The organism is Arthrobacter sp. UYEF36 (assembly GCF_040547025.1).
Lineage (GTDB): Bacteria > Actinomycetota > Actinomycetes > Actinomycetales > Micrococcaceae > Arthrobacter.
Genome location: NZ_JBEPOX010000005.1, coordinates 169,810 through 226,149, shown reverse-complemented (window position 1 = coordinate 226,149; position 56,340 = coordinate 169,810). Strand labels below are relative to the sequence as shown.

Below are 56,340 nucleotides of genomic sequence, written 5' to 3'. Positions count from 1 at the left end.
CAGGCCTTGAGCCCGGCGTTGTCGTCGACAAGGTCCGCGGCCTGCCTGCAGGCCACGGCCTGAACGCAGCAACCGGCGAGTACGTCGACCTGCTGGCTGCCGGCATCAACGACCCGGTCAAGGTCACCCGCTCTGCCCTGCAGAACGCGGCTTCCATCGCCGGCCTGTTCCTCACCACCGAGGCTGTTGTGGCCGACAAGCCGGAGAAGAACTCCCCGGCCATGGGTGGCGGCGACGATATGGGCGGTATGGGAGGCATGGGCGGTTTCTAACCACCCGGCTTCCGGCGCTGACCAGTTCAGCGCTGAACGTCCAGTTCAACGACGGCGGTCCCTCCTTCGGGTGGGGCCGCCGTCGGCGTTGAAGGCCCGGCCGGTCTGGCAGGATAGTGCAGTGACGATTACAGCAGCGGCCGACGGTTCGGCTTTAGGAAATCCCGGCCCGGCCGGATGGGCCTGGTACGTGAACGACGACTGCTGGCGGGCGGGGGGATGGCCGCACGGCACCAACAACATGGGCGAGCTTATGGCCGTGTTGGATCTGTTCCGCTCGACCGCGCACCTGCCGGGCGAAGACCTGCACATCCTCTGCGACAGCCAGTACGTCATCAATTCCGTCACCAAATGGATGCCGGGCTGGAAACGCAAGGGCTGGCGCAAGTCCGACGGCAAGCCCGTTATGAACGTCGAACTGCTCAAGGAGATCGACCAGGCTCTGGTCGGCCGCAAGTACAAATTCGAATGGGTGCGCGGCCATGCCGGGCATGACCTCAACGAGGCGGCGGATGACCGTGCCAGGGCCGCGGCGACGGCCTACCAGCAGGGCGTCGCCGTACGCCAGGGTCCCGGCTTCGGCGCCGCCGCCGAGGCGCAAGTTCCCTCAGCACAGGCCGCTCCCGTAGCCCCCCAGGCCGCGCGGGCCGTGCAGGCTGCGCCGGCGCTGACCGGCCAGCGGCAGCTGTTCGGCGAACCGTCGCTCTTCGACGAACCCGACCTCTTCAGCGAGCTCGACGAGGACACCACCCCGGCCCCCGGCACCGACGCGAGCCCGGAAGCCATCGTGGAGGCGCTGGAGCGCGAACTCCTCCGGCCGGAAACACGCGCGGACCTCGGCCGAACCGGGGTGCTGCTGCACCCGGATTTCACCGAAATCGGCAGCTCGGGCCGGATCTGGACCCGGGACGCCATGATGATGACCCTCGAAGAGCACCCGGGAGGCCCCGCCGAGCTGGAGCTGCTGGGCGCGGACCGGCTGGGCGAGCAAACCGTCCTCCTGACCTATCGCAGCCACGCCCGGTCAGGGACCGCCCTGCGCAGCTCCCTGTGGGTCCACGACGGCGCTCAGTGGAGGCTCCGCTTCCACCAGGGCACCCCCGAAGCCTGAGCCCTTCTCCGGCGTCAGGGTGGCCGCTCAGCTGAAGCGCTGGGTATTGTGCAGTTCAGCCTGGGCGTAGCTCGCGGCCGCGGAGTTCAGCGCCAGGTTGATCGAGGCCAGCGATGCTTCGACTTTTCCCTGGGTCAGGGTCCATTCGGCCACGAGAGCCTGGAAGTTGGTGGCCGCCGAGCCGCGCCACGTGGCCTGCAACTCATCGAGGCCGCGTTTCATGGCCTGGACGTCAGCGCTGATCCGGTCGACCGTGGCTTTGACGTTTGCCGACTTGAGCTGGAGGAGTTCCGTGTCGACGGAGATGATGCTCATGGGATGCCCTCTCTGCAGTGCCTGACCGGAACCTCCGGACGCTTCGAGCCTAGACAGGCCGGAGGGATGCCGGGCCCGTGCGGTCCAGGTATGTGGAAAAACTGCAGGGATCGCGGCCAGGCTACTTCGCGGCGGCGTCGACGGAACCGTCACCGGGACCGTCGTTCGAACCGGAGTCCTCCGCGGCCTCGTCCAGGAATGGCAGGCTGACCACCAGGGTGGCTCCGCCGCCGTCGGTCTTCGCGACCCGGACCGTGCCGGCGTGCGAGCCGACGATGGCCGCGACGATCGCCAGTCCCAGCCCGCTGCCCCCGGTTTCCCGCGTGCGTGAGGTGTCCGCGCGGTAGAACCGCTCGAAGATCCGCGCGGCTTCCTCGTCCGGGACGCCGGGGCCGTGGTCGCGGACCTCGATGACGGACTGCCGGGTGCCGTCCCCGCCGGTCCGGACGCCGACGGCGAGTTCAATGGGTGTGCCCTCGGGCGTGTAACGCAGGGCGTTGCCCATGAGATTCCCCACCACCTGCCGCAGCTTGGCCTCGTCGCCCAGCACCGGCGCCGGCCCGGGGGGACCGCCGTCGAGCCCGGCCAGGGTGATGACGCGCCCGCGGTCGCTCGCCTGGGTGTCCACCACGGCGTCGTTGGCAACCAGCAGCAGATCGGCGGGCTTCTGTTGCAGCGGCCGCTGCTCATCGATCCTGGCCAGCAGCAGCAGGTCCTCCACCATGGTTCCCATCCGCTTGGCTTCGCTTTCGATCCGCCCCATCGCGGTCCCCACGTCCTCCGGGGTGGACAAGGCGCCGTGCCGGTAGAGCTCGGAGAAACCGCGGATCGTCACGAGCGGGGTGCGCAGTTCATGGGAGGCGTCCGCGGCGAAGCGGCGCATCCGCTCCTCGGATGCCATCCGGGCGGCAAAGGCCGTCTCGATATGGGCGAGCATGGCGTTGAGGGAGCTGCCCAGCCGGCCCACCTCGGTATTGGGGTTTTCGATCTCGACGCGGCGGGAGAGGTCGCCGGCCGCGATCGCTGCGGCAGTCTTTTCGACGCGGGCCAGCGGCCGGAAGGACCGGGAAATGCTCCAGGTGGCGATAAAGAAGGCCAGGACCAAAGTCAGCAGCCCGACACCGACGACCACCAGGACGGCGTGTTCCATCACGGAATCGACCGGCCACAGCGGGAGCCCGATGACCACCACGGAGCTGCGCTGGTTGCTGTCGACGACGTTGAGCGCGACCACCCGCCAGTTGCGTCCGTCCGTGCCGCGGACCTGGAACGGGGTCTGCTGGAGGTCCGTGACGTCGGCGGGGCTGATGCTGGCGATGTCCGGGTGGAGTTCCTTGCTGCCCCCGAACGGGAACGGGGGCTGTCCCGGCGTGAAGAGCATCAGCGAGTAGTCGGTGGGGATGCTCTGGTTCTGGTCCTGCAGCTGGCTGAAGGACTGCTGCTGGCGCACCGAGGCGACCGCGGCCCGGAGCTTGTCATCGACCTGCCCCTGCAGATAGCTGTGCAGCAGGGTCAGCGTGCCTGCGCCGGTGACGGTCAGGGCCACCAGCATCAGCGCGGTCATAATGGCGACAAGCTGAGACCGCAGCGACGCCGACTTCCAACGGTGCAGCAACAAGGTCAGCGCTTCTCGGCCGTCCGCAGGACGTAGCCGACGCCCCGTTTGGTCTGGATCAGGGCCGGGGCGTCCGGATCAATGTCCACCTTGCGGCGCAGGTAGGAGATGTAGGACTCCACGATCGAGGCGTCCCCGTTGAAGTCGTATTCCCACACGTGGTCCAGAATCTGGGCCTTGGACAGAACGCGGTTGGGGTTCAGCATGAGGTAGCGCAGGAGCTTGAATTCGGTGGGGGACAGCTCGATCACCGTGCCGCCGCGGCGGACCTCGTGGGCGTCGTCGTCGAGCTCCAGGTCATCAACGCGGATCACCGCATCGTCGTCCTGCAGCGGCTGTGTGCGGCGCAGCACGGCACGGATGCGTGCCACCACCTCGTCGAGGCTGAAAGGCTTGGTGACATAGTCGTCGCCGCCCACGGTCAGGCCCATGACCTTGTCCTCGGTGTCATCCTTGGCGGTCAGGAAGAGAACGGGGAAGTGCTTGCCCGCAGCGCGCAGCCGGCGGGTGACGGTGAAGCCGTCCATATCCGGCAGCATGACGTCCAGGACGGCCAGGTCGGGGGAATGCAGATCGGCCGCCGCCAGGGCTTCGCGCCCGTTGGAGGCCGAGACGACCTCAAAGCCGGCGAAGCGCAGGGACGTGGACAGCAGCTCGCGGATGTTCGGTTCATCATCGACGACGAGCAGCTTGGCTTCGGGACCGTTCTTTTTCATGGTTCCCATGATCCTCCCAGATTCTGGGAGTTTTCTGTACGGCAGATGTGTGTTCAGTGGGACCGGCCCGCCCACGGGACCGCCCGAACGCCGGGCGGTTCGCGCAAAGTGGTTCCTTCGAAGGCATTCCCCTGCGCCGACCTCGACATTAGAGTGGCCGTATCGATTCACTCCGCCGCGGCGGCATGAGCGCGGGTACCCAATGAAGAGGACACAAAGTGACAACTGAGACCAACGCAGTGGACAGTTCAGGCCCCGCTGACCGGAGCATCCGGGACTGGGCGGATCTTGCCGAAGAGATGTGGTCCTACCTGACCGGCAAAGGCGCCGCGATCAATTACAACTTCATCGATATGACCATCGAGGTTCCCCGCGACATCGGCCCGGACGCGCCGCGCGCCACCTGGAAGCTGAACGGGAGCCTCCGCGTGACCACCAGCGACAAGGACGCCGTGGGTTCCGACGAGAACAGGGCCTGACCATGGCCCCGCGGTTCCGGGCCGACGTCAACCTGGACTTTTCCCTCCAGGAGGCCTCCGGCGAGGAGACCCGCGGATCGGTGAAGGCGTCCGGGAGTGAAGTGGTTGTTGCGCTGGACCGCATCGACGCCCTGCAGTCCCAGCGGATGCCGTCCCTGGGGGACCTCAGGCCCCTGGCCAAGACGCTGTCGGACCAGGGGCTGACCGTCGTTGTGGACGGACCGGACGGGAGGATCATCAGCCTAGGCGCCGTCGAGGCTCCGGCCTCGCAGCGGGTGATTACCAAGTCTCCGCACATCAAGCTGGGAAAGCTGGGAGCGCTGGCGCCCATGCTGAAACGGGGCCGGCGTTCTCCGGCCCGGGGGATTTCCCTGCTGCCGCCCGGGACCCTGTTGCCTTTGCTGCCAACGGTGATGCGCAGGATTCCCCGGCGCATCACGACGACCCACTACACGCGGGGCGGCGGACGTCCGCGGTTGATTTTCGTTCAGGACTCGAAGTCCTGGAACGGACAGATCCCGCGAGAGTTCAGCCTCACTGCGGAACGGGTGAGCATCGGCAGTGATGAATCCGTCGACCTCCAGCTTCCGGGACTGGACGGAGTGCACGCGGAAATAGTCCATAACGACCGGGATGAATACGTTCTGGTCCGGCACGGCAAAGTCACCGGCAGCTTCGGTCCGGGGTCGACGTCGGTGCTGCGCACAGGCTCCCGCCTCCAGATGGGCCAGTGGTGCCTGGCGTTCTTCCGGGAAGAATTTGCCGACCACGGACGCCCCTTCGGCGGCCGCAGCGGCGGAGAATTCGCCTACCAGCGTCCGCAGCGCGACCCGCGTACCGGAGCGTTGGAACAGGACGGGTCGACGTACATCCGCTAGTCCGCGGCTCGGACTGCCCGGGAGGGGTGCGCCGGATCAGTCGGTGGGCGCGCTGGTGCCCACGTCCCGGGCATCCATGATCCGGTAGGCGTAGCCCTGCTCGGCCAGGAAGCGCTGGCGCTTGGCTGCGAAGTCCTGGTCCAGCGTGTCTCTGGCCACGAGGGAGTAGAAGCGGGCGGCGCGGCCGTCCTTCTTGGGACGCAGCAGCCGGCCAAGACGCTGGGCTTCTTCCTGCCGGGAGCCGAACGAACCGGACACCTGGATCGCGACCGAGGCTTCGGGCAGGTCGATGGAGAAATTGGCGACCTTGGACACCACGAGGGTCTGCTCCTCGCCGGCGCGGAAGGCATCAAAGAGCCTCTGGCGTTCCTTGACCGGGGTGTCTCCCTTGATCACGGGCGCGTTCAGGCGCTCGCCGATCTCGTCCAGCTGGTCGATGTACTGGCCGATCACCAGCAGCTGCTCGCCGGCGTGCTGGGCCACGAGCTGTTCCACCACCAGGGTCTTGGACTCGGATGTGGCGCACAGCCGGTACTTGTCCGCGTCCTCGGCCATCGCATAGGCCACGCGTTCGTCGCGGGGCAGGTCGATCCGGACCTCGACGCAGTCGGCCGGTGCGATGTAGCCCTGCGCCTCAATGTCCTTCCACGGCGCGTCGTAGCGCTTCGGGCCGATCAGGCTGAACACCTCGCCCTCGCGGCCGTCCTCGCGGACCAGCGTGGCGGTGAGGCCGAGCCGGCGGCGTGCCTGCAGGTCCGCTGTCATCCGGAAGATCGGGGCGGGCAGCAAGTGGACCTCGTCGTAGATGATGAGTCCCCAGTCGTTGCCGTCCACCAGCTCCAGGTGAGGGTATAGCCCGCCCCGTTTCGTTGTCAGGACCTGGTACGTGGCGATGGTCACCGGCCGGACTTCCTTGACGGAGCCGGAGTATTCGCCGATTTCCTCCTCGGTGAGGGACGTCCGCTTGAGCAGCTCGTCCTTCCACTGCCGGGCGGACACGGTGTTGGTGACCAGGATCAGCGTGGTGGTGGAGCTGGTGGCCATTGCGGCGGCACCCACCAGTGTTTTGCCGGCCCCGCAGGGGAGCACGACGACGCCGCTGCCGCCGGCCCAGAAGTTCTCCATCGCCAGCTGCTGGTAAGGACGAAGCTTCCAGCCGGACTCGTTGAGCAGGATGGGGTGCGGCGTGCCGTCAACGTAGCCGGCCAGGTCCTCGGCCGGCCAACCGATCTTGAGCAGCAGCTGCTTGAGCTGCCCGCGCTGGGAGGAGTGCACCACCACGGTCTCGCCGTCGATCCTCGGACCCAGCAGCGGGGCGATCTTCTTGGCGCGGCTGACTTCCTCCAGCACCGGATAATCCGAGGTGCGCATGACGAGGCCGTGCTGGGGGTCCTTTTCGAGCCGCAGCCGGCCGTACCGGGACATGGTCTCTTCCACATCGATCAGCAGGGAATGCGGCACCGGGAAGCGGGAATACTTCAGCAGCGTGTCCAGCACCTTCTCGGCGTCAAGGCCGGCAGCCCGCGCGTTCCAGAGGCCCAGTGGCGTGAGCCGGTAACTGTGGATGTGTTCGGGGGCGCGTTCGAGCTCGGCGAACGCGGCGATGGCGTGGCGTGCTTCGGTGGCGAGTTCGTGGTCCACCTCGAGCAGGATGGTCTTATCACTCTGGACGATCAGCGGTCCATCGTTCACTGGAGCAATTCCTCTGCGGCTTCGACGTCAATAATCCGGTGGATGGACAGTACGCGTTCGGTCTCCTTGTCCGGGTCGAAGACCCGGACCCGTCCGCCGTTCACAGCTACCGGAACAACCGTTTCCCGCACGGCATTCCCCATGCCGTCGACGACGTTCATCACCACGCGCTGTTTGAGCCGGATCGCCTTCTGCAGGGTTTCCAGCCCCAGCTGGGTCGCTTCTTCGCTGCCGGGGGCCGCGGCGTGGTGCCCTGAGCCGCCGCCGGCGGTCCGCTCGCTGCGCAGCACCGCCAGTTGGGCGTCGACGTCGGCTTCCGGAGGGGCGGTGCGCGGGGCGCTGTACACCGGCCGGACGCTGCCGGGCACCGCGGTGGTGCGGCGCAGCCGGAGGCCGCCGGCCTCGGACTCGTCTACCGCCGGGGTCAGCCCCAGGCCCCGGAGCAGCTGCGCTGTTTCCCGCGGCGCGGCGTGCGAGACCAGCACGGTGGGGGCGATCCGGACCAAGCCGAGGCCGGCGGCGCCCGGAGTGTTGAGCAGCTCCAGGAGTGCGGTTTCATCGTCGCTCTGGATGAAGCTCGCGGCGGACCCCACCCGCAGCCTGGCATGGCGGGCGGCGGTGTCTTCGATCAGGTACTTCAGCGGCTGCGGGATCGCCGTGGCCGAGTGCAGGCCCAGGAAGTCCAGCATGGCCTGGGCATCCTGGCCGGCGTCGAGCGCGCGCCGGACGGAGGAGACCGAGAAGCGGTAGATCGTGGCGGGCCCCTGGCCCTCGGCATCGGCCATAGTGAGGAGCTTCTCGGTCAGGTCCGGCGCGAGGTAGCCGGGCGCCACCGCCGTCAGGTCGGCCTGGAGCAGGACATGGTTCAGGGCGGCCGGCAGGTGTTCGCCCAGGATTCCCATCGCCTCGTCGGGTTGTTCGGCGGCGATGGCCGCCCCGATCTGGCTGAGCGCGCCGGAGCCGATGAGGCCGAGCAGTTCGGCTTCGGCCAGGACACCGCGGATCAGCGAGCTGAAACGCCGTGCCATCCGGGGCTGGGTCCAGTCGGCGCGTTCCAGCACCGCCGCCGCGTCCAGGACCGGGGCCTGACCATCCTGCGCCGCGGCCTCCCCGGTCAGTTCAGCCAGGATTTCCAGGATCCGTTTCCGGACCACCGGGGCGTCCGGGCGCTGCGCTTCGGCCGAGAGCGCGTTGATGGTGCCGCCGGCCGCGCCGCGGTGGGGTGCCGGGACCCCGGCCTGGCCGGTGACGGGCTGACCCACGAGGGACGGCGCCCGCTCGCTGGCGAGCCAGGCATTGACCAGCCAGAGCCACTGCTCCTGGCGCGGAAGCGTCAGCCACTCCAGCTGTTGCGGCTGGACCCAGGCGGAACTGTCCACGTCCAGGCGGATGAGGCCGGACAGGGCACACAACTCGGCCAGCACCCCGGCGTCGTGCATCTCGATCCGCAGCCCGTCCGCCAGGCGCTTGAGCTCCCGGACGCCCACGCCGCCGCTGCGCAGGGTGACGAGAGGCTGTTCACGGACGATGTACAGCAGTTCACCAACCAGCCGCAGGGTCTCGGCGATCGCGCCCAGGGCGGCATTGCGGCGCAGCGCGGCAGAGGTGGAACCCAGCCGAGGCGCCGGGGGAGTCAGCGCGAACTTCTCGATGACAAAGCCGCCGCGCAGCGAGACCCCGACGCTGTGCGGCAGTTCCACGTGGGCGGCGTCCAGCGGCACCAGCAGCCCGCGGGCCAGAAGCCAGTCCACCGGCCCGACGTCGGCGGCCTCGTGCAGCACGGTGGCGCGCCGTTGCGCCTGCGGAACGGCGCCCATGGCCCAGTTCCCGAAGCGCGCGAGCAACGCCGGGGTGCGTTCCGGGGCGGTGGCCAGGATCTGCCGCAGGGACTCCGGCGTGGCCGTCCAGTGCTGCAGCGACAGAGCGGCCTCCATCGGGGTGGCCGCGGGGGAGATGGCCGCGCCGCTGCGGTGCAGTTCCCCGACGAGCTGGACCACTCGCTGCGCGAAAGCCGGCTGGAGGCGCACCAGCTCGGTGTAGCTGCGCCCGAGCCCGGCCGGGTAGATCCCGATGACGTCCTTGAGGCTGCCCACCGGCAAGTAGTAACGCTGCTTTGGCCCCGCGGGCGGCGTGGCGCCGTGCGGGGGTTCCGCCCGGTGGACGAGGGCCAGTTCCTGGAGGGAATGCAGCATCTTTTCGATGGACGTCAGCGTCGCGCCATTGATCAGCTTCTTCAGCATCGGGGCGGAGGCGCTGTGCCCGGTGTCCGTGTTCGTGCACAGGTGCAGGGTTTCGAGGACCTGCATTTCCGGGCGGTTCAGCCGCTCCAGGGCGCGCTGGACGCTGACGCGGCCACTGGCGCGGGCAGCGAGGGCGGCGAAGTCCGGCACGCCTGGGGAGATGAGGTCCGGCCGCGCGGAGAACAAGGCACGCAGCGAGTCATCGCTGCGTTCCTGCAGTTCCTTGCTCAGCGCGCGGATAAGAGACATCAGTGCAAGGCTACCTTTCGTCCGGCTCTCGGGTCCGACGCCGGGCTGCGACGCCGTCGACCACGAGCAAGAGCATAAGCAGGAAAGCCACGGGAAGCCCGTACAGGGCGGTGGAGGTGATCCAGGCGGGCGAGACGGCATTGTTAAAGGCCATCGCCATCACGACGCCGACGGCCGTGAGCGACAGCACGGCGGCAGTAGCCGCGACGATCAACAGTGGCCGCCGGAAACGCAGTGGAGTCATGGAGCTAACGCTAACAGTCCGGCCTGTCCCGCGCCCCAAACGGCCAAAGTGGACCGGGCAGGATAACCTTGAAGGAACAGACCAACACGGTCCGGGCAGTCATACCCTGAACCCGCATATCAATGCGGATGCGGTGACCGCCGGCCGTGTCACCAGCAGAACGAAGAAGGTTGATTACGTGCCTACCGGCAAGGTCAAGTGGTATGACAAGGAAAAGGGCTTCGGATTCCTCGCGGGCGAGGACGGCCAGGAAGTCTTCCTGCCGAAATCCGCGCTGCCCGAGGGCGTAACCGAGCTCAAGGCCGGCACCCGGGTTGAATTCGGCGTGGCCGACGGCCGCAAGGGCGCCCAGGCCCTGGGCCTGCGCGTGCTGGACAAGACACCGTCCCTCGCCAAGGCCAAGCGGCCCAGCGCGAAGGACCTCGCGCCGCTGGTGCAGGACCTCGTCTCTGTGCTGGACAACCTGTCCGGAACCCTGTCCGCGGGCAAGTACCCGGAAGGCAACAAGGGCAAGGCGATCGCCGTCGCACTGCGTAAGGTTGCCGACGAGCTGGACGCGTAGGGCCCGGCGATGACTCCGGAAACTGACCAGACCGCAACCCCGGCCGGGGACAAAACTGCCGCCGGGGACAAGAAAGCCGGAACCAAAGAAGCCAGCAAGCCGCGCACCGGGGTTCCCGTCTGGCGCACCGGCAAGCCTGATGCCTTCCTGGCCGCCGCCGTCGACGTCGCCCGTGCGGCCATCGAGGGCATCGCCCCCGCCGAGCAGATCGGCCGCCACCTCGCGGCCAGGAGTGAAGGCGACCGCCTGGTTACGCACCTCTTCGAGTCAAAGCTGGCCGGCTACGGTGGCTGGCAGTGGTATGCCGTGCTCACCCGGAACTCCCGGTCCAAAGTTGTGACGGTCGACGAGCTGGGCCTGCTTCCCTCCGAAGACTCAATCCTGGCGCCCGAATGGATCCCGTGGGCCGAACGTGTCCGCCCCGGTGACGAACAGGGCGAGGAGGAACCCGCGGCCGCGGCAAGTCCGGCACCGCCGGAGGACACCGGCGAAGCCAGCGCCCCGCTGGACGCCCTCGGCGCCGCTGAGTCGGACGATGACTCGGACTCCGACGACGCGCCCGAAGACGACTCCGATGATGCGGACGGCAACGCGGACGGTGCCGGCGACGAGTACGACGCCGACGATGTTGACGACGACGACGCGGACGATGTTGACGACGACGACGACGACGATGACGCAGTTGACGACGACGACGATGACGCTGACGACTCAGTCGCGGCCGCCGGGGACACCCCGGACGACGAGCTGCCCGCAGCGCAGGCTGACTAACGGTTGGAACCATCCGGGATGCTGCACAGTGAGGGCTGGCGATGATGTCCACCTTCAAGTCCCTGCACATCCTGAACTACCGGATCTGGTTCATCGGGGCGATGATCTCCAACATCGGGACCTGGATGCAGCGCACAGCCCAGGACTGGCTGGTCTTTGACCACTTGACCGATCACGATGCCAGCGCCATGGGCATCACAATGGCCCTGCAGCTCGGACCCCAGCTCTTCCTCGCCCCCGTGGCCGGGCTGCTGGCCGACCGTTTCAACCGGAAACAGCTCCTGGTCCTGACCCAGTCCGCGATGGCGGTGCTGAGTGCAGGGCTAGGCATCCTGGTGGTTTCCGGGGCCGCGCAACTCTGGCATGTCTACGGTTTCGCGCTGCTGCTGGGTGTTGTCTCGGCCCTCGATGCCCCGGTGCGGCAGACCTTCGTCTCCGAACTGGTCCGCGACGATTACCTGCCCAACGCGGTGGCACTTAACAGCGCCTCCTTCAATGTGGCGCGGATGATTGGGCCCGCGGTGGCCGGCATCCTCACGGTCGCCGTCGGCCCCGGCTGGGTCTTCCTGATCAACACCCTGACCTTCGTGGCGCTGCTGCTGAGCCTGTGGAAAATTCCCACCGCCTCGCTGCGCCGGCTGCCCAGGGCCGCGGCCGGCAAGGGCAGGATCCGCGAGGGACTGCGCTATGTGCAGTTCCGGCCGGACATTGTGGTGGTACTGGTCGCCGTCTTTATCGTTGGGACCCTGGGACTGAACTTTGTGCTGTTCATCGCGGCCATGGTCGGCACGGAGTTCGGCCTTGATGCCGGCGCGTTCGGGCTGATGAATTCCATCATGGCCATCGGTTCCGTCGCCGGTGCCCTGCTGTCCGCAGGCCGCAAGAAGCCCAGGCTGCGGATCATATTCGGAGCGGCCGGAGCTTTCGGCGTCACCTCCGGCATCGCGGCGCTCGCCCCCAGCTACTTCTGGTTCGGAGTCGCGTTGGTCCCGGTGGGGCTCTTCGCCATCACCATGATGACGAGCGCCAACGGCTACGTGCAGACCACCACGGACCCAGTGATGCGCGGCCGGGTGATGGCGCTCTATATGGCGATCTTTATGGGCGGCACGCCCATCGGGGCCCCGTTCGTGGGGTGGGTCGCCAACGTCGCCGGTCCCCGCTGGTCCCTGAGCGTCGCGGCGGCCTCCGGCCTGATAGCGGCCCTGATCGGTCTGGTGTGGATTGTCCGGGCCAGGCAACTGCGGATCCGGTTCGACCGGCGCGCCCGCGGTCTGCGCCATTTCCGGGTGGTGTCCGCCGCCCCGGGGAGCGCAACCGGCCCCGACGCCGACGGCGCCGCCCGGGTTCAGGACCCTGACGACGCCGCCGAACGCTGAAGCGGAGGAACGCTGACGCTGGAGCGCCGCCGTTGCGTGGGCAGCTACTTCTTCAGTTCGCCCACGACGAAGTCGATGCACTCCAGCAGCGCGGACACATCGTCCGGTTCGATCGCCACGAAGGTCGCGATGCGGAGCTGGTTGCGGCCCAGCTTGCGGTACGGCTCGGTGTCCACGATGCCGTTGGCCCGGAGCACCTTCGCGATTGCCGCGGCGTCAATGGAGTCGTCGAAGTCGATCGTCGCGATGACGTTGGAGCGGTCCTCAGGCTTCGTCACGAACGGGGTGGCGTATTCCGAAGCCTCGGCCCAGCGGTAGATGCGGCCGGCTGAATCCGCGGTCCGTGCCGAGGCGAAGTCCAGTCCGCCGTTCGCGTTGAGCCACTGCACCTGGGCGTCGAGGGTGACCAAGGTGGCCAGGGCCGGCGTGTTGTATGTCTGGTTCAGCCGCGAGTTGTCAATCGCCGTCTGGAGGTCCAGGAAGTCCGGAATCCAGCGGCCGCCCGCCTTGATCCGCGCCGCGCGTTCCAGCGCGGCGGGGGAGAACAGCCCGAGCCACAGGCCGCCGTCGGACGCGAAGTTCTTCTGCGGGGCGAAATAGTAGACGTCCGCCTCAGCGACGTCGACATCCAGCCCGCCGGCAGCAGACGTGGCGTCAACCAGGACGAGCGATCCTGCATCGGCGCCGGCCACACGCTGGACCGGAGCGGCCACACCGGTGGACGTCTCATTCTGCGGCCAGGCGTAAACATCGACGCCGGCCTCGGCCTTGGCCGCCGGGCGGGTGCCCGGTTCGGACTTGATAATGCTGGAGTCAGCAAGGAACGGTGCCTTGTTGGTGGCGGAGGCGAACTTCGAGCCAAACTCGCCAAAGGACAGGTGCTGGGCCTTGTTTTCCACCAGGCCGAAGCTGGCAATATCCCAGAACGCCGTCGACCCGCCGACGCCCAGGATGACCTCATAGCCCTCAGGGGCCCGGAAGAACTGGCTGAGCCCGTTCCGGACCGACCCGACGAGGTTCTTGACCGGTGCCTGGCGGTGGGATGTTCCCAGCAGCTGCGACGCCGCGGCGAGGGCTTCCATCTGCTCCGGTCGGACCTTGGATGGTCCGGCGCCGAACCGGCCGTCCTTGGGCAGGAGATTTGCGGGAATCGTGATGCTGGTGTCGCTCACAGTGGCTCCAATTTTCGGCTGGTACAAAAGTGTGGCTCGGGAGATGGCCCGGCAGCGTGGCTGCAGCGTAGCCTTGCGTTTCATTCTGCCTGACTGCCCGGCGGGGGAGGCAAAAAAGCCCGTCATAGTCCGGTCACTGAGATTATCCGGAGTAATTCAAAATAGGCTAAGCTGGCCTGCGAACGTACGGCGGACCCCACCAGGGCGCCTGCAGCACGCGGTACGGTGGGAAACACGCAAGGACGGCGCTCGAGGAGCTGAGCTGAATGACGGATCTGATCGATACAACCGAGATGTATCTTCGGACCATTCTGGAACTTGAAGAAGAAAACATTGTCGCCCTCCGCGCCCGCATCGCCGAACGGCTGCGCCACTCCGGCCCCACCGTTTCCCAGACCATCGGCCGGATGGAACGCGACGGGCTGGTGGTTGTGTCCGGCGACCGCCACCTGGAGCTGACGGAAACCGGCCGGAAACGTGCCATCGAAGTCATGCGCAAGCACCGTCTGGCCGAGCGGCTGCTGGCTGACGTGATCGGACTTGATTGGGCTTACGTCCATGAGGAAGCCTGCCGCTGGGAACACGTCATGAGTGAGCGGGTGGAGCGGCGGATCTTCGAACTCCTCAACCATCCCACTGTTTCGCCCTACGGCAACCCGATTCCGGGCCTCGCGGAGCTGGGTGGCCTGCCTTCCCAGCCCTACGCCGACGGCGTTGTGAACCTGCTTGAGGCCATGGCCGGCTACGGGCCGGATTCCAGGGTCAGAATCAACCGGCTGGCCGAGCCCATCCAGGTGGAACCTGAACTGCTCGTCCAGCTTGATGAGGGCGGCATCCGGCCCGGCGCTTTGGTGGCGCTGGAACGGGTGGGGGAGTACATCTCCGTGCGCGTGCCGGACATCGAAGGGGCCCTGGAGCTCCCGCCCGAGGTGGCCGCCCACGTCTTTGTTACCGTCGGTTAACTACAGCTCACCGGCAACTGACTACAGCTCACCGGCAACTCGTGGGACCACCCATGAGTTGTGCACAGGTCGGTAACGGATTTATTACTGCACGGCTTAATCCCCTATAGTGGATCACTAGTACCGATACCAAAGCGTTATCTGATCCGAGCCGAGCTCTGCCAGCGGATCAGACGCAGAACCACCTTCTGGCAGGGGCGGGGGAACCACTTCCGGCTGTTCGACAGCCTTGGGGTGAAGTCCGTCAGCGGCAAGCACTCTCCAGCAGGGAAGTTCCTTGATGCCTCTGTGCCTGGATGCTTGCCACGGCGGACCGGGTCTTTGATCTCTCTGACCCGAATCCGACAGCTAACTTCGCAGGCTCTCCAGAGAGGAACCGTTCTTGACCATCCAGACCACCAGGGGCCGCCGTCGTGCGCACGGTCCCGCGCCGGAGCCGCGTCCGGCCGTCGCCGTCACGGCAGAGCGCCCACGCGACGCACACCGTGATGAGCGCCGGGGCCGCCGCAGCCCGTTCCGCCAGGTGACTGACTTCGCCGCGGCCAGCGGCGTCGGCCAAAAGGCCGGCATTGCACTGGCTGCCACGGGACTGGTCCTTACCGTCACCGTCCCCGCCACGGGTCCCGTCCTGGCCACCGACGCCGGGACCTCCGCCGGATCCGTCTCTGCCGCGGTCCAGCCGGATGTCACCGCCGCCGAGGCCAAAATTGACTTCAACCGCACCGCCGTCACCACCCAGGGTGACCCGGACGGCAAGCTCAAGCAGCTGCTGAGCGCCCAGTCCGCTGGTTCCATTACCCGCGCCGCCTCCTCCGGCAGCCTCGGGGCGCCCCTGGTTCAAATGAATTCCTCGTCGCCCTTCGGCTACCGCGTCAGCCCCATTACTGGCGGCTCCGGGGAGTTCCACCGCGGCCAGGACTATTCCGTACAGTGCGGCACCGCGGTCCTTGCGGCCGCCAGCGGCACCGTGACCTTCACCGGATGGCATCCCCACGGCGGCGGAAACCGCGTGGTGATCGACCACGGCAACGGCCTGGAGACCACTTACAACCACTTGTCCTCAGCCAGCGTCAAGGTGGGCCAGCAGGTCACCCGCGGCGCTGTTGTGGCGATGAGCGGCACCACCGGCGCCTCCACGGGCTGCCACCTTCACTTTGAGGTCATGATCAACGGCGAAGTCGTCGATCCGACCGGCTGGCTCTAACCGAGCTGATGGGACGCTCTCGCATTCTTGTGACACGCCGTGATCTGAATGTGACATTGAGCCCCAACTGCTGTACCGTTTGACCTACGCCAACTTTTCCGAAGTTGGCGCTCTTGAGTGGATTGCCTAGCTCTGCCACCGCTCAAGGTCCGTTCGCATTACATCGTCTGGCAGGGGCGGGGGAACCAATTTTGGCCTTCGAAAGAAGGCCTTGGGGTTAAGTCGCAAAGCTTCCCAGGAAGCAGCGCGGCCGGGTGACTCCCATCCGAATCCGACAGCTCACCTCGCAGGCATTGGGAGAGGCTACTTTCGTGTCTTCACGCCACAATGCTGCGCTTAACCGCGCTTGCGCGGCTCTAACGAGCCCGCTGAAATCCAACCTCCGTGCTGCCCTTGCCGGCGCCCGGAACGGATCTCACACCGCCGACTCAATCTCTGCTGAGTCCGGCCCGCAGGCCATGCACCTGCAAGCAGTTCCCGCTTTTGGCGCGTCTTCGCAGTACACCCTTCGCTAAGTAACCCATTTCGGGGCGATCCGGCGTACCCCCAAGATGCCGGAGCGTCCTCAGCCCGCGCCCAAAAAGCGCGGACCCAGGATCACGAAAGAGAGAACTTAATGACTACTCGTGCAAACGCACGGCACCGCGCCGAGGTCACCAAGACCAACTCGCTGGCCGTCATTGCCAAGACCGTCGGCGACAACGCCGGTGGCATGGGTCGCCAGGCCGCAGTTATCGCTGCTGCCTCCGGCCTCGTCCTGACCAGTGGAATCGCAGCCAACGCTGCTGAGGCCAACGTTCAGCGCGAGTCCACCTCCGCTTCCACCCTCGAAGTCCAGTCGGCCGCCCCCGCGACCATCTCGGCTGCTTCGACCATCGCGATCTCCTTCGAGAAGCCGGCCGTCACCACCACCCCGGCACCCGTCGTTGAGGCCCCGAAGCCTGTTGTGAAGGTCCAGGAGACTTCCACGGCCGACGCCGGCAACACGGCCAGGACCGCCAGCACCAAGGTCGGCGCCACCGCCACGACGGCCGCCACCACCACCGCTGCCAGCACCAAGGCTCCGGCCGTCGCCAGCGGCATGGGCGCCACGATCGCCGCTGCCGCCTACGCCCAGCTCGGCGTCGGCCAGGACTGCACCGCCCTCGCCACGAACTCGCTGGCTGCTGCGGGCATCAACTACCACGGCTGGCCGGCAGGTTACCTGTCCCTCGGCCGCACCGTGAGCGCCGCCGAGGCACAGCCGGGCGACCTCGCCTACTACCAGAACGGCGGATCGGGTCTGGCCCACATCGCTGTTTACGTCGGCGGCGGCAAGGCCGTCCACGGCGGCTGGAACGGTGGAACCACCTCCCTGCAGAGCGTCAACGTCGGCTCCGGCCCGGTCTTCATCCGCGTCGGCGGCTAAGACAGCAACAGCTAGCAACACCAAGGACCCCCGCAATCCGGCGGGGGTCCTTTGCGTTGCCAAGACGTGAACTTCAGCGGATACGGGCGGGGCGGGCAAAAAAGATTCGGTGAATTGGCATCTCCATGTTTACTCTTGTTTTGTCGATCCATAGCCCGACCATGCAGAGGGCAGCCGGCCCTCGTGCCCCTGGCGGGTGCGGCCGTGAAGAGGTATGCGGATGCGCACTCTCGTTCTGAATGCTGGATATGAACCGCTGGCGGTTGTGACCTTCCGCCGGGCGCTCGTCCTTGTGCTGACTGGAAAGGCCAGTGTCGTGGCGGAAGGCGACGATCCCGTCGTCGGTCCGCAGGACGTCCTGGGCCGGCCGTCGGTGATTCTCCTGAATCGCTACATCAGGCCCCGGTACAACACCGTGACGGCCGTCAGCCGCCGCGGGGTGCTCCGCCGGGATGCACACCGCTGCGCCTATTGTGGCAAAGCCGCCCACACCATCGATCATGTTCAGCCCAAATCCAGGGGCGGCGCGGATTCTTGGGAAAACCTCGTCGCTGCCTGCCTGCGGTGCAACAACGCCAAAGGCGACCACACCCCGGGGGAAATGGGGTGGAAGCTCGGCTTCAGCCCCGCGCCGCCCAAGGGCACGACCTGGCAGATCAAGGAGCTCGAGAAGCCGACACCGGCCTGGGATCCTTTCCTCCTGCCGGAATCCGCTGCCTGAAACGGCGCGGCCCGCCCGCTGCGCCAGGACAGGACCAATGGCCAGTTAGGCTGGGCCGGTGGAATTCGACGCTGTCATTCTTTCCGGGGGCCGGTCGTCCCGGCTGGGAGGTGTGCCCAAAACCGGACTGATGCACGACGGCGCCACCCTCCTGGAGCGCGCCCTGCAGGCCGCGCGCGGCGCGGCCGCGGTCGCCGTTGTCGGGCCTGATCCGGGAACCCTGCCCGAGGGCGTGCTGAGCTGCCGGGAGGAACCAGCCTTTGCCGGCCCCGCCGCAGCCCTCGCCGCGGGACTCTCCGCGTTGGACCGGCACCGCAGCCGTGACCCCCGCCACCCCGCCGCGGCAGCGTTGACCCTGGTCCTCGCCGTCGACATGCCCCGGGCGGACGCCGCCGTCGGAACGCTGCTGGCAGCCGCTGCGGAAGCCGCTCCGGGCGACGGGCTGATGGCAGTGTCTGCTGATGGCCGCCGGCAACCGCTGGTCGGGCTTTATAGCACGGCTGCGCTACAACACAGTGTGGCCGACGCCAGGCAGCGCGGCGCGCTCGAAAATGCCTCGGTATTCGCCCTTCTTGCTAGGCTGGAGGTGCGGGAAGTCAGCGTCCCCAGGGGGTCCACGGATGACGTGGATACCTGGGACGATGCCTCCGCGTTAGGGGTGACCGGGCCGCCTGACGGCCAGGGCTTCGACGGCCATCACCGCGACAGCCATGGACCAGGCACAAGGCCCGGGGATCCCCGGCTGAACTCGACTTTGGAGGCAAACGGTGAAAAGCCAGGATGAAACACTCGAAGACTGGTGCCGTGCCCTGCTTCAGGCGCTGGAACTGGAAGACGTCGAGGTTGACGTCAACGAAGTCCTGGCCCTGGCCGGGGTGGCGGCGCACTCCGTGGTGCGCCCGGCCGCGCCTTTGACCACGTTTATTGCCGGCTTTGCGGCGGGCCTGGCCTCGGGCTCCGGCCAGGCCACGGATGCCGTCTCGATGCAGGCCGCGATGGGTGTTGCCCGCAAACTGGCCAAGGACTACGCAGCCAGCGAAGCCTCCGGGGCATGACACCTGAACCCCCTCACGGCAGTGCAGCTGCCACGGAGGATGAGCCTGCGCCCCATCGGCACCTGGCGCACACCTGGCAGGAAGCCCGGCAGCTCGCCTTCGACTGCGCGACCCCCATCCCCGCCGCCCCCGTGCTCCTTCGCGACGGGCTGGGCCGGAAACTCGCCGCCGACGCGGAAGCGCTCGTGGACATGCCGCACTACGCCTCGTCCGCCATGGATGGCTGGGCTGTCAACGGCAGCGGACCGTGGATCCTCGCGGAACCCGGCCAGCGGCTGGCTCCGCACCAGGGGAGCCCGATCGTCACCGGCGGGCTGATTCCGCCCGGGGCGAAGGCCGTGCTGCGGAGCGAAAGCGGCACCATCGCCGCCGACGAGGACGGGCTGCCGGTCCTGCAGCTCGGCGGCGGCGCGAAGCCCGGCGAGCCGCGGAACGGCGAGCACATCAGGAAAGCCGCGGAGGAAGCCGCCGCCGGCGAGGTGCTGATCAAGGGCGGCACCGTGCTCAACCCCGCCCACCTTGCCCTCGCGGCCCTCGCCGGCCACGACACCCTTCCGGTCCTGGGCAAAGCCGTGGTCCGGCTGGTGTTCACCGGCTCGGAAGTCATCACTGCCGGGATCCCCCGGCCGGGGGAGGTGCGCGACACCTTCGGCCCCCAGCTCGCCGGCGTCGTGGAAATGCTCGGCGGGATCTGCGCCGGCGAAACGAAAATCGGCGACAGCTACGCTGAATGGCTCACCGCGCTCGAGGACACCGACCCGGGGGCGGAAGCCGGGGCAGCTGCCGTGCCGCAGCCTCCCGCGCGCCCCGGCGCCGAACCGTTGCCCGCCGACGTCGTCATCACCACGGGTGGCACCGGCCGGTCCGGCACCGACCACCTGCGGCGTTCCGTGGCCGAACTCGGCGGCCGGTTGCTGATCGACGGCATCGCCATGCGGCCCGGCCATCCTGCCGTGCTGGCCGACCTGCCGGACGGCAGGTTCATCATCGGGCTGCCGGGCAACCCGCTCGCGGCCATGATGGCACTGTCAACCATCGGCGGCCCGCTTCTGGCGGCGCTGGGGCACCAGCCCCTGCCGGCCGTCACCGAGGTGCCCTGCGGCTCCATGATTGACCCTGACCCCGGCCGGACCCGGCTGATGCCCTTCCGGCTCGTCTACGGCATGGCGTCTCCGGCGCAGCACACCGGCCCGGGCATGATGCGCGGGCTGGCCGCGGCCGACGGCGTCCTGGTGGTCCCGCCGCATGGCGTGCAGCTCGGGGAAACCGTCCCGGCCTTCGCCCTGCCCTGGGGCAGGCCCCTTCCGGAACTGGCGGTGCCGAAAGACAAGCCCGCCCCCAAACGGCCCGCCCGTAAGCCTGCCGGTTCCGGCGGGCCTGTGGACTGGAGTGAACTGCTGGGCTGACGCCCGGTCCCGAACCCGCGCTGGCTACCCGGCCCAGTGCTTGCCATGATGGAGCTATGTTGGTTAGGAGTACCTGATGGGCCGCGTCACGCAGCGCCGCAAGGTGCACAAATATGTCCTGGACGGATCGCCCCAGGCCCTCGAATTCCCGGTCCGGCACAGGGAGGACGTGCTCGCCGTCGAGGAGCCGCTGGAGATCCGGATCGGCAGCCTGTCCTTCTCGGTCACCATGCGGACGCCGGGGAACGACTTTGACCTCGTGGCGGGGTTCCTCGTCTCCGAAGGCGTGATCTGGAGTCCCGAGCAGCTCGTCTCGCTGCGCTTCTGCGCCGGGGAAGACGAGGACGGCGTCCAGACGTTCAACGTCGTCGAAGCCCAGCTGAGGCCCGACGTCGTCCGCCCGGACACCGGGCGGAACGTGTATACCTCCAGCTCATGCGGGATCTGCGGCACGGATTCCATTGAGGCCGTGCACAAGTCCTCGCATTTCAGTCCCGCCGACGACCCGCTGACGGTGCCCGTGGCCACGCTCGCGTCCCTTCCGGACCAGTTGCGGGAAGCCCAGGCCGTCTTCGACGTCACCGGCGGCGTGCACGCCGCCGGCCTGTTCCGGATCGCCGCCGACGGCTCCGCGGAGCTGCTGTGCCTGCGCGAGGACGTGGGGCGCCACAATGCCGTGGACAAGGTGGTTGGCTGGGCCCTCCGCGAGGGCATGCTCCCACTGCGCGGAACCGTGCTCCAGGTCTCCGGCCGCGCCTCGTTCGAACTGGTGCAGAAGGCCGCCCTGGCCGGTATTCCCGTCCTCGCCGCGGTCAGCGCGCCGTCGAGCCTGGCGGTCGAGCTGGCCGAGGCCAGCGGCATGACGCTGGCCGGCTTCAGCCGCGGCACGTCGCTGAACGTGTACGCCGGAGCCGGCAGGGTGGGTATGCCCGTACCCTCGGACGGATAGTCTTTCGGAGACTGCCACTTGGCTGGGGGCCGGCGGCGAAGTAAGTTTTATCCATCGATTGGATGCATTTCAGCGTCATCCACGCAGCGCTAAGAGGATCACATTGCACGACGACCGCCGTCTCACGGAAGTCCGGCTGGACCGCTTTGTGCGCGAACGCATCGTCCCCGCGGTCTATCCGCGCAGCGTGCCGCTCGCTTTGAGCAGCTGGGATGTCCCGGACGAGCCGGTCCCGGCCATGGACGCCCTCCGGCAGCAGTTCACGCCGCAGGAGCACGGCGCGGTCTGGGGACGGCCGTGGAGCACCAAGTGGCTGCGGCTGCAGGGGCAGGTCCCGGACGGCTGGGGCACGGCGGGGGACACCTCGGTGGAAGTCATTGTGGACCTGGGCTTCAGCAGCGACCTTCCCGGGTTTCAGTGCGAAGGAATCGCCTGGCGGCCGGACGGGACCATCGTCAAGGCCATCTCCCCGCGGAACCAGTACATTCCGCTGAAGCTCCTGGGCAGCGGGATGGCCGTCGACTTCTACGTTGAGGCGGCCGCCAATCCCGATCTGTCGCAGGGATGGACCTTCGCGGCCACCCCTTATGGCGACAAGGCGACCGCGGGCAGCGAGCCGAAATACCGGCTCGGCCGCATCGTCATCGCGGAACTTAACCAGACGGTCTGGGAGCTGCAGCAGGACATCTGGACCCTCAACGGCCTGATGCACGAACTGCCGATGGAGCTGCCCCGCCGCCACGAAATCCTGCGCGCGCTGGAACGGATGCTGGACGTGATGGATCCCGATGACGTACCGGGTACGGCAGCAGCGGGGCGCGGGGCCCTGGCCGGGGTCCTGGCCCGGCCGGCGTACGCCTCCGCCCACCACCTGCTCGCCACGGGGCACGCGCACATCGACTCCGCCTGGCTCTGGCCCGTCCGCGAGACCATCCGCAAATGCGCCCGCACCTTCTCCAACGTCGTGGCCCTGATGGACGAGGATCCCGGGTTCGTGTTTTCCTGCTCCTCAGCCCAGCAGCTCGCCTGGACCAAGGAGCTGTATCCGGAGCTCTTCGGGCGGATCAAGGAGAAGGTCAAGACCGGCCAGTTCGTCCCCGTGGGCGGTATGTGGGTCGAAGCGGACACCAACATGCCCGGCGGGGAGGCCATGGCCCGCCAGTTCCTGGAGGGAAAGAGTTTTTTCCTGGCCGAGTTCGGAGTGGAATGCGAGGAAGCATGGCTTCCGGATACCTTCGGCTATTCCGCGGCCATGCCGCAGATCGTCAAGGCCGCGGGCAGCAAGTGGTTCCTGACCCAGAAGATCTCCTGGAACCAGGTCAACCGGATGCCGCATCACTCCTTCAATTGGGAGGGGATCGACGGCACCCGGCTTTTCACGCATTTCCCTCCGGTGGATAGCTACAGCTCGGAACTCAGCGGCCGGGAACTGGCCCACGCCGAGCGGAATTACCGGGACCATGGCCGGGGCACCGTCTCGCTGGTCCCTTTCGGCTACGGCGACGGCGGTGGCGGCCCCACCCGCGAGATGCTGGCGGCGGCGCGCCGCACCGCGGACCTTGAGGGATCGCCGAGAGTGGAAGTCGGCTCAGCCCCCAGCTTCTTCGCCCGGGCCCAGGCCGAGTACGAGGCACTTCCGGTCTGGGCCGGTGAGATGTACCTCGAACTGCACCGCGGCACGTACACGAGCCAGGCCAAGACCAAACTGGGCAACCGGCGCAGCGAACACCTGCTCCGCGAAGCCGAGCTCTGGTGTGCCACGGCCGCCGTGCGCACCGGATACAGTTACCCCGCGGCCGAGCTCAAGCGTCTCTGGCGTTTGGTGTTGCTGCAGCAATTTCACGACATTCTCCCGGGCAGCTCCATAGCCTGGGTGCACCAGGACGCCGAGCGTAACTACGCCGCCGTCGGTCGGCAGCTTGAAGCGATCATCGCCGATGCCGCCCGCGCGGTGCTGGGCGCCGGGGACACTGGCTTCCTGCTCAACGCCGCTCCGCACCGGCGCCATGGCGTCCCCGCGCTGGCCGCAGCCGAGCCGGTCCCCGCCGGGCAGCCAGTGCTGCTCACCGAAGCCGGGGGCGGCTACATCCTGGACAACGGGATCATCCGCGCCGTCATCAACGCCGACGGCCTGCTGGAATCCCTGGCCGACTACGCGAGCGGACGTAACGCAATCGCCCCCGGGCAGTTCGGTAACCTGCTCGAGCTGCACCGGGACACCCCCAACGAATGGGATGCCTGGGACATTGACGCCTTTTACCGCCGCAATGTCGTCCGCCTGACCGGCGCGCTCTCCCTGACGGCGGAACCCCGTGGCAGGGACGCCGTCGTCGTGGTGAAGCGGCTGGCAGGGTCCTCCGCTGTCACCCAGCGCATCTCGCTGGAGGCGGGCGCCGGCTCCTTGACGATTTCGACGGCGGTTGACTGGCAGGAAAGCGAAAAGCTGCTCAAGCTCGGGTTCGCGCTCGACGTCCGGGCGGACCGGTCAGCGTCGGAGACCCAGTTCGGGCATGTGTTCCGGCCGACCCACCTCAACACCTCCTGGGAAACCGCGAAGTTCGAGATCTGCGCCCACCGGTGGATCCACGTCGCCGAGCCCGGCTACGGGGTGGCGGTTTCCAACTCGTCCACGTACGGCCATGATGTCTCCCGGAATATCCGGGAGGACGACGGCGGAACGACCACCACCGTGCGACTCTCGCTGCTGCGCGCGCCCAAGTTCCCGGACCCCGCGGCGGACCGCGGCCGGCACGAATTGAACGTCACTATCCGGCCCGGCGCCAGCATCGCCGACGCCGTCGAAGAGGGCTACCGCACGAACCTGGCGGCGCGAATCGTCAAGGGCGCCCACGGTGTTCAGCCGCTCATTACCGTGTCCAACCCGGCCCTGGTCGTTGAAGGCCTGAAACTCGCCGAGGACGGCTCCGGCGACGTGATCGTCCGGGTCTACGAATCGCTGGGGGAGCGGTCCGCGGGGACCGTGACCGCCGGCTTTGCCGTCAGCGGCGTCCATACGGTGGACCTGCTGGAACGGCCTGCGGGTGCGCCGGGCGTGACACCGGCGGGGGACTCGGCGGAACTGGCGCTCCGGCCCTTCCAGCTGGTGACCCTGCGGTTCGTCCGCTGACGCCCGGCTCCCGGCCGGGGCTCCCGGCCGGGGCGAACCGGCGGAGAGAATTGCCGCAGAGCCGCAGGCCGGGCGCGAAAAGGACGTTAAACAGGCTGAGTGGGAGCGGTCCAACCGGACCGCTACCACTCATCCCCCCAATGGCGCTTGGGCGGCTGCCTCGGCTCCGCACGGATTGTCCCCGTTCACGAAGCGATTGCCGCTTTCACACATTCATGATTCTCTCACGGTCTAATGATTTTGTGAATGCCTAGCTGCGGTTCTGACGTAATGTTGCCCTAGCGTTACCTGAAGGGTTCGCGATCAGGCCGGAAAACCAGAACACGGCGAGCCCCACGACATAGCCCAGGACCGCTGCGTAGTTGACCAAATGCTGCGCGACAGCCCAGCCGGCCGGAGCCAGCGCGGCCGGAAGGCTCGCGGCCGCGAAGACCGCGCCGAGCAGGACCAGCAGGGCGCCGGCCCGGACCAGGCGCGGCAGCTGGCTCCTGACGGCTGCCAGCAGCGGAGCCACCAGGACGAGCGAGACGAAGGCGGGATACGTGCGGCCGGCAGCCGTGAAATAGGCCGCCAGGTCAGCGTTCCCTGCACCGCCCGCCGCCTGCATGTGCAGCCCGGCCGGCTGCCCGGAGCCGGCCATCAGAAAGAAGGCCACCGTCACAGCCAGGCAGCCAAGGCCCAACGCCCGATTCCTCCGGCAATGAGTTGGTGGGCTTCGGCTGCGGCGAGACCCGTTGTGACACGGAGGCCGACCAGGAGGACGGTGGCGAAGACGAGATAGCGCAGGATCAGGCTCGTGAGGTCCCAGCCGCCCAGGACGGCGTCAATCGCTGCGTAGAGATCGGAGACGGCGAGCACACTGCACAAGGTGGCCAGGCCGAGGATTCCGAAGACGGTTCTGTTCCGGCCCCGCACGGCGTCCGGCACACGCAGGAGAAGCGCCGCGCAGCACACCAGCAGTGTCGCCCATTCCAGTGTTTCCATTATCGAGGTTCTCCAAGTAGCTCCCCGGCCCAGTTTACGGTGGCTACCCGGTGCCGTCAGAACGCAACTTCTGCGTCCTCTTGGCTGTTGCCTTCGACACCCAGATCATGGCAAGACCGGCCAGCAAGCACAGAACGGCGGTGTAGTTGAAGATGAAGCGCAGCTGGGCCAGTGGCGCAGGAATTATTGGGGACGACAGGCTCAGTGTCATGGACATGGAACCAGCGGCCAGCAAGGCAGCGCTGAGCCGCACGAGGACCGGTAGCCTGCTGCGCACAGCCCTCACCATGGCCGGCAGGAGGGCCAGCATGATATACGCCGGATAGAGGCGTCCGGCGGCTCCGTAGTATTCCACGAGCGCCGCGTTGCGTGCATCTTTGTCGTATACCGCCATCATGCCGGCGGACGATCCCGCGGTATCCATCATGAGGAAGACCACCACTACCGCCACCGATGCCGCTCCCGCAAATGCGATCCCGGGCGGACCAGTGATCAGCCGGAGGGCGTCGTCGGCGCCGAATCCACGCGCGATTCTGAGCCCGAGGGCGAAGACGGCGCCGAAGACGATGAAGCGCAGCAGCAGGTTGGTCAGGTTCATGCCGCCCAGGATGCGATCAACAGCCACGTAGGGCGCATGGATGCTCAAGAGGAGACCCACCGTCAGGAACGCGTAGATGAAGAAAAGCGACCTGTTCTCACCCCGGAGCGCGCTCGGGACGCGGAATGCGGCCAGGACTGCGCAGACCGCCAAAGTGGTCCACTGCAGGATCGCGATCATCCGAGGCCCAACCGGGCGGCGCGCTTTGCCATCAGGCTGGAGATCCAGACGAAGGCGAGTCCCAGTGCAAGGCATAACACAGACGTGTAGTTGATGATGGCTTTCAGGAACCCGAGTTCGCGCGGGAGCAGGGGGTAGAACGTGCCTAGTGCCATGGCGGCGAACGCGACCGTCAGCAGCAGCGCTCCGATGAGGATTGCCCTGGGCAGCCGTTGGCGGATGGCCAGGTAGGTGGCAGGGAGAATGCACGTTGCGACGAACGCCGGGTACAGGCGGCCGGCCGCTGCATACAATTCGATGAGCGTCGCATTCTCCGGGCTTCGGGCAGGAAGGGTGGCCAGCCCCGTAGCGGACCCGGCCGTGTCGGCCAACAGGAAGAGGACCAGCGTCGCGAGGCCGATGACGGCAAGCACTGCCTTGCCAACAGGTCCAACGATGAGGCGGATGCTCCTAGGCGCATCGAAGGCTTTGGCGATCCGGTATCCGGCCAGCAGCACGGTGCCGTAGACGACAAAGCGCAGGATCAGATTCGCATAGTTCTGGGATCCAAGCCACGCATCGACGGTCCGATAGCTCACATCGATGCTGAGCAGAATCGCAACCGTGGACAGCAGGAAGACGCCGAATATTGACCTGTTCTCGCCCCGGAGGGCACTCGGAATCCGCGCGATCGCCGCGAGCGAGCAGACCGCCAAAGTGGTCCACTGCAGGATCGCGATCATCCGAGGTTCTCCCATATCTTTTTGGTCTGTTCGTGCTCGTGTTCCTGGCGGCGCAGGGTTTTGCCGAGGGCCTGTAACCGTTCGCCGGCCAGCGCCGTGAGCTCGCCGTCGGACAGGGCATCCAAGGCAGCCTGCTTGGCCGCCGGAGGCCAGCCGGCCTCGGCTTCGGTGATCAAGCCGGTAGCGACGAGACCGCCCGTGAATCCTACGCCAGCGGCGCGAGCGGTCGCGACCGCCAACTCGGGGGAGAGCCGGTTGGCCGTCAACTGGGCCGAATAGTTCTGCGGCGCGACTCCGGTGGCGGCCGAAACCCGGTGCCGCAATTCGCCGTCGTCGATCGAGTCCACCCAGTTCCGGACCGAGGTGGCGTGCGGCGCCGGGCCAAGTGCCGGCGTCAACGCACTGCCGTCGTCTCCGTAGCCGCCGTATGCCGGGGACGAGCGGGAAATGACAGCCTGCAGCAAATCCATGGTGGCAATCTGGCTGACGAGTTCGGCGGGAGTGGGCTGGTGCGGCCGCCCGGCAAGTTCCGCATAGCTGTCAAACGAAGCGAGGTCTTCCAGGGGGCTGCGCTTCAGGGCCCGGCTGATGCTGACGAGGGTGTTTTCCGCGACCTTGCCGCGAACCAGCTGCTGGGCGAGCGTGGTGCGCTTGATCCCGGAGATCCTGCAGATGTCGGCTGTGCTCGCGCTGGGAGCAACGACATGGAGCCAGAGTTGAAACGCCTTGGCGGGTAAGGGCATTTACGGCTTCCTGCAGAGTCGAATGGAAGTGCGGCTTCTAAAGGTCGGAGGAGCAGTGACTGTGGTGATTTTACGTGAGGAGCTGATTCAACTATGCTAAATGCTCGAACCCGCTGGTCCGTACACCCCCCAAGTCCGGACCGGCGGGTTCTTTTATGCCCGGGGGCTGGTGGCCGCCCGGGCCGCCCTGTGGCCGGCCGCATGGGGCCGCGGTGAGAGAATGGACTAATGACTGCAACCCTTGTCGCCAAGGACCTCTCCGGTGGTCACGACCACCGCACACTCTTCTCCAAACTCTCCCTGACCGTCGCGCCGGGCGATGTCGTCGGCGTCGTCGGCGCCAATGGCGCGGGCAAATCCACCCTGCTCCGGCTACTTGCCGGCGTCGACGAGCCGCAGGAAGGCACCGTCAGTCTTGCTCCGGCGGACGCGTTCGTTGGCTGGCTGCCCCAGGAACACGAACGGATCGCCGGTGAGTCGATCAGCGGCTACATCGCGCGGCGCACCGGCTGCGCCCAGGCCACCCTGGACATGGAAGCCGCAGCGGAGGCCCTCGGCAGCGGCGCCCCGGGCTCCGACGACGACTACTCGCTCGCGTTCGACCGCTGGATGGCTTCCGGCGCCGCGGACCTGGAAGACCGCATCCCGGCCGTGCTGGCGGACCTCGGACTCGAAGTCGGCCAGGACGCCGAAATGACCGGGCTCTCCGGCGGCCAGGCTGCCCGCGTGGCGCTCGCAGCGCTGCTGCTCAGCCGCTTCGACATCGTGCTCCTGGACGAGCCCACGAACGATCTGGACCTCACCGGACTGGCCAAACTCGAGGCATTCGTCCAGGGACTCCGCGGTGGCGTTGTGCTGGTTTCGCACGACCGCGAGTTCCTCGCCCGCTGTGTGAGCACCATCGTGGAACTGGACCTGGCGCAAAACTCCGTGGCGGTCTACGACGGCGGTTACGAGGCCTACCTCGAGGAACGGGCCGTGGCACGCCGGCATGCCCGGGAACGGTACGAGGAGTTCGCCAACACCAAGGCCGATCTGGTCTCCCGAGCCCGCACCCAGCGCGAGTGGAGCTCCCAGGGTGTCCGCAACGCCATGAAGAAGAACCCGGACAATGACAAGATCCGGCGCGCGGCCAGCACCGAGTCCTCCGAGAAGCAGGGCCAGAAGGTCCGCCAGATGGAATCCCGCATCGCCCGGCTGGACGAGGTCGAGGAACCCCGCAAGGAATGGCAGCTGCAGTTCAGCATCGGTGCGGCGCCGCGTTCGAGCGCCGTTGTGGCGACGCTCCGCGACGCCGTCGTCCGCCAGGGGGACTTCACCCTGGGTCCGGTGAACCTGCAGCTCAACGCCGGGGAACGGATTGGCATCACCGGCCCCAACGGCGCCGGCAAGTCCACCCTGCTCCGCCTGCTGCTGGGCCTTCAGCGGCCCGATTCCGGCGACGCCTCCATGGGCGCCTCCGTGGCCGTCGGCGAGATCGACCAGGCCCGCGGACTGCTGGCCGGACCGCTGAAACTGGCGGACGCCGTCGAAGCCGTACTGACGGACCAGACCCCGGCGGAAGTCCGGACCCTGCTGGCCAAATTCGGTCTCAAGGCAGACCACACCTCCCGCCCGGTGGATTCCCTGTCGCCGGGGGAGCGGACCCGGGCGGCGCTGGCCCTGCTGCAGGCCCGCGGCGTGAACCTGCTGGTGCTCGACGAGCCCACCAACCACCTGGATCTTCCGGCGATCGAACAGCTCGAGGAAGCCCTCGAAAGCTATGACGGCGCGCTGCTGCTGGTCACGCACGACCGCAGGCTGCTGGCAAACGTGCGCCTCGACGCGCGCTGGAACGTGGACGACGGCGTCGTCACCGAGCTGCTGGGCCACACCGCCCCGAAAGGCAACAACTTATGAGCATGGACCGGGTCGCCTGGAGCTCCCTTTACAACATCACGCGCGCCTCGAGCGGCTCGAAACCGTTCTCCAAGGAGACGCTCAAGCGTGTGTTCAGCTTCGCCCGTCCGCACAAGGGCAGGCTGATCGCCTTCGTGCTGCTCTCGATCGTGATGGCCGTTCTGGCCGTCGCCACCCCGGTCCTCGCCGGCCAGGTGGTGGACGCGATCATCGCCGGCGCGGGCACCGACGTCGTGGTCTGGCTGGCCGTGCTGATCGCCATTGTGGCGGTCGCCGAAGCCGGGCTGGGACTTCTCACCCGCTGGCTGTCCTCCACGATCGGCGAAGGTGTGATCGTGGACCTGCGCACCAAGGTGTTCGACCACGTGCAGAAGATGCCGATCGCCTTCTTCACCCGCACCCGCACCGGGGCGCTCGTGAGCCGGCTCAATAATGATGTGATCGGCGCGCAGTCGGCCTTCGCCGGGACCCTGTCCGGTGTTGTCAGCAACGTTGTGGCCCTGGCCCTGACTCTCGTGGTGATGCTGGGCAAGTCCTGGCTCATCACCGTGCTCGCCATGATCCTGCTGCCGATCTTCCTGATCCCGGCCCGCCGGATGGGCTCCAAGCTCGCCGACCTGCGCCGCGAAGCCGCGGAGCACAACGCGTCCATGGGCACCCAGATGACCGAGCGGTTCTCCGCCCCCGGCGCCACCCTGGTGAAGCTCTTTGGCCGCCCCGACGAGGAATCCCGGGAATTCGCCGTCCGCGCCGGCCGCGTCCGGGACATCGGCGTCCGCACTGCCATGCTGCAGTTCACCTTCGTGACCGCCCTGACGCTGGTCTCGGCGCTGGCACTGGCCCTGGTCTACGGACTCGGCGGCTTTCTCGCGCTGCAGGGGCAACTGGCCGCGGGCGACGTCGTCGTGCTGGCTCTGCTGCTCACCCGCCTCTACGCACCGCTCACCGCGCTCTCCAACGCCCGCGTCGAGATCATGAGCGCGCTGGTCAGCTTCGAGCGGGTCTTCGAAATCCTGGACCTCAAGCCGCTGATCCAGCAGAAGCCCGACGCGGTGTCCTCCCCGGCCGGGCCGCTGTCCGTGGAATTCGACGACGTCCGCTTCTCCTACCCCTCGGCGGACAAGGTCTCGCTCGCCTCGCTGGAGGACGTCTCCACACTTGACACCCGCGGCGGCGAAGAGGTGCTGCACGGCATCAGCTTCCGGGTGGAGCCGGGACAGACCGTCGCCCTCGTGGGCTCCTCGGGCGCCGGCAAGTCCACGATCGCGCAGCTGCTCTCGCGCCTGTACGACGTCGATTCCGGCGCGGTGCGCTTCGGCGGAGCCGTGCCCGGGACCGGGGTGGATGTCCGTGACCTCACCTTCGATTCCATGCGGCACACCCTGGGCATGGTGACACAGGACGGGCACCTGTTCCACGAGAGCATCGCCTCCAACCTGCGCCTGGCCCGCCCGGATGCCAGCGACGAGCTCATGTGGGACGTGTTGCGCCAGGCCCGCCTGGAAGACATGATCCGGTCGCTGCCGGACGGCCTGAACACGGTGGTGGGGGAGCGCGGCTACCGCCTCTCGGGCGGCGAACGCCAGCGCCTCACCATCGCCCGCCTGCTCATTGCCCAGCCGCGCGTCGTGATCCTGGACGAGGCCACCGCGGCCCTGGACTCCACTAACGAAGCCGCCGTCCAGGAGGCCCTCGGCGCCGCGCTCGAGGGGCGCACCGCCGTCGTGATTGCCCACCGGCTTTCGACGATCCGGGCCGCCGACGCCATCCTGGTGGTGGAGGACGGCCGGATCGTGGAGCGCGGAACGCACACCGAGCTGCTGGCCGCCGGGGGCCGCTACGCGGAGCTGTACCGGACCCAGTTCGCCGAGGCCAGCGCCGTGGCCGAAGAGGCTGTTCCCGGGCTGTAGCGTCCCCGGGCCTAACCCGGCTGGCCCCCCAGGGCGGGCAGGACGTGGTCGGTGAGCAGCGGGGCGAGATCGTCGGGCAGCTCCGCGGCCAGATCCAGCCAGCGGATCTCGGCGATCTCCGCGGAGGGGCGGGCATTCCAGACCCCCGGGGCTGTGAACACCGTGGCCTGGATCTGCGTCGCAGCCTCATTGGCGGCGTCCGCGAACCAGATGCCCAGGAGCACCAGCTCGTCGGCCGGGAGCACGATCCCGACTTCCTCCGCCAGCTCCCGCGCAGCCGTCTGCGCGGCCGTCTCGCCCGCCTCGGGCTTGCCGCCGGGGTGCATGAACTTGTCCGTGCCCCGTTTGCGTACGGTCAGCAGGCGTCCCGCCTCGTCGAAGACACAGACCGCGGAGACCACAATGAGCGCGTTCATGCAGCGGCGTCCGCGGTGCGGCGCAGAATCGAGGTGAGCACCTGGTCCTTGGCCGGACCGGTGACATCCCACTGGTAACGGAATTCGTCCGGGCCCGTTCTGGTGTAGCTCACGCGGTAGCTGTCCGGGTCGCACCAGTGCTGGTCCTGGCTGCTCCGCGGGCCGAAGCCCATGTGGTGGAATGGCCGGCCGTCGGGGAAGAACATGTCCATTGTGTCCGGTGCGCCCGTGGGCCGGAGCAGATACTCCCGGCTGGCCGTCCCGGTGAACGGTGTGCCGGCCGGTCCGCCAGGGACGGATGCCCAGGAAACGGTGCCCTCTTCGCGGAAGCGGAGTCCGCCGTCGTCGTCCGTTGCGGTAAAGCGGACGACGCCGGTGAAGCTCCCCTGGGTGCCGGTGGACCTGTCCAGCAGGGTTCGCTCCACGGCCCAGTTGCCCATCAGGTAGGCACGGAGATCGAAGTCCGGAGCGGCGTCCGGGGACTGGGGGTTCAAGTGCCCTCGATTGGAATCGAACCAACGACACCGGCTTTAGGAGAGCCGTGCTCTATCCACTGAGCTACGAGGGCGGGCGTCCGTGCTGGTCGGCCGCGGGCCGGCCCGTTCGGACACGGATACAAGCATACAAGGTGAGGGGCCGTACTACGCTCTTGGCATGCCTGCCGCAGCCGACTCGCCGTCCAGAGACATCATCTACATCCCCGCCCTGCCGTCCACCCGGTTCTATGCGGGCGCGCTGGCGCTGCTCAGCGTGCTGCAGTATTTCGTGGCGGAGGCGGCCGTGATCGGCGCATGGGCCGGGCAGCAGCCGTACAGCCGCCGGACCGGATACATCAGCGACCTTGGAGCCGTGGGTTGCGGGGTTTTCGACGGACGGGACGTCTGCTCTCCGGCGCACGTATTGATGAACGCCTCGTTTGTGGTCCAGGGGATCGGCATGATGGTCGGCGCGCTGCTGCTCAGTTCGGCGCTGCTCTGCACGGCGGCGCGGCCCGGCATCCGGTTCGCGCTGGCACCGGCCAGCCGGGCGACGTGGGCGGCGGCCTTGGCTGCGCGCGCCCTCACCGCCCTCGCCGGTGCAGGGACCGTCCTGGTGGGGCTGGTCCCCGAGGACGCAGGCTCCGTGTGGCACGTGGTGGGGGCCATCCTGTACTTTGCCGCCGGCGGCGTGGCACTGGTGCTGCTGGGCTGGATCTGGCTCCGGCAGACAGCACTGAGCTGGCTCATCCTGGCCTGTGGCCTGGCGTCCCTCGGGGCCCTCGTCGCCGGCGGCGTGACCGGGATGGACGTGCCGGAGCCCGGCACCCTGGAGCGGGTGATGGGATACCCCATCACGATCGGCACGGCCGCCGTCGGGCTGGTGGTCGCCCAGCGGGTGGGCAGGGAGCGTTCGGTACTGAGGGCTGCGCACGCGGGCGGGGCCGCCCGCCGACTGCCGCAGGAATCGTGATCTGGAGGGCACCGCGGGTGCCGGAGGGTGTCTTATGTCTCACTGGAGTCACACCTTCGATTATCATGAGGGCATTCACCGGATCATTCCGGTGCAGCGTGCGCGTCGTGACTCCAGCGCATGGCGAATGGACGATTTGGGGGTCCGACGGGGGACGAATGTCTGATCAGCGAGTCTTGCCGCGTTTTGATGCAGCGACAGCCTGTGCGGGCCTCGATGCCCACGACGACGGCGTTGGCCCGGCCGGCGAGCTGGCCGGCGAGCTGGCCGTACCAGCCGGCCGCTGGGCGGAGTTCCGATGACGATCGAGGCCACGGCCGGACCCGGCGAACTCATCTCCGCAGAGCCTGCCGCCGCTCAGGACGTCGGTTTGACGCACCTCGCGCGTGTCCCAATCGGTGTCCGTCTGCGTGACGGGGGCATCATCGAAGTCGTGCTGCCAACCAACGAGGAAATCGAGGGTCCCGAGGCGCGCGTGGCAGGAGCCGCGGTCCGCGCCCTGGCCCACGGCCGGCGCATGCCCGTGCTGCTGGTCATCACGGGTGTGGTGGGCGTCAGCGTCGAGGCGCGGCAGGTGTACAGCACTTCGATCGCTGCGTCCGCCTTTGCCCTCGTGGGCGAAAGTCCCGTCGACCGCGTGATCGCGCACTACCTGTTGCGGTCGAAAACCGAGACCATCCCGGCGCAGTTCTTTCTGTCCGAGGCTGAAGCTATCGACTGGTTAAGGCACTACACAAGTGAACACTGATCCGCCGGACCCCAGGCTGCACGCCCTCGTCGAAGGCATCGTCCGAATCGCCGGCGGCGACCTGACGACCCGAATCCCGCACTCCGGTGCCAGGGACGACGTCGCCGCGGTCATTGCCGGGATCAACCTGATGGCCGATGACCTGCAAACCATTTACCAGGAGCTCGAGGAACGCGTCGAAAGCCGAACGGCGATGCTGCGCGAAGCCCAGGTCGAGCTCGAACGGATGGCGCTTACCGACCCGCTGACCCAGCTTGCCAACAGGACAGCGCTCAACTCGGTCCTGAGCCATGCCCTTGCGGAGACGAGCCGGGGCGAACTGCCGCCGGCACTGCTGGTCCTCGATCTCGATTCCTTCAAGGGCATCAACGACACCCTGGGCCACAGCGCCGGCGACGATGTCCTCCGGGTGATCTCGCGGCGGCTGCAGCAGGCCGTCCGCGACACGGACACCGTCGCCCGGCTCGGCGGCGACGAATTTGCCGTGATGCTGCCGAAGTCCAACCTGGTGAGGGCCCGCCGGGTCGCCAACAGGATCCTCAAGGCCCTCGGCGAGGGCCTGGAAATCGGGGACCTGCGCATTACCTGCGGCACCAGCATCGGACTGCGGGTCGCGGAGCCAGGGCAGTCAGTCGACGATCTGGTCATGGAAGCGGATACGGCGATGTACGCCGCCAAGGCCCAGCCGCACAGCAGTATCAAGGTATTCGAACCGGCACTGCTCTACGCCCGCAGGCTCCAGAGCGTCATGATCACCGAACTGCGTGAGGCGATCCGCCAGGACCAACTCACCCTGCACTACCAGCCGGTGGTGGAACTGGCGACCGGCAGGATTGAAGGCGTTGAAGCGCTGGTGCGCTGGAACCACCCGGAGCGTGGGCTGCTGATGCCCGATTCCTTCATCCCGCTGGCCGAGGAGACAGGGATGATCGTGGACCTGGGCCACTGGGTCCTGCGGAACGCTGTGCGCCAACTGCGGCATTGGCAGCAGGAGCTGAACGTCGACGACAGCTTCAATGTCCGCGTTAACATCTCAACGACCGAGTTGCAGAACCTGGACCTGATCGACCACGTCCGCGACATCCTCCAGGAAACAGGGGTGGACGCGGCCAATCTCATCGTCGAGCTCACGGAGTCAATGGCCGTCAATGGCGGGGACGTGGACCAGTACTCCCTGAACGGGCTGCGGCGTTTGGGTGTGCAGCTCGAAATCGATGACTTTGGCACGGGCTATTCATCGATCAGCTACCTGCGGAAACTGCCGGTCAATGTGGTCAAAATCGACAAGAGCCTGATCGCCGGGCTGGGCTCGGACGAGGAGCAGAGCAACTTCGTCGCGGCGGTGCTGCACCTCATCCATGCCTGCGGGCTCACGGCGATTGCCGAGGGCATCGAGACGGCGGAGCAGGCCGCCGAACTGGTTCGCTTGGGCTGCGGGAGCGGGCAAGGGTACTACTTCAGCCGGCCCGTGCCTGCGGCGCAGATCGAGGCGCTGATTCGGCCGGGGGCTCCGGGCCCGGCGTAGGCGTTCAGTTTTCGTTCAGGCCTGTTTGCGGGTGTCAAGCAAGAACGGCGGGTACCGGAAGTTTCCTTCCAGTACCCGCCGTTCGTTGTGTGTCCCAGCCTAGACGCTCGGCGTGGAGTTCGGCCACCAGCCAACATTGGGAGTCGAATTCGGCCACCAACCGACTGCCGAGAGCGAACCCTGCGGGTTCGAGTTCGGCCACCAGCCCACCGCCACGACGGATTCTTGACCGGAGTTGCTTCCGGCGGCCGAGACGGCGGCGGTTGCGGACATACCGGCTGCAGCCAGCGCACCGGCGACGAGGAGTGTTGCGAGAGGTTTCTTCATGAAGGACTCCTGATACGTAAGTGGCTGTTGAGACTCATGTGATGCGAGTTCAGTATAGTGGCATAGGACACGCCGTGAAGGGAACAATCTACGCCGCACGTACAAAATCATGTTATTCGCGCGATGTTGATCGATTCCTGCGTGAAAACTGCGCGGCTCCTGCATTTGTGGCGTGGCCGGATCTGCCTCAGCGGCAACGGATAATGGAGTCATGCCATTGCACTCCGCTTCGCCGTTATACGCCGCCGCCGAATTGCGCGCATACGAGCACCGGACCAACCATGCCTTTGTTCAAGCAGCCAGCAGCGCCCACGAAGCGGCCGAAATTGCCCGTTGTGAGGGCGATATGGATGCTTGGTGGAACATGACTTTTGTCCAAGCCGAGAATCTCCTGGACGCGGAAGAATTTGAAGCCTGCGCAGCACTTGCCTCCGACTTGGTTGGCGGGCCTCAGTCCACGATGGAACCGCAGGCCAGGGCGCTCACTTACATTCTGGTGGCCAAGGCCCGACAGGGTGCTGGCTTGCTGGAAGAGGCGGCAGACGCAGCCCGGGCAGCATCCCTCCTGGTGATGGACGACGACGATGTCGAGATCCACGTGAAGGCCCGCCAGGCCCTCATCGCAGCTCTGGCAGACAGTGGAAGGCTGGATGAGGCGTGGGAAGAATGTCTGGGACTAGCGGAAGTAGTCTCCGCGGAAGTCGACGACCAGCTGATCGGCAAGGTCTACTGGGTTATCGGTAACGTTGCATTCCTCTGCAACAAAGTGCAGGAGGGTCTCGAATATCACGAGCTTGCGGCGGCGACCTTTTCCCCTGCAAGGAACCTCGACGTCTGGGCGAAATTCAACAAGGCGTCCGCCGCCATGCGGCTCGCAGCGGACGTCGCAGACGCCGACACCTTGCGCTGTATCGAACGGGCCGAGCTTGCCACGGACGTCATCGGTGGAAGCGCCAACGACTACCTGCTAATGAAGCTCAACCGCGGTCACTGGAGTTTTCTGGCGGGAGATTCGCAAACCGCTGTCGAACTGCTCCAGGCTGTGTGTGCCGATGCCGATGCGACCCTGCCGCAGATTCTTGGTGAAGCCCGGCTGTTGCTTGGCCGGGCGTTTTCGGCCTCGGGCAACCCCGACGCGGCCCGGGAAAACCTGCTTCTGGCAGTCGACCACTTTGAGGCGTCAGGCGCCCAGCAGCGTGCGGATCAGGTCCGGGAGTACCTGACAGCCGAGGCATGAGTCGGCTGGGTAATTCTGCCCGCCTGTCTCCTGTGACCTCGCGTTGGCCATGTCCTCCGGGTTCCGCGACGGATGGACATAACGGGACTATGCCCAGTCGCTGCGCCTAGGACTGGGCATGTCCAGCGGGGGACCCGTTGGGCATGTCCTCCGGGATCCGCGACGGATGGACATAACGGGACTATGCCCAGTGGCTGCGCCTAAGACTGGGCATGTCCCGCGGGGGGAGCCGCGGCCGAGGCGCGCTTGCGGCCCAGGAACACTGCGGCGCCGCCAACCACCAGGCTCAGCACCAGCAGCACCCAGCCTGCGACGGTAAGGCCGGATGCCAGGGCAACCTGGCCGGCGTCGACGGTGTCTGCGGACATCATCGAGTCGATGGCCGCATTGCCCCACAGCCGGACCGCCGCGAACAGCAGCGGCACGGCCCACAGCGCCCAGCGCAGGCCCTTGCGTGCGACGTTCGTGCCGATGAGCAGCAGCCAGGTGAAGCCGAAGATCAGCGGGAAGAGAGTGCCGGCCGTCTTGTGAACGTAGTTGAGCTGACCCCGGGCAGCCTCGTCCATCGCGAGACGCAGTTGCTCCACATAGCCCAGGTCGAAGCCACCAACCAGGGAGTCCGGCATGGCCATGCCCCCGCTGAGCTGGGTCAGCTGGTTCAGAGTGAGCAGGTGGACATACCAGAACAGGAACAGGCTCGCCACGACGCCGGCTATCAGGATCAGGTTGCTGTTGTTCTGCGCCTTCTGCGGGGTTCGGCTGGTGCTGGGGTTGATCACCGACGGCAGGTGGTGCTGGGGAATGACTGCGTTGGCGCCGTGCTTCTTCATTCGCTGTGCGGGTGTCTTGGCCATGGCTCCATTATCGCCCCTCCTGACCGGAGGCCGCCGCGGGCCGCGACAGGGCTGGACTACCGCCTGTTCACTGCCGGCCGGCGCCGATAGGCTGGAGCGCGTGACCGAACTAGGAAAGCACCGGCTCGGCCGGCACAGCACCGCTGAACTCAACCCCGCCCTGGACGATTACCAGCTCGCCGAGGCCCTTGTGCGCGAGGCCGGAACCCTGGCGCTGCTCATGCGGCAGGCCGGGCTGGAGGGCCGGCAAAAGACATCCGTCTCCGACGTCGTCACTGCCGCGGACCACGCCGCTGAGGCCTACGTGCTGGAACAGCTCCAGCGCTGCCGGCCCGACGACGGTATCCTCGGCGAAGAGGGCGCCTCCGTGGCGGGCACGAGCGGCAGGACCTGGGTGATCGACCCCGTCGACGGGACCTACAACTTCCTGCACGGCTCCACCTACTGGTGCTCCGCCATCGCCCTCAAGGACTCCTCCGGCGTGCTGCTCGGCGGGATCTTCCAGCCGGAGGAAGACAAGCTCTGGCTCGGCGGAACAGACCGTCCCTCGACGCTCAACGGTGAACGGCTGACCACCTTCGGGCCGGACGGCATCCCGGGCGGAGGCCGTTCAAACATCCCCCTGTCCGAACTTGGTGCCGCGACCTACATCCATCCCACGTGGCTCGCCGACCCGATGTGCGCCATGCCATGGCACGCCGCCGCGACCTCCGCTGCCGCGCTGCGTATGTTCGGCTCCGGCTCCTGCGACCTCAGCCGGGTGGCCGACGGCGAACTGGGCTGTTGGTTCCAGCACAGCTGCCCGGAATGGGATTGGCTGCCGGGCAAGGCGATTGTCCTGGCGGCCGGCGGTGCCGCCGACGTCGTCCGGGTCAACGGACTCGACTGGTTCGTCGCCGGAGGTACGACGGCGGTCCGGCAACTCCGCGCCGCCCTGGAATCCGGCTCCGCAGGGTAGATCCGGGCGCCTAACACCCCCGCCCCGTGGGACATGTCCAGTCTTTGCTTGGCGCACCGCGGGGCATGTCCAGTCTTTGCTTGGCGCACCGCGGGGCATGTCCATTCTTGGCCGAGGGGAATGGACATATGGACATCATGTCCAGTGGCCGGGCGCGGGGGAGGGCATGTCCCGAGGGGGCGGACGCCGGTGTCAGCGGCACCGCCTAGACTTGTTAACACCATGGATATGTTGTTTGACCCCTACGCCGACGGACCCTTCCAAGCTGCCTCGAAGACGGCGGCGAGCACGAAAATGCCTGCGGGTACGGGCCTGGCGACCCTGCACTCCGCGGGAAGTTCCGGGCCCCACGGTCTCCACGGGGGCAGCCCGGCAGGGGAGGGGGACCACCATCTCCCGGGCGCGGCCGAGCTCCTCGAGGGGCTGAACCCGCAGCAGGAAGAAGCCGTCAAGCACGCCGGCAGCGCCCTGCTGATCGTCGCCGGCGCCGGATCGGGCAAGACCCGGGTGCTCAGCAACCGGATCGGCTACCTGATCGCCACACGGCGCGCCCACCACGGCGAGATCCTGGCCATCACCTTCACTAACAAGGCTGCCGCCGAAATGCGGGAGCGGGTCGAAGCCCTGGTTGGCGCCCGGGCCAAGACCATGTGGGTCTCCACGTTCCACTCCTCCTGCGTCCGGATTCTGCGCCGCGAGGCCAAGAACGTCGGCCTGAACTCCAATTTCTCCATCTACGACTCCGCGGACTCGCTGCGCCTCATCACGCTCGTGGCCAAGAACCTGGACCTCGATCCGAAGCGTTTCGCGCCCAAGGCGATCCAGCACAAGATATCGGCGCTCAAGAACGAACTGATCGACGCGGACAGTTACTCCTCCAGCGCCAACCACAACGACCCCTTCGAACAGGCCGTCGCCGAGGTGTTCAAGGGCTACACGCAGCGGCTGCGCCAGGCCAACGCCATGGACTTCGATGACCTGATCGCCGAGACGGTCTACATGTTCCGCGCCTTCCCTGCGCTCGCCGAGTCCTACCGTCGCCGCTTCCGGCACGTCCTCGTCGACGAATACCAGGACACCAACCACGCCCAGTACGCGCTCGTGCGCGAGATCGTCGGTGAAGGCCCCGGCGCGGCCGAGCTGACCGTCGTCGGCGACTCGGACCAGTCCATCTACGCCTTCCGCGGCGCCGACATCCGCAACATCGTGGAATTCGAGAAGGACTATCCGGACGCCCGCACCATCAAGCTTGAGCAGAACTACCGCTCCACCCAGACCATTCTCAGTGCCGCCAACTCGGTCATCTCCCGCAACCCCAACCGGCCGGAGAAGCGGCTGTGGACCGCGGAAGGTGACGGCGAGAAGATCGTCGGCTATGTCGGCGAGAACGAGCACGACGAAGCCCAGTTCATCGCCAAGGAAATCGACCGCCTGCAGGACGAGGGCGATCTGCGCCCCGGCGACGTCGCCATCTTCTACCGCACCAACGCCCAATCCCGCTCGATCGAGGATGTCCTGGTCCGGGTCGGACTCCCGTACAAGGTGGTCGGCGGCACCCGGTTCTACGAGCGCAAGGAAATCAAGGACGCGCTCGCCTACCTGCGGGTGCTGGTCAACCCGGACGACGACGTCAACCTGCGCCGCATCCTGAACGAGCCCAAACGCGGCATCGGCGACCGGGCCGAGGGCGCCGTGGCCTCCCTCGCGCAGCGCGACCGGATCTCGTTTATGGCAGCGGCCCGCCGCGCCGACGAGGCCCCCGGCATGGCCACCCGTTCCGTCAACGCAGTCCAGGGCTTTGTGAAACTCCTCGACGACCTCGCCGAGGTGGCCTCCGGCTCCGGCGCGGCCGCTGCCCTGGAAGCCGTCCTGGAACAGACCGGCTACCTCGCAACCCTTCGCTCCAGCACCGACCCGCAGGACGAGTCACGGGTGGAGAACCTCGCGGAACTCGTCGCCGTCGTGCGTGAATACGAGCGCGACAACCCCGAGGGTTCGCTCGGCGCCTTCCTGGAAGGGGTCTCCCTCGTCGCCGACGCCGACCAGATCCCCGACGCCCCGGCTGGGTCCCCCGACCAGCTGGCCGCCGCCGTCGCCGAAGCCAAACGGCTCGGCGTCGTCACCCTGATGACCCTGCACACCGCCAAGGGGCTGGAGTTCCCGGTGGTGTTCCTGACCGGCATGGAGCACGGTCTGTTCCCGCACCAGCGCTCCGCCACCGACCCCAAGGAGCTGGCCGAGGAACGCCGGCTGGCGTACGTGGGCCTGACCCGGGCACGGAAACGCCTTTACCTGACCCGCTCCGAGGTGCGCAGCATGTGGGGCCAGAGCCAGTACAACCCCGCCAGCCAGTTCATCGAGGAAATCCCCGCCGAACTGGTGGAGTGGAAGCGCGAAGGCTCCACCCGCCAGGCCGGCGGCTGGGGCGGCGGCGCCTCCATCGGCTCCAGCCGGTACGGCGGATCCTTCTGGGGAGCCGGCACCGCCCGGGGGGCCGAGGCCAGCCCGTCCGCCGGTTTCAACGCGGATGTTCCCGCCGCCATCGCCAAGAACCGCGTGCAGCCGCAGAAGGAAATCGTCGCCGTCAGCGTGGGCGACAAGGTCAACCACACGAGCTTCGGCAACGGCACCGTGCTGGCCGTCGAGGGTGCGGGGGACAAAACGGTCGCGAAGGTGACGTTCAGCGTCGGCGAGAAGCGGCTCCTGCTCCGGTACGCCCCGCTGACCAAGCTCGACGCCTAAACTCAGGCATGAAAGTCTTGCTGGCGAGCCAGGCCATCGCCGGACACTTCAACCCCATGACCGGCATCGGCGTCCGCTTGAAGGACGAGGGCCACGACGTCGGCTGGTACACCGGCAGCACGCTCGCCGGCAGACTGAACGAGCTGGGCATCCCGCACTATCCGTTCGACCGCGCGATTGAGCACACCGGGGACAACCTCAACGAGCTCTACCCGCAGCGCGCCAAGCTCAAGGGGCCGATGGCCATCAGGTTCGACGGGGAACGGATCTTCGCCAGCAACGTCACCAATTTCTTCGAGGACATCAGGGACGTGCACCAGCGTTTCCCGTTCGACGCCGTCGTGATGGACAACAGCATGTTCATCCAGCGGCTCGTCGCCGTGGTGCTGGGCAAACCGGTGGTCAGCTTCGTCGCCATCGGCAATATGGAAAGCGATCCGCTGGTGCCCCCCTTGTTCTTCGGCTTCGCCCCGGCGCGGACCCCGGCCCACAAGATCCTCCATGCCGGCGCCCGGCTGGTCTCGGACCAGCTCGTCACCAAACCGGCGCGGGCCAGCTACGCGCGGCAACTGCAGGGCTACGGTCTTGAGACCCCCAAGGGGACCCCGATCACCGACGAGACCTACCGGTGGTCGCACGCGATCATCCAGACGGGCACCGCGTCGCTGGATTTCCCGCGGCGGAACATCAACCCGAAAGTCCACTACGTCGGTGCCCTGCTGCCCCACCGGGCGGGAGCCGACGTCGGTCCGGACGCCACCGCAGCTCCAGCCGGGCAACAGCCTCCGACGGCCGCCGGTGCCTACCGCCGGACCGTCGTCGTCACCCAGGGGACCGTTGACAACCGGGACCCGGCCAAGCTGATGATCCCCACTATCGAGGCGCTGAAGGACACGGATTCCCTCATCGTCGTGGCGACCGGCGGTGCGAACACCGAAGAACTGAGGCGGCGGTATCCGCAGCCCAACGTCGTCGTCGAGGACTACGTCGACTTCGCCCGGGTCTTTCCCTCCACGGACGTTTTTGTCACCAACGGCGGGTTCGGCGGGGTGCTGCTGAGCCTTTCCCACGGCGTTCCCCTCGTGACGGCGGGACTCAACGAGGGCAAGAGCGACGTCAACGCCCGGGTGGAGTACGCCGGCGTCGGGGTGAACCTGAAGACCGAGACACCCAAGGCCGCAGCGATCCGCTCCGCCGTCGACACCGTGCTGGGCGATCCGGCCTGGCGGGAACGGGCGCAGGCGATGCGCGGGCAGTTCGAAGCGGAAGACAGCGTCGGCGCCGCCGTCGAGGTCATCAAAGCCGTGGTTGCCGCCGGCGGGACACCCGGCGTCGGGGGCTGACACCGCCGGCCGGAAACCGCCCGGCATCCCGGCAGGCATAATGGAGCGCATGCGACGGACACTTCTGGGGATCCCTGCCGCCCTCATCCTGCTGGTGGCCACGGCGTGCACCGTCACGCAGAAGGACCCGGACTATGTCCCGCCCGCACCGCTGCCTGCCCTCGAGCAGCTCATGCAGGCACCCCTCGCGGACACGGCCATGTACGCCGTCGGCCAGGACATTCTCAGCTTTGTCACCGCCGACCGGAACGTGGTCTGCTCCCTGACCTCGGCCCGCGGCGAGCACGTGAACCTGCCGTATGAGCAGAACGGGTATGCGGACCCGGCGAACAACAAGCTGGCGACCGTCCCGGTGGCGCACTGCGAACTGGCGGCCTACCCGGCCCCGGACGCGAAGGACATCACCGAAGACTGCGGCGGGACGGGACTGGGCTACCTCGGCGGCGCCGCGCTGCTCACCCCGGAGCGCGCCGGCTACGGCGAATGCCGCTCCGGCGTCACACAACAGGAAGCCGAATTCGGGCCCAAGGGAAGCCGGAAGGGTCTGATATCCCAGCTGCCCGTCCTCGACGAGGGCAAGAACCTGGAGCGCAACGGACTGCGCTGCTCGGCCTACAACGGCGGAGTCGCCTGCGGAAATGTCTCCGCCGGCGTCGCGTTCTTCGTGTCACGTGAGAGTTACGAACTGATCTCCGACGCCGGGAAACCAGCCACCCAGGGGTCTTCGAACGCCCCAAAAACCCCGTAATCTAGCGGTTTTTCTACGCTCAATAGAATAGTGTCCTTACTCACATAACGGGTACTCTGGGACAGGCTCCTCCCAAGGAAGGGCTAGAGTTCGAAAGAGGAGCATTGCGCCGTGTGGCTCGTTTCCAAGCCAGTCGCAGGGTGCGTTTATTCCGCAGCCCGGTAACCGCGATAACGTGGGGTCCGGCTGTACAGAAACTACTTCGACGTAGAAGGACACTAAACCGTGGACCTGTTTGAATACCAGGCGCGCGATATGTTCGAGGCGCACGGTGTACCCGTGCTTGCTGGCATCGTGGCGCACACCCCTGAAGAAGCAAAGGCAGCTGCCGAGAAAATTGGCGGCGTAACTGTCGTAAAGGCGCAGGTCAAGGCCGGAGGCCGCGGCAAAGCCGGCGGCGTCAAGGTCGCCAAGACCGCTGACGAGGCGTTTGAACACTCCACCAACATCCTCGGGATGGACATCAAGGGTCACACCGTCCACCGCGTGATGATCGCCCAGGGTGCGGACATCGCCGAGGAATACTACTTCTCCGTTCTTCTGGACCGGGCCAACCGCAACTACCTGGCTATGTGCTCGGTAGAAGGCGGCATGGAAATCGAGCAGCTCGCCGTTGAGCGCCCCGACGCCCTGGCCAAGATCGCCATCGACCCGGCCGTCGGCATCGACCAGGCCAAGGCCGACGAAATCGTCGCCGCTGCAGGCTTCGCCGAGGAACTGCGCGGCAAGGTCGCCAGCGTTATCCTGAAGCTCTGGGACGTTTTCAAGAAGGAAGACGCCACCCTCGTGGAGGTCAACCCGCTGGTCCTGACCGGCGCCGGTGACGTCGTTGCCCTCGACGGCAAGGTCTCCCTCGACGAGAACGCCGGCTTCCGCCACCCCAAGCACGCCCACCTTGAAGACAAGGACGCTGCTGACCCGCTCGAGGCCAAGGCCAAGGCGCAGGACCTCAATTACGTCAAGCTGGACGGCTCCGTGGGCATCATCGGCAACGGTGCCGGACTGGTTATGTCCACCCTCGACGTCGTTGCTTACGCCGGCGAGAACCACGGCAACGTCAAGCCGGCCAACTTCCTGGACATCGGCGGTGGAGCTTCCGCCGAGGTCATGGCAGCAGGCCTCGACGTCATCCTGGGCGACTCGCAGGTCAAGTCCGTCTTCGTCAACGTCTTCGGCGGCATCACCGCCTGTGACGCCGTCGCCAAGGGCATCGTCGGTGCCCTGGCCGAGCTGGGCCACTCCGCGAACAAGCCGCTGGTAGTCCGCCTCGACGGCAACAACGTTGAGGAAGGCCGCCGCATCCTGGCCGAGGCGAACCACCCGCTGGTTACCCTGGCCGCCACCATGGACGAGGGCGCCGACAAGGCTGCCGAGCTCGCCAACGCAGCGAAGTAGAGGGACTCGACTATGTCTATTTATCTGAACAAGGACTCCAAGGTCATCGTCCAGGGCATCACCGGCGGCGAAGGCACCAAGCACACCGCCCTGATGCTGAAGGCCGGCACCAACGTGGTCGGCGGCGTCAACGCCCGCAAGGCCGGCTCGACGGTCCTGCACGGCGACACCGAGATCACCGTCTTCGGCACCGTCAAGGAAGCCATGGCCGAGACCGGCGCTGACGTCTCCATCGTCTTCGTCCCCCCGGCATTCACCAAGGACGCCGTCGTTGAGGCCATCGAGGCCGGCATCGGCCTGGTCGTTGTCATCACCGAAGGCGTGCCGGTTCAGGACTCTGCCGAGTTCTGGGCCCTGGCACAGTCCAAGGTCGACGCCAACGGCAAGCAGGTCACGCGCATCATCGGACCGAACTGCCCCGGCATCATCACCCCCGGCGAAGCCCTGGTGGGCATCACCCCGGCCAACATCACGGGCAAGGGCCCCATTGGCCTCGTCTCCAAGTCGGGCACCCTGACCTACCAGATGATGTACGAACTGCGCGACCTGGGCTTCTCCACCGCCATCGGCATCGGCGGAGACCCGGTCATCGGCACCACCCACATTGATGCTCTCGAAGCCTTCGAAGCTGACCCGGAGACCAAGGCGATCGTGATGATCGGCGAAATCGGCGGCGACGCCGAGGAGCGTGCCGCCGATTACATCAAGGCACACGTCACGAAGCCGGTTGTTGGCTACGTCGCAGGCTTCACCGCCCCGGAAGGCAAGACCATGGGCCACGCAGGCGCCATCGTCTCGGGCTCCGCGGGCACCGCACAGGCCAAGAAGGAAGCCCTCGAGGCTGCCGGAGTCAAGGTCGGCAAGACGCCGTCCGAGACCGCCAAGCTCCTGCGCGAGGTCTTCGCAACCCTCTAGGGCCGAAGCACCACCGCACAACGCGGGGTCACCTACGGTCCATCCCACTCGCTGGGATGGGCGCGAAGTGACCCCGCGTTGTTTCTTTAAGCACGACGGCGGCGGGCCACCTTCCCCGGGGAGGTGGCCTGCCGCCGTCGTGCTCTAGCCGTTTCACCGACGCCGGGCCTCAGACTTTGGCGCCGGCCAGGAGTTCATCGAGCCGCTCGTAGCCTTCGGACAGCCCGTCCTCCATGCCGGACTGTGCCATGCCGTCGCGTGCTTCCATGCTGGGGTAGACCGCGTGGGCCGTCAGCCGGGTGCGGCCGCCGCCAAGATCCTCGAAGGTCAGGAATTCGATGCTGACCACGTCAGGGTAGCCGTCGAACTCAAAGGTCTGGATGGCGAAATCGTTTTCCCGGACCGTGTGGAAGAGGCCGCTGAAGCCGTAGCGGGCGCCGTCCGGACCGACGTGGGTGTAGCGGTAGCTGCCGCCGGTGCGGAAATCGTAGTGGTCGATGTCCATCCCCAGCCGGCGCGGCCCGAGCCACTGGGCGACGAGTTCGCGTTCCTTGTGGGCCCGGAAGACATCGGCGACGGGAAAATCGAAGTCCCGCTCGACGTCGATAAAGGGCAGCCCCTCCGGAACACTGAGTTTCAGGGCGTTGGTCATGATGGGTCCTTTGCCTGCGTGCCGCGTGCCGCGGCGTTTGATTGGAGCACGGCGTCCAGGCTGCGGAACTGCTCCTCGCGGACCAGCCGGTACTGGTCGATCCATGCGGTGAGCGCCTCCAGCCGTGCGGGGTTCAGGTGGACGGGCCGGCGCTGGGCGTCACGGGTGCGCGTGACCAGCTGCGCCTGCTCGAGGACCTGGATGTGTTTCGAGACCGCCTGCTTGGTGATCGCGAAAGGTTCCGCCAAGTCATTCACGGTGGCCGGACCCCGGCTGAGCCGGGAGATGATGCGGCGGCGGACCGGGTCGGCGAGGGCCAGAAAGGCCGAGTCGAGCTGATCGTCGTCGCGTTCGTCCACCGGGTGCCTCACCTCCCGTCCCGGATCCGGCAGTGTCTTTCTGCTGCTCCACTGGCAGTGACCGGTGATCAACCACTTCATTGATCAACCTTTAGGTTGTTAACGCTACGCCTGGCATGAGGTCTGCGCAAGAGTCCAACGCGGGGTCACCTCACGCCCATCCCACACCCCGGGATGGGCGTGACGTGACCCCGCGTTGCTGTATTGTCTTGCTTCGCCAGGCTAGGCTTTGTTAGTATGTCAGGACAAACTAATGAAGGAGTAGCGAGTGCCTCTCGTGCGAATCGACGTCAACCAGGGCCGGACTCCGGAGCAGCTCCAGGCGCTCAGCCGGGGAATCCACCGCGCCATCGTGGCCGAATATGGCATTCCGGAGCGGGACTACTTTCATGTCCTGACCGAACATCCCGCGGGTCAGATCCTGGCCCAGGACGCCGGCCTCGGCTTCGAGCGGACGCCGGATGTGGTGATGATCCAGATTTTCACCCAGGCCGGGCGCAGCCAGGAAGCCAAGCAGTCCCTGTTTGCCGCCATTGCGGAGAAGCTGGCCGCCATTGGAGTCGACGGCGAGGATGTCTTCATTGGCTACGTCGAGAACTCCGCGGGGGACTGGTCCTTCGCGTTCGGCCGGGCGCAGTACGTCACCGGCGAGCTCGGCGTCCCCAGCAAGTAGCCCGCCGGTGCGCGCCTGCTGCACGCCACGGCGGCCGCACCGCGGAGACATTCAGACCCTCTGTGTCATGTTGTAAATATGTCAGTACAAACCTTTGACAGTACATAGATTCTAGGGCAAAGTAGTGGATGTGGCCCGGCTCACGCCGGCTTGCTAAGCACCGAAGCTCAGGCTGCGCAAAGGTACCGAGTTCACACCAGAAAGGTCCGCGATCACCGTGACCCACGAACTGCTCACGATCGGGCGCATCAGCGTTGATATCTACCCGAACGACATCGGGGTGGATCTGGAGGATGTCACGTCCTTCGGAAAGTACCTTGGCGGATCACCATCCAACGTGGCAGTCGCCGCGGCCCGCCACGGCCGCCGCAGCGCTGTCATTACCCGCACTGGCGACGACGCCTTCGGCAACTACCTGCACCGCGAACTGCGCAAGTTCAACGTGGACGATTCCTTCGTCACCGCGGTCAAGGAATGGCCCACGGCGGTCACGTTCTGCGCGATCAAGCCGCCCGAGGACTTCCCGCTCTACTTCTACGGACGCTTCCCCACGGCCCCGGACCTGCAGATCAAGGCCGAGGAACTGGACCTGGACGCCATCAGGGACGCCGGAATCTTCTGGTCGACGGTCACCGGACTCTGCCAGGAACCCAGCCGGACCGCCCACCTCACGGCCCACGAGGCCCGGCCCCGAGCCGGGCTGAAGCCCGGCCAGTTCACCATCCTGGACCTCGACTACCGGCCGATGTTCTGGGCCTCCGAAGCCGAAGCCCGGGATCAGGTCGCCAGGATCCTTCCGCACGTCACCGTGGCCATCGGCAACGACAAGGAATGCGCCGTCGCCGTGGGCGAAGGCACCCCGGACGAACAGGCGGACCGGCTGCTCGCGGCCGGCGTCGAGATCGCCGTCGTCAAGCTCGGCCCGGAAGGCGTGATGGCCAAGACCCGCACCGAACGCGTCGTCTCCGCCCCGGTGCCGGTGGAAACCGTCAACGGCCTGGGTGCCGGCGACTCTTTCGGCGGGGCGTTCTGCCACGGGCTGCTCTCCGGCTGGCCGCTCGCCCAGGTCCTCGACTTCGCCAACGCCGCCGGCGCGCTTGTCGCCTCCCGGCTGTCCTGTGCTGATGCGATGCCGACGCCGGACGAGGTCACCGGCCTGCTCGCCGAACGCGGCCGCCTCGTGCCGGGCACCTACGCCACCGAAGGAGCAACACTGTGAGTGTCAACCCCGCCGCCGCCACCGTTGCGGTGGACGATGATCCCCGCCGCTACGAACACCTGAGCGTCATCCGGCTCGAGGATCCCGACGCGGTCGCCCGCGCCGCGAAGGCCCGCCGCCTCCACCCCGGCGTGAAGGCCGGCAAACAGAACTTCATCGTCGCCGCCGACCACCCGGCCCGCGGCGCGCTCGCCGTCGGCAGCGACCCTGTAGCCATGGCCGACCGCCGCCAGCTCCTGGACCGCCTGCAGATCGCCCTGGCAAACCCCGACGTCGACGGCGTGCTGGCCTCCCCGGACATCATGGACGACTTGCTCCTGCTCGGGGCCCTGGACGGCAAGCTGCTCTTCGGCTCGATGAACCGCGGCGGGCTCACCGGCCTGGTCAATGAACTCGATGACCGCTTCACGGGCCACACTGCTGCCGCGCTCGAAGCGCTGGGAGCCGACGGCGGCAAGATGCTCACGCGCATCTGCCTCGGCGACCCGGACACCGTCGCCACCCTTGAAGCGACCGCCAAGGCGATCGATTCTCTCGCCCAGCGCAAGCTCATCGCGATGGTGGAGCCGTTCCTGTCCGTCTGGGAGAACGGCAAGGTCCGCAACGACCTCTCCACCAACGCCGTCATCAAATCCGTCGCGATCGCCGAAGGCCTTGGCTCCACCAGCGCCTACACCTGGATGAAGCTCCCGGTGGTGGCAGACATGGAACGCGTCATGGCGGCCACCACCATGCCCACCGTGCTCCTCGGCGGCGACCCGGACAGCAGCCAGGACGACGTCTTTGCGAGCTGGGAAGCAGCCCTCGCGCTGCCGGGCGTCCAGGGACTCACCGTCGGCCGGACCCTGCTCTACCCGCACGACGGCGACGTGGCCGGGGCTGTGGCAACCGCCGCCTCGCTGCTGCACCACACCGCATCCACACGCACCGCATCCACCCGCACCGCATCCCGCGCAGCAGAAGTATCGGAGTAACATCCCATGGTTATGAAAACTGCCTCAGGAACACGCAGAATGACCGTCGCCCAGGCGGTCGTCGAATACCTGTCCCAGCAGTACACCGTCGATTCGATCGGCGGCCAGGACTACCGCGAACGGCTGATCCCGGGCACTTTCGGCATCTTCGGCCACGGCAACGTCGCCGGCGTCGGCCAGGCCCTCAAGCAGTACCAGCAGCTCGATCCGACGATCATGCCGTACTACCAGGGCCGGAACGAACAGGCCCAGGCGCACCAGGCCGTCGGCTACGCCCGGCACACCCGCCGCCGCCAGACCTTCGCGATCAGCACCTCGATCGGCCCGGGTTCCTCGAACCTGCTCACCGGCGCTGCCCTGGCCACCACCAACCGGTTGCCCGTGCTCCTGCTGCCGAGCGACACCTTCGCCACCCGCGCCGCGGACCCCGTCCTGCAGCAGCTCGAGCAGCCCCACGGCTACGACATCACCGTCAACGACGCGTTCCGGCCGCTGTCCAAGTTCTTTGACCGCGTCTGCCGGCCCGAGCAGCTGTTCTCCGCCTTCCACCACGGGCTCCGGGTGCTGACGGACCCGGCCGAGACCGGCGCCGTCACCATCTCGCTGCCCCAGGACGTCCAGGCCGAGGCCTTCGACGTGCCCGAGGAATTCCTCGCCGAACGCGAATGGCGCATCCGCCGCCCGGACGCCGACGATGAGGACATCCGCCGCGCCGCCGAAGCCATCCGCGCCGCCAAGCGCCCGCTCATCATCGCCGGCGGCGGCGTCCTCTACGCCTACGCCAACGAGGAACTCGCGAAGTTCGTCGGGCTGACCGGCATCCCGGTGGGCAACACCCAGGCCGGCGTCGGCGTCCTGCCCTGGGACCACAAGTTCTCCCTCGGCGCGATCGGCTCCACCGGTACAACGGCGGCCAACGCCATCGCCGCCGAAGCGGACCTCATCATCGGGATCGGCACCCGCTACGAGGACTTCACCACCGCGTCCCGGACCGCGTTCCAGAACCCGGGCGTGAAGTTCATCAACATCAACGTCGCCGCGATCGACGCTTACAAGCACGGCACCTCCCTGCCGATCGTCGCCGACGCCCGGAAGGCCCTGGTCAAGCTGAACCAGGCCCTCGGCGGCTACCGGATCGGCGCCGACCTCGAACAGCGGATCGCGGCCGAAAAGACCCGCTGGGACGCGACCGTGGATGAGGCCTTTGACACCCGGTCAACCCCGCTGCCAGCCCAGAACGAGATCATCGGCGCCACGCACCGCGCCATGGACGCCCAGGACGTGGTCATCTGCGCCGCCGGGTCCCTCCCGGGCGACCTGCACAAGATGTGGCGCGTCCGGGACCCGTTCGGCTACCACGTTGAGTACGCATACTCCTGCATGGGCTACGAGATCCCCGGCGGCCTCGGCGTCAAGCGCGCGGCGCTGGCGGAAGCCGCGAGGGGCGGGGCGCAGCGCGACGTCGTCGTGATGGTGGGGGACGGTTCCTACCTCATGATGCACACCGAACTGGTCACCGCCGTCGCCGAACGGATCAAGCTGATCGTGGTCCTGATCCAGAACCACGGCTACGCCTCGATCGGCTCGCTCTCCGAATCCCTCGGCTCGCAGCGTTTCGGCACCCAGTACCGCGCCCTCGACGAGGAACACCACAGCTTCGACGACGGCGAGCGGCTCCCCGTGGACCTGGCCCTGAACGCCGAAAGCCTCGGCGTGAAGGTGATCCGGATCGAACCGGGGGAGAAGGTCATCGCGGAGCTCGAACAGGCCGTCCGGGATGCCAAGGCGGCCCCCGAACGCGGCGGCCCGATCGTCATCCATGTCGAATCCGACCCGCTGCTGGACGCCCCCAGCTCCGAGTCCTGGTGGGACGTTCCGGTCTCGCAGGTCTCCGAGCTCGACTCCACCAAACAGGCCTTCCAGACCTACATCGACCACAAGAGCCAGCAGCGCAAGCTGCTCGGCTGACCCCGGCCCCCTGAGCCACCCCGGCATCCAAACCCCCAAGGACATTCCCATGAGCACCCCCACCCTCACCACCACCACGACCATCCGGCACTTCATCAACGGCGCCGAGTCCGCCGGCGACGGCAGCCGCACCCAGCCGGTTTACAACCCCGCCACCGGCGCCGTCTCCGCGCAGCTGCGGCTGGCCAACCGGGCGGACCTGGACACCACCGTCGCCGCCGCCCGCGCCGCCGCCGACAGCTGGGGCGACATCTCCCTCGCCAAGCGCACCGCCGTGCTGTTCAAGTTCCGCGAACTCGTCGCGGCCCACGTCGACGAGCTCGCCGAACTGATCACCGCCGAGCACGGCAAGGTCCTCTCCGACGCCAAGGGCGAGATCGGCCGCGGCCTGGAGGTCATCGAATTCGCCTGCGGCATCCCGCAGCTGCTCAAGGGCGACTACTCGGACCAGGTCTCCACCGGCATTGACGTCTTCTCCTTCCGCGAACCGCTCGGCGTCGTCGCCGGCATCACCCCGTTCAACTTCCCGGTCATGGTGCCGCTCTGGATGGCGCCGATGGCGATCGCCACGGGCAACGCCTTCATCCTCAAGCCCTCCGAGCGGGACCCCTCCGCCTCGATGCTGCTCGCCAAGCTGTGGAAGGACGCGGGCCTGCCCGACGGCGTCTTCCAGGTCCTGCACGGTGACAAGGAAACCGTCGAGGGCCTCCTCACCCACCCGGACGTGGATGGCATCTCCTTCGTCGGCTCCACCCCGATCGCCCAGTACGTCCACGAGACCGCCACCGCCCACGGTAAGCGCGTCCAGGCCCTGGGCGGGGCGAAGAACCACGCCATCATCATGCCCGACGCCGATCTCGACAACGCCGCCGACCACCTCGCCGCCGCCGCCTTCGGTTCCGCCGGGGAACGCTGCATGGCCATCTCGGTCGCCGTCGCCGTCGGTGAGGCCGCCGACCTGCTGGTCAAGAAGGTTCAGGAGCGCGCCCTCGCCGTCAAGGTCAACAACGGCACCGTGCCCGACGCCGAAATGGGCCCGGTCATCACCCCGGCGTCCAAAGACCGGATCGAACGGATCGTCACCGAAGCCGAAGCCGCCGGAGCCGCGATGGTGGTGGACGGCCGCGACCTCGTCGTCCCCGGCCACGAGGACGGCTTCTGGGTCGGCCCCACCGTCCTGGACCACGTCAAGACCGACATGACCGCCTACAGCGAGGAAATCTTCGGCCCCGTCCTCGTGGTGGTCCGCGTCGAGGACCTGGACGCCGGCATTGCGCTGATCAACGCCAACCCCTACGGCAACGGCACCGCCATCTTCACCTCCTCCGGCGCCAACGCCCGCAAGTTCCAGCGCTCCGTCACCGTGGGCATGATCGGCATCAACGTGCCGCTGCCCGTGCCGGTGGCATACCACTCCTTCGGCGGCTGGAAGGCCTCGCTCTTCGGCGACAAGCACATGTACGGTCCGGAGGGCGTGTCCTTCTACACCCGCGGCAAGGTGGTCACCTCACGCTGGCCCGAACCCACCCACGCCTCCGGCGCCTCCTACAACTTCCCGTCCAACTAGCACCCGACCAAGAAAGACACCGCTGTCATGACTGAGAACAAGCTGATCATCGGCACCGCGCCGGACTCCTGGGGCGTCTGGTTTCCGGATGACCCCAAGCAGACCCCGTGGGAACGGTTCCTCGACGAAGTCGCCGAATCCGGCTACAAGTGGATCGAACTCGGCCCCTACGGCTACCTCCCCGCCGACCCCGCCCGGCTCGCCGAGGAGCTGAAGGCCCGCGACCTGCAGATCTCGGCCGGCACCGTCTTCACCGCGTTCCACCGCGGCCTGAACCAGTGGGAAACCGCATGGGAACCGGCCCGCAAGGTCGCGGAACTCACCGCCGCGATGGGCGGGGAACACATTGTGGTCATCCCGGCGATGTGGCGCGATGACGTCACCGGCGAGGCTGTGGAAAGCGGCGAGCTCACCGAACATGCCTGGGCCGACCTCTTCGCAGGGCACAACCGCCTCGGCAAGACCCTGCTGGAGGACTTCGGTCTGCAGCAGCAGTTCCACTCGCACGCGGACTCCCACGTCGGCGCGCAGGAGGACATCGAGGCCCTCCTCGCGGCCACGGACAGCAAGTACCTCAACCTGTGCCTGGACACCGGCCACGCCGAGTACTGCGGCGCGTCCAGCCTGGAGCTGATCAAGAACTACCCGGACCGGATCGGCTACCTGCACCTCAAACAGATCAACCCGGACATCCTCAGGAAGGTCAACCAGGAGAACATGACCTGGGCCGCCGCCAACCTGGCCGGTGTGATGACCGAACCGCCGAACGGCCTGCCGGACCTGCGCGCCGTCATCGAGGCCGTCGAGGCGCTGAACCGGCCGATCTTTGGCATCGTGGAACAGGACATGTACCCCGTGGCATTCGACGTCCCGATGCCGATCGCCAAACGCACCCGGAACTACCTGCTTTCCTGCGGCTCCCGCACCGCCGTCAACTAGACGTCAACCAGAACTGAGGACAAGACCATGACCAAGACCCTTCGCGTTGCTGTCATTGGCGCCGGCCGTATGGGCGCAGACCACATCCAGCGGCTTAATACCCGCATCCACGGCGCCGAAGTTGCCGCCGTCGTCGACGTCGACCTCGCCCGTGCGCAGGCCGCCATCGAAGGCATCCCGGGCGCCGTCGCCCTGGCCGACGCCGACGAGGCCCTCAACAACGGTGACGTCAACGCCGTGCTGATCGCCACCCCCGGCTTCCTGCACGAGGACATCCTGCTCCAGGCCATCGCCAAGGACATCCCGATCCTCTGCGAAAAGCCGCTCACCCCGGACGCCGCGTCCGCGTGGAAGATCGTCGAGGCCGAGGAACAGCTGGGCCACCAGCGCATCCAGGTCGGCTTCATGCGACGCTTCGACGCCGAATACGCCGCCCTGGGCAAGATCATCCGCGACTCTGAACTCGGCGAGCTGCTGATGCTGCACCACCAGCACCGTAACCCGACCACCCCTCCCGGCTTCACCAACGAGATGCTGATCAACGACTCCGTGGTCCACGAATTCGACGCCATCCGGTTCTTCACCGGCGAGGAAATCACCTCCGTCCAGGTCCGCCTCGGCAAGGCCACCCGCAACGCCCCGGCCGGCCAGCACGACCCGCAGCACGTGCTGATCGAAACCGAATCCGGCGTCCTGGCCGACGTCGAGATCTATGTCAACGCCAAGTTCGGCTACGAGGTGGCCACCCAGGCATCCTTCGAGGACGGCATCGTCAGCATCGGCGGCGACACGGGCCCGTACACGCGCAGCAACGGCCGCTGGGGCGGAACCGTCACCCCCGGCTTCGAGGAGCGTTTCGGGGCCGCGTACGACGTCGAAATCCAGTCCTGGGTGGACGCCGCCCTGCGCGGTGAAATCGGCGGTCCGACGGCCTGGGACGGCTACGCCACCGCCGCCTGCTGCGAGGCCGGCGTCGAGGCGCAGAAGAACGGCGAAAAGGTCGCCGTGAAGCTGCACGCCAAGCCCGACCTTTACCGCTAGGACGATCGGGAACGGGGCCACGGCCTCGTTGCCGTTCCTTCCGGTCCCGACGCACCACCTGACTGATCCACCATGGAGTGTTCCGAAGTGAAAATCGCCCTTGATCCCACGCCGTTCCACCACTCGCACAGCCTGCTCGAGTTTCCCCGGGTGGTGGCGGACCTCGGCTACAAGTACATGCAGATGACCCCGCACGCCGACTTCATCCCGTTCTACAACCACCCGAAGGCCGATGACGACCTGGTCGGACAGCTGGCCAAGGCCTGCAAGGACACCGGGATCGAAATCGCCTCGGTGCTGCCGGTGCTGCGCTGGTCCGGCCCGGACGAGGATGCCCGCGAAGCCGCCGTCCGATACTGGAAGCGTGCCATCCAGATCGCCGTGGACCTCGGCGTCAGCACGATGAACACCGAATTCAGCGGACGTCCGGAGAAGGCCGAGGAATCCGAGCGCGCGTTCTACCGCTCCATGGAGGAACTGCTGCCGATCATCGAGCGAGAAGGCATCGACCTGCTGATCGACCCGCACCCGGACGACTTCGTCGAGGAGGGCCTGGCCGCGATCCGGGTGATCCGGGGCCTGAACTCCAAGCACGTGGGCCTGGTCTACGTCGCCTCGCACAGTTTCCACATGCAGAACGCGCCGCTGGACATCATGCGTGCCGCGGGGGACAAGCTCCGCCTGGTCCACGTCGCCGACACCATGGACCACCACGCCTCGCACGGGCT

54 protein-coding genes, 1 tRNA gene, 1 pseudogene and 2 riboswitches (2 of these 58 cut by a window edge) are annotated in these 56,340 nt (G+C 67.2%); of the genes and pseudogenes, 37 read left to right on the top strand and 19 right to left on the bottom strand.

Annotation, left to right across the window (positions count from 1 at the left end; all coding sequences use genetic code 11):
* Together groL and ABIB29_RS10140 are read left to right on the top strand one after the other, a co-directional pair.
* Positions 1-272: the final stretch of a chaperonin GroEL gene (gene groL / locus ABIB29_RS10145; protein WP_160667642.1), read on the top strand. 1,366 nt of this gene lie to the left of the window's left edge; 272 of the gene's 1,638 nt are visible here — the last part of the coding sequence; the start codon falls outside the window, past its left edge; the stop codon is at positions 270-272.
* A gap of 121 nt (positions 273-393) precedes the next feature.
* On the top strand, positions 394-1,383 hold the full coding sequence (locus tag ABIB29_RS10140) for an RNase H family protein (RefSeq protein ID WP_354172387.1): 990 nt from the start codon (positions 394-396) through the stop codon (positions 1,381-1,383).
* Positions 1,384-1,410: 27 nt separating this feature from the next.
* Here the strand turns inward: ABIB29_RS10140 and ABIB29_RS10135 are convergent, their stop codons facing one another.
* The 3 genes from ABIB29_RS10135 to ABIB29_RS10125 form a co-directional block, all read right to left on the bottom strand.
* Entirely contained in the window at positions 1,411-1,698 is a 288-nt protein-coding gene (locus ABIB29_RS10135) for a WXG100 family type VII secretion target (protein WP_354172385.1), read from the bottom strand.
* Positions 1,699-1,819: 121 nt separating this feature from the next.
* Positions 1,820-3,313 (bottom strand): sensor histidine kinase, encoded by a 1,494-nt coding sequence (locus ABIB29_RS10130; protein WP_354172457.1) that lies wholly within the window; start codon positions 3,311-3,313, stop codon positions 1,820-1,822.
* A 5-nt stretch (positions 3,314-3,318) separates the two neighbouring features.
* Positions 3,319-4,029, bottom strand: coding sequence for a response regulator transcription factor (locus tag ABIB29_RS10125; protein WP_069952599.1), 711 nt, complete (start codon positions 4,027-4,029; stop codon positions 3,319-3,321).
* Positions 4,030-4,247: 218 nt separating this feature from the next.
* Between ABIB29_RS10125 and ABIB29_RS10120 the strand changes: the two genes are divergently transcribed.
* Together ABIB29_RS10120 and ABIB29_RS10115 are read left to right on the top strand one after the other, a co-directional pair.
* On the top strand, positions 4,248-4,508 hold the full coding sequence (locus ABIB29_RS10120) for a hypothetical protein (protein WP_354172383.1): 261 nt from the start codon (positions 4,248-4,250) through the stop codon (positions 4,506-4,508).
* A gap of 2 nt (positions 4,509-4,510) precedes the next feature.
* Positions 4,511-5,386 carry an FHA domain-containing protein gene (locus ABIB29_RS10115; RefSeq protein WP_354172381.1) on the top strand — a complete coding sequence of 292 codons (876 nt, stop codon included), beginning with the start codon at positions 4,511-4,513 and terminating at the stop codon, positions 5,384-5,386.
* A 36-nt stretch (positions 5,387-5,422) separates the two neighbouring features.
* Here the strand turns inward: ABIB29_RS10115 and ABIB29_RS10110 are convergent, their stop codons facing one another.
* From ABIB29_RS10110 to ABIB29_RS10100, 3 genes are read right to left on the bottom strand one after another with little or no spacing between them, the layout of a single operon-like run.
* A complete protein-coding gene (locus tag ABIB29_RS10110) occupies positions 5,423-7,078 on the bottom strand; it encodes a DNA repair helicase XPB (protein WP_354172379.1) in 1,656 nt (551 codons plus the stop codon).
* Positions 7,075-9,567: a helicase-associated domain-containing protein gene (locus tag ABIB29_RS10105; protein WP_354172378.1), complete on the bottom strand. Its 2,493-nt coding sequence runs from the start codon at positions 9,565-9,567 to the stop codon at positions 7,075-7,077. Before ABIB29_RS10105 ends, ABIB29_RS10110 begins: the two co-directional genes overlap by 4 nt.
* Positions 9,568-9,577: 10 nt before the next feature.
* On the bottom strand, positions 9,578-9,811 hold the full coding sequence (locus tag ABIB29_RS10100) for a hypothetical protein (protein WP_354172376.1): 234 nt from the start codon (positions 9,809-9,811) through the stop codon (positions 9,578-9,580).
* Positions 9,812-9,989: 178 nt separating this feature from the next.
* On the opposite strand from ABIB29_RS10100, the gene ABIB29_RS10095 reads away from it, so the two are divergent.
* From ABIB29_RS10095 to ABIB29_RS10085, 3 genes and pseudogenes are all read left to right on the top strand, one after another.
* Entirely contained in the window at positions 9,990-10,373 is a 384-nt protein-coding gene (locus ABIB29_RS10095; RefSeq protein WP_354172374.1) for a cold-shock protein, read from the top strand.
* A gap of 9 nt (positions 10,374-10,382) precedes the next feature.
* Positions 10,383-10,958, top strand: a pseudogene (locus ABIB29_RS10090) (DUF3027 domain-containing protein); the annotation flags it as partial.
* 230 nt (positions 10,959-11,188) lie between these two features.
* Complete coding sequence (locus ABIB29_RS10085) at positions 11,189-12,523, top strand: MFS transporter (RefSeq protein ID WP_354172456.1); 1,335 nt, start codon at positions 11,189-11,191, stop codon at positions 12,521-12,523.
* 44 nt (positions 12,524-12,567) lie between these two features.
* Here the strand turns inward: ABIB29_RS10085 and serC are convergent, their stop codons facing one another.
* Positions 12,568-13,695 (bottom strand): phosphoserine transaminase, encoded by a 1,128-nt coding sequence (gene serC, locus ABIB29_RS10080; protein ID WP_354172372.1) that lies wholly within the window; start codon positions 13,693-13,695, stop codon positions 12,568-12,570.
* 266 nt (positions 13,696-13,961) lie between these two features.
* Between serC and ABIB29_RS10075 the strand changes: the two genes are divergently transcribed.
* From ABIB29_RS10075 to ABIB29_RS10035, 9 genes are all read left to right on the top strand, one after another.
* Positions 13,962-14,657: an iron-dependent transcriptional repressor DtxR gene (locus tag ABIB29_RS10075; protein WP_354172370.1), complete on the top strand. Its 696-nt coding sequence runs from the start codon at positions 13,962-13,964 to the stop codon at positions 14,655-14,657.
* A gap of 169 nt (positions 14,658-14,826) precedes the next feature.
* Positions 14,827-15,035: riboswitch (cyclic di-AMP (ydaO/yuaA leader) on the top strand.
* A 4-nt stretch (positions 15,036-15,039) separates the two neighbouring features.
* Positions 15,040-15,861 (top strand): M23 family metallopeptidase, encoded by an 822-nt coding sequence (locus ABIB29_RS10070; RefSeq protein ID WP_354172369.1) that lies wholly within the window; start codon positions 15,040-15,042, stop codon positions 15,859-15,861.
* Positions 15,862-15,998: 137 nt separating this feature from the next.
* A riboswitch (cyclic di-AMP (ydaO/yuaA leader) is annotated at positions 15,999-16,168 on the top strand.
* 309 nt (positions 16,169-16,477) lie between these two features.
* The gene (locus ABIB29_RS10065) at positions 16,478-17,269 is read left to right on the top strand and encodes an NlpC/P60 family protein (protein WP_354172367.1); all 792 of its coding nucleotides are present in this window, start codon (positions 16,478-16,480) and stop codon (positions 17,267-17,269) included.
* A 220-nt stretch (positions 17,270-17,489) separates the two neighbouring features.
* Complete coding sequence (locus ABIB29_RS10060) at positions 17,490-17,990, top strand: HNH endonuclease (RefSeq protein WP_354172366.1); 501 nt, start codon at positions 17,490-17,492, stop codon at positions 17,988-17,990.
* Between the two features lie 58 nt (positions 17,991-18,048).
* Positions 18,049-18,774 (top strand): NTP transferase domain-containing protein, encoded by a 726-nt coding sequence (locus ABIB29_RS10055; RefSeq protein ID WP_354172365.1) that lies wholly within the window; start codon positions 18,049-18,051, stop codon positions 18,772-18,774.
* Positions 18,758-19,045 carry a DUF6457 domain-containing protein gene (locus ABIB29_RS10050; protein WP_354172363.1) on the top strand — a complete coding sequence of 96 codons (288 nt, stop codon included), beginning with the start codon at positions 18,758-18,760 and terminating at the stop codon, positions 19,043-19,045. Before ABIB29_RS10055 ends, ABIB29_RS10050 begins: the two co-directional genes overlap by 17 nt.
* The gene (locus tag ABIB29_RS10045; protein ID WP_354172361.1) at positions 19,042-20,451 is read left to right on the top strand and encodes a molybdopterin-binding protein; all 1,410 of its coding nucleotides are present in this window, start codon (positions 19,042-19,044) and stop codon (positions 20,449-20,451) included. Before ABIB29_RS10050 ends, ABIB29_RS10045 begins: the two co-directional genes overlap by 4 nt.
* A gap of 76 nt (positions 20,452-20,527) precedes the next feature.
* Positions 20,528-21,400, top strand: a complete 873-nt coding sequence (fdhD, locus tag ABIB29_RS10040; protein WP_354172360.1) for a formate dehydrogenase accessory sulfurtransferase FdhD — start codon at positions 20,528-20,530, stop codon at positions 21,398-21,400.
* Between the two features lie 103 nt (positions 21,401-21,503).
* Positions 21,504-24,527, top strand: coding sequence for an alpha-mannosidase (locus ABIB29_RS10035; protein ID WP_354172358.1), 3,024 nt, complete (start codon positions 21,504-21,506; stop codon positions 24,525-24,527).
* 250 nt (positions 24,528-24,777) lie between these two features.
* Here ABIB29_RS10035 and ABIB29_RS10030 read toward each other — a convergent pair whose 3' ends face one another.
* Genes ABIB29_RS10030 through ABIB29_RS10010 form a run of 5 tightly spaced genes read right to left on the bottom strand, consistent with a single transcriptional unit; the run spans position 24,778 to position 27,754 of the window.
* Positions 24,778-25,182, bottom strand: a complete 405-nt coding sequence (locus ABIB29_RS10030) for a hypothetical protein (protein WP_354172356.1) — start codon at positions 25,180-25,182, stop codon at positions 24,778-24,780.
* 2 nt (positions 25,183-25,184) lie between these two features.
* Complete coding sequence (locus tag ABIB29_RS10025) at positions 25,185-25,511, bottom strand: hypothetical protein (RefSeq protein WP_354172354.1); 327 nt, start codon at positions 25,509-25,511, stop codon at positions 25,185-25,187.
* Between the two features lie 43 nt (positions 25,512-25,554).
* The gene (locus ABIB29_RS10020) at positions 25,555-26,289 is read right to left on the bottom strand and encodes a hypothetical protein (RefSeq protein ID WP_354172352.1); all 735 of its coding nucleotides are present in this window, start codon (positions 26,287-26,289) and stop codon (positions 25,555-25,557) included.
* A complete protein-coding gene (locus ABIB29_RS10015; protein ID WP_354172350.1) occupies positions 26,286-27,011 on the bottom strand; it encodes a hypothetical protein in 726 nt (241 codons plus the stop codon). The genes ABIB29_RS10020 and ABIB29_RS10015 overlap by 4 nt, the downstream gene beginning before the upstream one ends.
* Entirely contained in the window at positions 27,008-27,754 is a 747-nt protein-coding gene (locus tag ABIB29_RS10010; protein ID WP_354172349.1) for a hypothetical protein, read from the bottom strand. Before ABIB29_RS10010 ends, ABIB29_RS10015 begins: the two co-directional genes overlap by 4 nt.
* A 228-nt stretch (positions 27,755-27,982) precedes the next feature.
* Between ABIB29_RS10010 and ABIB29_RS10005 the strand changes: the two genes are divergently transcribed.
* Positions 27,983-29,653, top strand: a complete 1,671-nt coding sequence (locus tag ABIB29_RS10005; RefSeq protein ID WP_354172348.1) for an ABC-F family ATP-binding cassette domain-containing protein — start codon at positions 27,983-27,985, stop codon at positions 29,651-29,653.
* Positions 29,650-31,563: an ABC transporter ATP-binding protein gene (locus ABIB29_RS10000; protein WP_354172347.1), complete on the top strand. Its 1,914-nt coding sequence runs from the start codon at positions 29,650-29,652 to the stop codon at positions 31,561-31,563. Before ABIB29_RS10005 ends, ABIB29_RS10000 begins: the two co-directional genes overlap by 4 nt.
* Before the next feature lie 11 nt (positions 31,564-31,574).
* Here the strand turns inward: ABIB29_RS10000 and ABIB29_RS09995 are convergent, their stop codons facing one another.
* From ABIB29_RS09995 to ABIB29_RS09985, 3 genes are all read right to left on the bottom strand, one after another.
* Complete coding sequence (locus ABIB29_RS09995; RefSeq protein WP_354172345.1) at positions 31,575-31,979, bottom strand: NUDIX hydrolase; 405 nt, start codon at positions 31,977-31,979, stop codon at positions 31,575-31,577.
* Positions 31,976-32,473: a DUF6314 family protein gene (locus ABIB29_RS09990; protein WP_502915587.1), complete on the bottom strand. Its 498-nt coding sequence runs from the start codon at positions 32,471-32,473 to the stop codon at positions 31,976-31,978. Before ABIB29_RS09990 ends, ABIB29_RS09995 begins: the two co-directional genes overlap by 4 nt.
* A gap of 1 nt (position 32,474) precedes the next feature.
* Positions 32,475-32,547: transfer RNA gene (locus ABIB29_RS09985), tRNA-Arg, on the bottom strand.
* An 86-nt stretch (positions 32,548-32,633) separates the two neighbouring features.
* Here ABIB29_RS09985 and ABIB29_RS09980 point away from each other — a divergent pair.
* The 4 genes from ABIB29_RS09980 to ABIB29_RS09965 all read left to right on the top strand — a co-directional run bounded on the left by ABIB29_RS09980 (position 32,634) and on the right by ABIB29_RS09965 (position 35,701).
* A complete protein-coding gene (locus ABIB29_RS09980) occupies positions 32,634-33,428 on the top strand; it encodes a DUF998 domain-containing protein (RefSeq protein ID WP_354172344.1) in 795 nt (264 codons plus the stop codon).
* A gap of 158 nt (positions 33,429-33,586) precedes the next feature.
* A complete protein-coding gene (locus tag ABIB29_RS09975; RefSeq protein WP_354172342.1) occupies positions 33,587-33,730 on the top strand; it encodes a hypothetical protein in 144 nt (47 codons plus the stop codon).
* Positions 33,727-34,176: a DUF7793 family protein gene (locus ABIB29_RS09970; protein WP_354172341.1), complete on the top strand. Its 450-nt coding sequence runs from the start codon at positions 33,727-33,729 to the stop codon at positions 34,174-34,176. The genes ABIB29_RS09975 and ABIB29_RS09970 overlap by 4 nt, the downstream gene beginning before the upstream one ends.
* Positions 34,166-35,701: a putative bifunctional diguanylate cyclase/phosphodiesterase gene (locus ABIB29_RS09965; protein WP_354172339.1), complete on the top strand. Its 1,536-nt coding sequence runs from the start codon at positions 34,166-34,168 to the stop codon at positions 35,699-35,701. The genes ABIB29_RS09970 and ABIB29_RS09965 overlap by 11 nt, the downstream gene beginning before the upstream one ends.
* Before the next feature lie 99 nt (positions 35,702-35,800).
* Here ABIB29_RS09965 and ABIB29_RS09960 read toward each other — a convergent pair whose 3' ends face one another.
* Positions 35,801-36,028 (bottom strand): hypothetical protein, encoded by a 228-nt coding sequence (locus ABIB29_RS09960; protein WP_354172337.1) that lies wholly within the window; start codon positions 36,026-36,028, stop codon positions 35,801-35,803.
* Between the two features lie 211 nt (positions 36,029-36,239).
* On the opposite strand from ABIB29_RS09960, the gene ABIB29_RS09955 reads away from it, so the two are divergent.
* Positions 36,240-37,265, top strand: coding sequence for a hypothetical protein (locus tag ABIB29_RS09955; RefSeq protein WP_354172336.1), 1,026 nt, complete (start codon positions 36,240-36,242; stop codon positions 37,263-37,265).
* Positions 37,266-37,465: 200 nt separating this feature from the next.
* Here ABIB29_RS09955 and ABIB29_RS09950 read toward each other — a convergent pair whose 3' ends face one another.
* Positions 37,466-38,119, bottom strand: a complete 654-nt coding sequence (locus ABIB29_RS09950; RefSeq protein ID WP_354172335.1) for a hypothetical protein — start codon at positions 38,117-38,119, stop codon at positions 37,466-37,468.
* Between the two features lie 100 nt (positions 38,120-38,219).
* Here ABIB29_RS09950 and ABIB29_RS09945 point away from each other — a divergent pair, with 100 nt between their 5' ends.
* The 6 genes from ABIB29_RS09945 (at position 38,220) to sucD (ending at position 46,220) form a co-directional block, all read left to right on the top strand.
* A complete protein-coding gene (locus ABIB29_RS09945; protein ID WP_354172333.1) occupies positions 38,220-39,077 on the top strand; it encodes an inositol monophosphatase family protein in 858 nt (285 codons plus the stop codon).
* Positions 39,078-39,305: 228 nt separating this feature from the next.
* A complete protein-coding gene (pcrA, locus tag ABIB29_RS09940; protein ID WP_502915590.1) occupies positions 39,306-41,819 on the top strand; it encodes a DNA helicase PcrA in 2,514 nt (837 codons plus the stop codon).
* Between the two features lie 8 nt (positions 41,820-41,827).
* Complete coding sequence (locus tag ABIB29_RS09935; protein ID WP_354172331.1) at positions 41,828-43,162, top strand: glycosyltransferase; 1,335 nt, start codon at positions 41,828-41,830, stop codon at positions 43,160-43,162.
* Positions 43,163-43,202: 40 nt separating this feature from the next.
* Positions 43,203-43,910, top strand: coding sequence for a hypothetical protein (locus ABIB29_RS09930; protein WP_354172329.1), 708 nt, complete (start codon positions 43,203-43,205; stop codon positions 43,908-43,910).
* A gap of 225 nt (positions 43,911-44,135) precedes the next feature.
* Positions 44,136-45,305, top strand: a complete 1,170-nt coding sequence (sucC, locus tag ABIB29_RS09925) for an ADP-forming succinate--CoA ligase subunit beta (RefSeq protein ID WP_354172327.1) — start codon at positions 44,136-44,138, stop codon at positions 45,303-45,305.
* Between the two features lie 12 nt (positions 45,306-45,317).
* On the top strand, positions 45,318-46,220 hold the full coding sequence (sucD, locus tag ABIB29_RS09920) for a succinate--CoA ligase subunit alpha (RefSeq protein WP_307463597.1): 903 nt from the start codon (positions 45,318-45,320) through the stop codon (positions 46,218-46,220).
* Between the two features lie 169 nt (positions 46,221-46,389).
* On the opposite strand, the gene ABIB29_RS09915 is transcribed toward sucD, so the two are convergent.
* Positions 46,390-46,872 carry an SRPBCC family protein gene (locus tag ABIB29_RS09915; RefSeq protein WP_354172326.1) on the bottom strand — a complete coding sequence of 161 codons (483 nt, stop codon included), beginning with the start codon at positions 46,870-46,872 and terminating at the stop codon, positions 46,390-46,392.
* Positions 46,869-47,231: an ArsR/SmtB family transcription factor gene (locus ABIB29_RS09910; RefSeq protein WP_354172453.1), complete on the bottom strand. Its 363-nt coding sequence runs from the start codon at positions 47,229-47,231 to the stop codon at positions 46,869-46,871. Before ABIB29_RS09910 ends, ABIB29_RS09915 begins: the two co-directional genes overlap by 4 nt.
* 268 nt (positions 47,232-47,499) lie before the next feature.
* On the opposite strand from ABIB29_RS09910, the gene ABIB29_RS09905 reads away from it, so the two are divergent.
* The 8 genes from ABIB29_RS09905 to ABIB29_RS09870 all read left to right on the top strand — a co-directional run.
* Positions 47,500-47,904: a tautomerase family protein gene (locus ABIB29_RS09905; protein ID WP_354172324.1), complete on the top strand. Its 405-nt coding sequence runs from the start codon at positions 47,500-47,502 to the stop codon at positions 47,902-47,904.
* A gap of 217 nt (positions 47,905-48,121) precedes the next feature.
* Positions 48,122-49,123, top strand: a complete 1,002-nt coding sequence (gene iolC / locus ABIB29_RS09900) for a 5-dehydro-2-deoxygluconokinase (RefSeq protein WP_354172322.1) — start codon at positions 48,122-48,124, stop codon at positions 49,121-49,123.
* Positions 49,120-50,097, top strand: a complete 978-nt coding sequence (locus tag ABIB29_RS09895; RefSeq protein ID WP_354172320.1) for a Cgl0159 family (beta/alpha)8-fold protein — start codon at positions 49,120-49,122, stop codon at positions 50,095-50,097. The genes iolC and ABIB29_RS09895 overlap by 4 nt, the downstream gene beginning before the upstream one ends.
* A 39-nt stretch (positions 50,098-50,136) precedes the next feature.
* Positions 50,137-52,065, top strand: coding sequence for a 3D-(3,5/4)-trihydroxycyclohexane-1,2-dione acylhydrolase (decyclizing) (gene iolD, locus ABIB29_RS09890; RefSeq protein WP_354172318.1), 1,929 nt, complete (start codon positions 50,137-50,139; stop codon positions 52,063-52,065).
* Positions 52,066-52,114: 49 nt separating this feature from the next.
* Entirely contained in the window at positions 52,115-53,632 is a 1,518-nt protein-coding gene (locus ABIB29_RS09885) for a CoA-acylating methylmalonate-semialdehyde dehydrogenase (protein WP_354172316.1), read from the top strand.
* A 27-nt stretch (positions 53,633-53,659) separates the two neighbouring features.
* Positions 53,660-54,571: a sugar phosphate isomerase/epimerase family protein gene (locus tag ABIB29_RS09880; protein WP_354172314.1), complete on the top strand. Its 912-nt coding sequence runs from the start codon at positions 53,660-53,662 to the stop codon at positions 54,569-54,571.
* Between the two features lie 27 nt (positions 54,572-54,598).
* The gene (locus ABIB29_RS09875) at positions 54,599-55,612 is read left to right on the top strand and encodes a Gfo/Idh/MocA family protein (protein ID WP_354172312.1); all 1,014 of its coding nucleotides are present in this window, start codon (positions 54,599-54,601) and stop codon (positions 55,610-55,612) included.
* An 87-nt stretch (positions 55,613-55,699) separates the two neighbouring features.
* Positions 55,700-56,340: the 5' portion of a sugar phosphate isomerase/epimerase family protein gene (locus ABIB29_RS09870; protein ID WP_354172311.1), read on the top strand. 235 nt of this gene lie beyond the right edge of the window; 641 of the gene's 876 nt are visible here — the first part of the coding sequence; its start codon is at positions 55,700-55,702; the stop codon falls past the right edge of the window.

Bases quoted from the DNA above. Each gene is read 5' to 3' on its own strand.
- ABIB29_RS10135 (WP_354172385.1), bottom strand. From the start codon at position 1,698: ATGAGCATCATCTCCGTCGACACGGAACTCCTCCAGCTCAAGTCGGCA.
- ABIB29_RS10125 (WP_069952599.1), bottom strand. From the start codon at position 4,029: ATGAAAAAGAACGGTCCCGAAGCCAAGCTGCTCGTCGTCGATGATGAA.
- ABIB29_RS10115 (WP_354172381.1), top strand. From the start codon at position 4,511: ATGGCCCCGCGGTTCCGGGCCGACGTCAACCTGGACTTTTCCCTCCAG.
- ABIB29_RS10105 (WP_354172378.1), bottom strand. From the start codon at position 9,567: ATGTCTCTTATCCGCGCGCTGAGCAAGGAACTGCAGGAACGCAGCGAT.
- ABIB29_RS10100 (WP_354172376.1), bottom strand. From the start codon at position 9,811: ATGACTCCACTGCGTTTCCGGCGGCCACTGTTGATCGTCGCGGCTACT.
- ABIB29_RS10085 (WP_354172456.1), top strand. From the start codon at position 11,189: ATGTCCACCTTCAAGTCCCTGCACATCCTGAACTACCGGATCTGGTTC.
- ABIB29_RS10075 (WP_354172370.1), top strand. From the start codon at position 13,962: ATGACGGATCTGATCGATACAACCGAGATGTATCTTCGGACCATTCTG.
- ABIB29_RS10065 (WP_354172367.1), top strand. From the start codon at position 16,478: ATGACTACTCGTGCAAACGCACGGCACCGCGCCGAGGTCACCAAGACC.
- ABIB29_RS10060 (WP_354172366.1), top strand. From the start codon at position 17,490: ATGCGCACTCTCGTTCTGAATGCTGGATATGAACCGCTGGCGGTTGTG.
- ABIB29_RS10045 (WP_354172361.1), top strand. From the start codon at position 19,042: ATGACACCTGAACCCCCTCACGGCAGTGCAGCTGCCACGGAGGATGAG.
- fdhD (WP_354172360.1), top strand. From the start codon at position 20,528: ATGGGCCGCGTCACGCAGCGCCGCAAGGTGCACAAATATGTCCTGGAC.
- ABIB29_RS10025 (WP_354172354.1), bottom strand. From the start codon at position 25,511: ATGGAAACACTGGAATGGGCGACACTGCTGGTGTGCTGCGCGGCGCTT.
- ABIB29_RS10020 (WP_354172352.1), bottom strand. From the start codon at position 26,289: ATGATCGCGATCCTGCAGTGGACCACTTTGGCGGTCTGCGCAGTCCTG.
- ABIB29_RS10015 (WP_354172350.1), bottom strand. From the start codon at position 27,011: ATGATCGCGATCCTGCAGTGGACCACTTTGGCGGTCTGCTCGCTCGCG.
- ABIB29_RS10010 (WP_354172349.1), bottom strand. From the start codon at position 27,754: ATGCCCTTACCCGCCAAGGCGTTTCAACTCTGGCTCCATGTCGTTGCT.
- ABIB29_RS10005 (WP_354172348.1), top strand. From the start codon at position 27,983: ATGACTGCAACCCTTGTCGCCAAGGACCTCTCCGGTGGTCACGACCAC.
- ABIB29_RS10000 (WP_354172347.1), top strand. From the start codon at position 29,650: ATGAGCATGGACCGGGTCGCCTGGAGCTCCCTTTACAACATCACGCGC.
- ABIB29_RS09995 (WP_354172345.1), bottom strand. From the start codon at position 31,979: ATGAACGCGCTCATTGTGGTCTCCGCGGTCTGTGTCTTCGACGAGGCG.
- ABIB29_RS09980 (WP_354172344.1), top strand. From the start codon at position 32,634: ATGCCTGCCGCAGCCGACTCGCCGTCCAGAGACATCATCTACATCCCC.
- ABIB29_RS09975 (WP_354172342.1), top strand. From the start codon at position 33,587: ATGTCTGATCAGCGAGTCTTGCCGCGTTTTGATGCAGCGACAGCCTGT.
- ABIB29_RS09970 (WP_354172341.1), top strand. From the start codon at position 33,727: ATGACGATCGAGGCCACGGCCGGACCCGGCGAACTCATCTCCGCAGAG.
- ABIB29_RS09960 (WP_354172337.1), bottom strand. From the start codon at position 36,028: ATGAAGAAACCTCTCGCAACACTCCTCGTCGCCGGTGCGCTGGCTGCA.
- ABIB29_RS09955 (WP_354172336.1), top strand. From the start codon at position 36,240: ATGCCATTGCACTCCGCTTCGCCGTTATACGCCGCCGCCGAATTGCGC.
- ABIB29_RS09950 (WP_354172335.1), bottom strand. From the start codon at position 38,119: ATGGCCAAGACACCCGCACAGCGAATGAAGAAGCACGGCGCCAACGCA.
- pcrA (WP_502915590.1), top strand. From the start codon at position 39,306: ATGTTGTTTGACCCCTACGCCGACGGACCCTTCCAAGCTGCCTCGAAG.
- ABIB29_RS09935 (WP_354172331.1), top strand. From the start codon at position 41,828: ATGAAAGTCTTGCTGGCGAGCCAGGCCATCGCCGGACACTTCAACCCC.
- ABIB29_RS09930 (WP_354172329.1), top strand. From the start codon at position 43,203: ATGGAGCGCATGCGACGGACACTTCTGGGGATCCCTGCCGCCCTCATC.
- sucD (WP_307463597.1), top strand. From the start codon at position 45,318: ATGTCTATTTATCTGAACAAGGACTCCAAGGTCATCGTCCAGGGCATC.
- ABIB29_RS09915 (WP_354172326.1), bottom strand. From the start codon at position 46,872: ATGACCAACGCCCTGAAACTCAGTGTTCCGGAGGGGCTGCCCTTTATC.
- iolD (WP_354172318.1), top strand. From the start codon at position 50,137: ATGACCGTCGCCCAGGCGGTCGTCGAATACCTGTCCCAGCAGTACACC.
- ABIB29_RS09885 (WP_354172316.1), top strand. From the start codon at position 52,115: ATGAGCACCCCCACCCTCACCACCACCACGACCATCCGGCACTTCATC.
- ABIB29_RS09880 (WP_354172314.1), top strand. From the start codon at position 53,660: ATGACTGAGAACAAGCTGATCATCGGCACCGCGCCGGACTCCTGGGGC.
- ABIB29_RS09875 (WP_354172312.1), top strand. From the start codon at position 54,599: ATGACCAAGACCCTTCGCGTTGCTGTCATTGGCGCCGGCCGTATGGGC.